Raw genomic sequence first — 57,671 nt, 5'->3', positions numbered from 1 at the left:
TCGCCAGGCTGCAGGGCAAGGTCAGTCTGGACATCTACAAAAGCCCCCAGAACTACATGTTGATCGGTATCTGGATCTGGATGCACCTTTCCCATCTCCTGTCATCCTTCCCGGATGCGGCGGTGTCAGTTTCACCGCGCGTGGTACTCGATACCATGAATTCAATCTTCATCATGTACTTTGTTCTGCTTCCGTTCTTCAGGGCTGAAAAGCCGCTGAAGTATGTCTGCTACGTCTTCGTCCTGGTTGGCCTCTACTACATCTACTGGTCCAACTCCGCCTACTTCACCCAGCAGTGGCACCTGTTCTCCAATAACCGTCTGAACGGCCCAAGGTTGAGCCCCTATGCTGACGGAAATGCCCTGTCTGTTCTGGTGCTGATGACATTGCCTTTCCTGATTCTGATCTTCCCCAGAATCAAAAGCTGGATGATGAAGGCCATTTTTGCCCTGGTGGTGATTTTTGCTTGGCACTCCCTGATCCTGTTCAGTTCCAGAGCGGCACTGCTTGCCTCCGTCGTCATGATTGTGCTGATTTCGTACATCGTGAGGTCCAGGAAGGTCAATCTGGTCCTCGGCATATCCTTTGCGCTGTTCATTTCCTATCAGGGGGCTCTGGTGCTTAACCGGGCAACAGATACGGTTGAGCACGCCAGCATTGAACCGGAACAACCGATTAACCCGCGCATTGTGTCCTGGACCGTGGGTCTGAAACTGATTCCGGAATATCCGGTGTTCGGAGCAGGGGTGCAGAAATTCGAGGCAGCGTCGCAGGCGCACTTTCCGGGGGAAACTCCACACGTTGCCCATAATACGTTTCTGAATTTCTCGGTTAATTCCGGTGTTATCACCGGCGGACTTTTCCTGGCACTGATCTTCACCGTCTTCCGGCGGTTTCGCAGAATGCGAGCCACCGCGTATGAGGCACTGGATTTTTCAAGCTATGTGCTTTTGTCATCCTCGATTTCCGTGCTGACTTTTTTCGTATGCTCGATATTTCTAGACCTCGTCATTTTTGAGCCGTTCTATCTCATGCTGATGATCAATCTCGTGGCTTGGGAGCGATGGGTTGATTCCAAACAGGAGAACTAAAAAGGGCGTTCCTTCTGAGACTGTATAACTCAGGTGCTGTCATTCGATAAAAATATACACAAGAGTGTCGGTCCCGACTGAAAACACAGGCATTACACGAGGCATTGACTATACTTTTTCTGCTATCTGGACATGGGAGAGTCACCATGAAAAAGAGCATCTTTATTGGCCTGCTGCTGGTTTGGGGGGCTCCATTGACCTCGGTTGCTGAGGGGCTTTTTTCGATCAGTGACCTGTCCTACGAGGGCGCGACACGGATTTCTCTGGGAACCTATGGCGACAGTCGCATTGCCTACACGGAGGGCACCTTTACCGTTTCCGAGGCCCGAAATTCGATTTACGTGGTAGGGCATTCGCAGCACCAGGCAATCGCCGAGTTCACTTTGCCGAAGCTGTCGGGTAGCCGTCAGCTTGCGGATCTCCCCATCGCGCAGAATCGGCAGCCTTTTGTGACCTTTCTGGACAGGATGCCCACGGGGAATCCCGATAACATTAATCGTATAACCGGACTTCGGTACAGCGATCAGAAGCTCATTGTTAATGGTATCCAGTATTACGATGGTGAAGGCAATAACACCGACACCACATTTGTTATTGAAGATGCGTCGGCATTGTCGAAAAGCCCTGTAACTGGCTTCCTGAAGCTTGAGGCAAGAGCCCACGCCGCTGGATGGATGACAGACCTGCCGCCAACCTATCGGGACCTGTTTGAAGGCGACATGATTTTTGGGTATGCCAGCAACTACGCCATTAATTCGAGAAGCTCAATGGGCCCCAGCGCCTTCGGTGTCAGCTTGAAGCGGGTTCTGGATAGTCAGCCGGGAGATACGATTCCGGCTTTCCCACTGATTGACTATTCCATTGATAATCCTATTGCTGAGGATCTTTACAATAAATCCGGTCAGAACGATCTCTGGACAGAGGTTTCCGCCGCCTATATCGGGTTTGTTGTCCCTGAAACAGATACGTACGCCGTATTCGGGACCTCCGGAGGCCATAATTCCGGCATCGGCTATAAGATCACCCAGGACAACGGCCACCTCTGTGGTGGCCCTTGTCCGTATGAGGCAGCCGATGTCTATAATTACTACTGGTTCTTTGATATCAACGAGATGGCTGCCGTAGCCCGGGGCGAAAGGCGCCCATACGAGGTCAGACCCTACGAATACGGTGAAATAAAGCTTCCGTTCCAGGAGCAGTCGTCGGTTCCAAAGACTATCGTTGGAGCCAGCTTCAGCTCGGAGTCCAACCGGCTTTACCTGATGCTTAATCGCGCTGATCAGATTCAGAGCCGCTATGAAAGTGCACCCGTTATTCTGGCGTATTCCCTGGGGTTGGGAAGCCGGCCCAAACCTCCGTCTTTAATCCAGACTCAATAAAACAATGGCCTTTGGGTACAGGGGGCTGCCGGCTACAACCGACTTGCCGTGCCTAAGGGACGCAAAGAACAGATGAGTGGACGTTTAACCTCTTTAGATGTTTTGCGCAGCCTGGCCATCATTCTGGTCATGACAGCGCACATCATCCTGGGTTTCGGCGCTCCGGCCTCATTGGCACCACTTCAACTCGGAGGGATCGGTGTCGATTTGTTTTTTGTTTTGTCCGGTTGGTTGCTTGGCGGTCAACTGTTCAGGGAGGTGGCCAATACCAACTCGATTGATATCCGACGGTTCTGGTACCGACGTTGGATCCGAACACTGCCTGCCTACTATGCTGTGCTGGGGTTTGTCAGTTTTCAGCAACTGATAACGAAGGAAAACTGGCATCTGCCGCTTGATTACCTTGTTTTTGTCCAGAACTACAACCAGCCCTTTGAAATCTTCCACGTTAGCTGGTCCCTGGCGGTCGAGGAGCAGTTTTATCTGCTTGTCGCTCCGGTTGTCTTCCTGATCTGGCGTTTCAGACCCTCTGTCAGACTGGCAATTTTGCTGGCATTTCTGGCCACCCCGGGGATTTTTCGTTTATTGGGCTGGTATGACAACGAATACCAGACCCATATTCGTATTGATGGTTGTATCGCAGGAGTACTGCTCGCTTACCTGAAAAATCAGCATGTGGATGTATGGCGGTTTCTCGAAAAACACTCGGCGGCCCTGTTTGGCCTTTCAACCGTTATGTTTGCGCTCTATTTTTTCCAGCGTTATGTCCCGCTGCCGTTGATATCGGATCCCGATATCATTGAGAGGGCGCTGGTGTTCTCGGGTTGGCTCGTGTTTGCCGTCACAACCTCCGGTAAGGCGTACTGGCATATTCCCGGTGCCCACTATATTGCGACAAGATCCTACGCTTTGTACCTGCTGCATCCGGAAGCCATTGCCCTGATTAACCGGCTGGACCTGCCTGTACCGTTTCTTATCTATTATGGCCTGGTTTTCGGACTGTCCCTGATGATCGCTGAGGTGCTCTACCGTACAGTGGAATTGCCCTTCCTCAGCCTCCGCGACAGGATTGTGCCGGCAAAGACGGTCAGGGTCAGCAGTTGACCCCAGACTATTTTCGTAGCAGCGACCGACTGATTTTGCCGAACAGCTTGCGCTCCCGACTGCCGAAAACAAACAGATAGGAACCACCACAAGCCACAATGAGAAAAAGGCCGGCGTACAGGCCATTCAGGATGATGCTTGGAAGGGTGCCGCTGCTGGTGATCAGATGATCGGCCGTCCACCCGGTGATGGTTACACCGAGAACGCACAGACCGGAGAAATACAGGGTATTACCCAGAGGGGTAGCTGCCATGGTCCTGCGGTAGGCATAGACATACAGTGCAATGGATAGAACGATCTCCATCAACACCTTGATGAGAATGAAGTTTTCAATGGAAAGGTCGGCGGCCAGAATCAGGACCAGGCCAATGATTGTGGTGCTGATCAGTTCGTAGATGAAAATATAGTTTGTCCGGTTGGCCACCATCAGTATCCGGAAGGACTGGTTGATAAAAACAAAAGGAATGGTCAGCAGGGCAAAGTAACTGAAGAGTGTGCTGAACGGTGTCCATTGGTCGCCCAGTACAAGCTGGACGATGGGCTCGGCTGTCACATAGAGAAAACCGACCACAGTGGCCGCGAGAATCGCAATCAGGCGGAAGGTGAGATCCGACTGGTAACGGAACTCGCGAACGTCGTCTCCTACCTTGCCCAGTTCCACGTGCAGAGGTTCCATCAATGGCGACAGAAACTGCAACATGGGGATGGAGGCAAAATATTTCATGTTGTTGTATGCGCCCAGTTCGGACTGCCCGTAATGCGCGCTGACCAGCAAGGTGTCCAGATGATTGCGGAAATATCCGAGCATGGACCGGGGGATCAACCACTTTGAAAAATGCCACTGCTCCGGGATTTTCCGGAAACACAGGCTTGGTCGGTAACCGGAAACTCGGTAGGACATGACCGTCAGGAAGAGTTCGGCGAAGACCTGCGCGAGAATGATGCTCCAGTAGCTTTCATAGATGTAGGCGATCGGTATCGAGATGAACAGCGCAGCCACCTTGGCTGCAACAAAGAGTTTGACCACTACTTCGTATCGTTGTCGCCGCTTGAAGATCATGAACACCGGGTTTTTGAGTGCCTCAAGGACAATGGTGCTGCCGGTCACAGCGATGATCAGCGTCAGCTCCGGTTGGTTCTGGAAATTTGCGATCAGAGGGGCTGCCAGACACATGAAGAGAAACGCCCCGGATTTCAGAATCAGGTCCAGCGTCCAGGATGAATTGAGGTCAGCCCGCCTGATTCGTTTCTGCTGGAGAATGTAAGCCTCGGTGCTGGCGTCACAGAGGGTCTGTGCGAACCAGAGCACCAGCATGGCTTTGGCGACGATACCGAAATCCTCGGGGGTGAGAAGGCGTGCCAGAATGATCGTGCTGACAATGCCGATAAGTCGTTGCGCCAGGCGTTGCAATACCAGTAGCGAGGAACTCTTGAGAACACGGATCATAGGCCGCCAAGCCCGGCACCGGAGAACGGCATAGCCATTCCTTCTGGATAATGCATGTCAGGCCTCTCCCCGGTCACGACGATTGATGCTGGTATTGCGCAACAATGCGATATGCATCGCTGTCCGTAATAGTGTCATGGCGCCGCTTTTTCCCATCCTGCCGGTAGGTTCTACCGGCATCTTTCAGTGCCCGGATGACGGCGCCGGTCCAATAAGCTTTCGTCAACAGCAGTTGCCTCCCCGGCAGGCAGTACTTCATTAAGACGTAGAAGTGTCGTGGAAAATGGATCAGTTTCTGCGGATACCGGCGATGCAGCGCCCACAGGATATGGTTGTGGTAAGAGCCGTAGTACCAGTCAATGCCCCTGGCTGCCTGGTTTTCACAACCACCTTCGGCAGGGGCCCGGTGGAAGACCCTTGCGTCTGCGCCAACCGCCAGCCTTCCGAAATGGTCGGAGACATGTTCGGCGATTTCCCAGTCGATCGGGGCAAAGGGTTTGATAAAACTGGATACGCTGCCGGCGTCTAGGAAAACCTGCCGTCGGAAAGAGCAGTTAACGCCGGCCAGAGTAACAGCCCTGCCATTGCGTTCTGACGGGATCCAGGGACGGTTTTCTGAGCCGGCATAGTAGGCGCCGGCAACGCCCACAATGTCGGGCTTTTCTTCATAGTGTTGCCGGTGGATATCAATCAGGTTGTCATGGATATCGATGTCATCATCGAGAAAAAGCACGATCTCCCCGGTGGCGAGTTTTGCCGCTGTATTCCAGGCCAATGGCAGTGATGGGATCCGGCAATGCACGTAACGGGCATTTACTCTACCAAGAATACCGTCAAGCTGTTGCTGGTATTCTTCGGGCGCATAGCTGTTCGACTGGTCGAAGACGATCAGCTCACAGTTTTCGTCCATGATTGCCACCACCTGGGGCAGGGTGAGGAGCAGGTCCTGGAGCCTGTTATAGGTGGGTATAATGATGGTCACGGTGCGCATCTACGGTTCCCTGGTGTTGGTGAGTCCGTGCTTTGCTCAAAAAAAGGTTTGGCGGAGTAGTACTCGGGCTGTTGATACTTTGCCTCGTAGTTCTCGATTCTTAGCGGCCGTTTCAGGAGCCTCTGCAACTGCCTGCGCAACACTGACATTCGCCTGAATGGCGGTGGGCCTGGCCTGTTTCGACTATCTTTGTTCCTGCTATTGAAGGCTACCGTGATGTCCCCGGTGGCTTTTTCGCCGATAACGGTGGCATTGATGCTTCCAACCGAGATCCGGTAATCCGCCTTTTCAACGGGTAACGAGCCTGGTTCCCCGCACCAGAATTCGTGGTCTGGTGGCAGAAGGAATGCCAGAGCCAGGGACCGCAGAGACCAGAACGGACTGGCTCTGCCGCTGTAGTTTTCCAGAAGATCCTCGTCGTCACCATGGTAGCCTTGGCTGATCCCTCCACTGCGCAGGGCGCCGTGCTTTATAAAATACAGCCATGTAGTTTCCAGCGCCCGTCGGGCGATGGAGCTCCAGGACGCAGGTGATCGATGGGCCATGATGATTAACGGGGTGGCCGCTGCCAGGCGATAGCAACAACTCCGCCCAAAGATGGGAATTCCCTCAGTTCCGATAAAGTACTGATAATTTGAGGCAAACTCTGAGAACACGCCATTCAGAAAGTCAGGATCCGTGGATGGGGCGATCCGGTCCAGCCAGAACAGCATGTACTGCATCTGCCAGACATTGTAGTAATCAATGGCGCCACCCATGCCATCGGTAAACCAGCCCTCCCCAACATAGAAGGACTTGAACTCACGGTAGTCATCTGCGATATCGCGCTCCAGACCTTCCCAGCCGAAATCCCGAAGAACAGCGTTAACGATTATCCGGAACAGCAACCAGTTGCCGCCGTAGATCTGTTTTCCGTTGATCTGGCTGATCCATGAAAGAGCCTGATCAAGTTGCCTTCCAGTGAGCTCCGTGTGGAGCTGGTCCTTCAGTAGCCAAAGGACGAGGCCTATATCTGCAGCTTCGACGATCCGCTGGTCCAGGTCTGTGATATCTCCCCAGTATTCCGGGGATTCTGGCTGGGTCCCGGCCTTCAGACCATGCAGCAGATGCTTTTTCAGATTGAACGGGTTTCCGTTGGGCAGGGACACTGTTTCCGGTCGCCCGGACGCCACCCACGTTGCCAGCAATGGGGCCGTCCTGGCGTAGCCCTCCAGGCCTTCGATTACGCTGCCTCTGGAACCGGAGACTCCGGGGTAGATAATGCGGGCATGGTGCGGGCTACGGTAGGCATCTATCCCCATGAGCAGATATTCAAGGATTGCCTGGTAGTCCGATTCCCTCAGGTGTTCTTTTGAGGTGGAGGCCAGCAGTTCTTTGTCGTACTGGCCAAAGGATTCGGGTATCTGGACGTCAAGGGACCATTGATCAACAGGCTTTACCCGCGTTCTGATCAGGTGACGCACCGCTACGATAGCAACCGTACTGGCCGTGAACAGTATCAGCACATGGATCATCGCCCCACCAGATAGAGAGATTGATACTGATCAGCCATCTGACGGGCTGAGAATCTTTGCTGGAAGCGTTTCCAGGCCGATGTCGTCATCTGACGTTTCGCTTCCGGATCATCGAGCAGAGTTTTCACTGCCTTGAGCAACCCGTCCTCGTCCCCGCTGTCGAACAGAAAGCCGGTTTTTTCGTGCTCGACGATTTCCGGCGTTCCGCCAACGCGACTGGCAATAACAGGAACGCCCAGGCTCATCGCTTCCAGTAGCGTCATCGAAGTCCCTTCGGTAAAGGAGGGCAGGAGAAAAACGTCCATCAAGCCCAGATAGTCAGCGGGATTCTCCTGGAAGCCGGTGAATACAACCGACTTCTCCAGGGACAGTTCCCGCGCCTGTGTCTCCAGTTTCTCCCGTTCCGGGCCGTCACCCACAAGGAGCAGGCGGACAGGATAGCCCTCATCCCGAAGTCTTCGTGTGGCTGTAAGCAAGAGGGCCTGGTTTTTTACCGGGTCTAGTCGGGCAACGGTGCCGAGCACGATATCATCCGGAGTAAGCTGCAATTCGGCCCGAATCTGCCTCTCCCTGTCGGGATTCCGTGATGGTGGTTCTATACCGTTGTAGATAACCTGAATTTTCGAGGGTGGCATGTATTCGTACTCAGCAAGAGCCTCTCTGGTGGCTTCCGATATGGCCACCAGGGCATGGCTGCTCCTGGCAATAAACGGATTGATGAAGCGCGCTTTTTTGCGATGGCGGTCAGGGTGAAAACGACCGTGTTCGGTGAACACCATGCGGGTGCCGGTCATCCAGTGTGCCAGCCATGCATAAAGAAACGGCGAATACTGATGGCCGTGAACAACATCAAACTTGCCCTTCCTGATGATTCCGTGGAGCCACCGCACCAGAGCCTTATCAAAACCGGGCTTTCGTTGTTTGGCATGGATTACGATGCCCCTGTCCCGGGCAAGCTGTTGGCCGATTTCACCCGGCCCACCGTCAATACAGGCGATCTCACATTCGAAACAGTCGGGTGCCAGGTTGCCGATGAGCTGGCGGATTACCTGCTCCGTGCCGCCAAATCCCATGTTGAAGGTGACGTGAAGTATCCGGATTCGGCGTTCCATGGTTGATGTGGTTCCTTGTTCCCTGAACAGACTGCATCCCAGAAGTGTAGGCTATGATCCGTTTTCTGCGGCTATCTGACGCTGGATTTTATCGGTGGTGGTGACGAGGGCTTTTTCTGCCTTGTCGCAGTCCAGCCGTTCACAGGGCACCTGGATCGTGACCAGGGCAAACCGTGATTCACGCTTCAGTGCCGCGGGGATTTGCAGAAGCTTTGCTTTGCGATAATCCCAGCTTTGGACGTTTCCGACCTGATACCACTGGGCCAGGGCGACCTGCTCTCTGGAGACAATGTTGCGATAGATAAAATGTCCCGGCTGAATCTCGCGCTCTACGTGCCAGATGGACCGGTCAAACATGGGTGGCAGGTAGGGAACGAGTTTCTCGTCCGGCCGGCTTTTCTGGTGCTGGGCCATAACTACCCAAAGTTCGTCTGACTGCCAGGCCGTCCGTTCCAGGCTGGCGGGAAGGGACATGGGGATTGGCGAAGTGTCAGCGGCGGCGGGCTTAAAATCCGCTAGAGCGAGGGTCCATTTATTGTTATTGGAACTGCCGGTCTGAATCACTGTGAGTGCGAGTGGGCCGATTAACACGGCAATGACGATGGCTGCAATTCCGGAGCGCAGGGGGGAAATGGAAATATGCTCTGATCCCTCTTTAGCGCTCCTTCGGCGTGCCGGAGAGAAATACAGTGCGGGTAACATGAAGGCTGCGAATACCACCCAGCCCATGGTTTCATGGTCGGTCATGATGCCGCTTTGCATGTCCGTCTGGTAGGCAATCACTACCAGTATGGTAATTCGTACCCAGTTGGCAATGAGTCCCAGGGTCGCGGCGATCGCGATCGTGGCAAGCCAGCCTCTCCAACGATAGTCGTTGAGGATGGATATCATCATTCCCAGAAGGATGGAAATCGCAAAATACCGGATACCGGAGCAGCCATCGGCAATCAGCAGGCGGCCATAGGGCAGGGTGATGCTGTTCCCTTCAATCAGTGCCGTCATCCCGAACCAGTGTACCCAGGTGCCCACCACGCTGCTGGCCAGCGACACCAGCAATGGCACCAGGTCGGCCCAGATGGGCAGCGACAATGACAAAAGCAGAACATAAGGGAGAAAAACGAGCGTGCGGGCGAATCCCATTAACGCCCAACTGGTAAACAGAAGGCCGGGAGGAAGCAGAAGGTAGGCCAGTGTGTCGATGCGCACCAGCTCGAGTATAGCCCAGGCCAGTGTTGTCAGAATCAGAAACAGGGCGCCAGCCCATGAAACGAATGAGCGCGGCTGAATGTGATTCGAGGGTGGCTGTGGCGGGTGAATGACCAGCAGGCCCAGGTAGATAATAAAAGTGGCCAGTCCATGGGCCAGCACCTGTTCGAACTGAAGCCATTGAACGGCGAGACGATACCAACCGGGGAAAAACAGTCCGATGGCCACAACTGTAACGACCAGATAGGGCCGGGAAAGCGGGAGTCTGTCCAGTGTTGTCCTTAACATGGTCTCTTGCCGGGCTGCCATTGTGAACCAATAGCATTATTGTTATTAAGGCCCCGAAAACACAAGAAAAAAGCCAGCCGAAGCTGGCTTTTCTGTCGGGGCGGCTGGGAGCTTATGCCCGCTGACGGCGGCGTGCGGCGCCCAGACCAGCCAGACCCAGACCCAGCAGGGCCAGAGTGCCGGGCTCGGGGACCGGAACCACGCTCTCAACCATCACTACGAAGTCGCTGAAATCACCATCGTAGTTCGGGTTGCTGGTTTTCATGTCTTCCCAGGCGAGAATGAACTCGTTTTCGGAGAAGGTGTCGTAGTCATTGCCACCGAAAATATCCATTTCAGTGACGCCGTCGCCCCGATAAGTGACCATCTGGTCGTCGCCACCATTCTTGTCGCGTTCGGAGTAGAGGGTGCCGTCGCCGGAATCCAGATAGTAACCGAAAGTGTCGCTGCTGAAGGTTGCAGATTCGGAGTACCAGATGCCACCGAGATACCATTGTTTGAGAACGCTGAACTCGCCAACAGAGTCATTCTGGAGGAAGCTGAGGTTCATTTTCGGCGAGCAGGTAGTGTCTGCAGTGCCGCAGCTACCACCAACCGTTCCCAACCAGGTGTCCCAGTCTTCGCCGAATATTTCCAGTTTGTTGGAGGCGTTGTTGACGTCGTAGATACCGAAGCTGGCATCACCTTCCCAATCAGCAATCTCAAAAATGAGACGACTGGCTGAGGCTCCAGTAGCGGTAATTTCCCACTTTTCATCCGGTGAGTACTGGCCTGTGTTGACATCATAGAAGCTGCCACCCTGGGTCAGGTCGTCAAGTCCGTCCTGCAGGGATGAGCCACTAACCGTTGTGGCGCCGGCGGACATCGCGAATGTGCCCAGACCCAGCGCTGCAATTGCGTATCTCAGTTTCATGTTGAGATTCTCCTGTTTATAAGGTTTTTCCGCGCAACCAGGCCGTCTCATTTCCGTGAGATCCTTGGCTTTCCGTCCCATCCTCACGAATGGTTTGGCATCAGGACGGGATTGTTCCCATTCCTTACCAATAGTTAAGCGATAACCGTGCCAGTTTTTAAGTTGTTGATTCTTTTGGTTTTAAATAAGGTTGGTGTCTGTCTATGTAAAGAATATCGACAACCGGGAAAGCAGGCGGCCAGAACCCGGGAGTTCTGGCCGTTCATAAATCGGGTGAGTGGGGGAGAGATGTCAGCTTTGTTTACATGGCCCGGCGGGCGGTTTCCAGGTGTCCGAGAATTTCCTGACTTTCCGGTGCCAGGCGGGAGGCATTCTCCAGTACGCTTACCGCTTCGGAGTGCTGGCCAGCCAGATGCAGTATCCAGCCATGGGTATCCAGAACTGCCGGACTGTTGGGGGCGTTCTCCATGGCGCGACGCGACAGGGTGAGAGCCCTGTCAGTGTCAGACTCCCGCAGCAGCCAGGCCAGGTTGTTCAGGGCAGCGGTATTGGCAGGCCTGAATTTCAGTACCGACTCATAATGAACAGCGGCCAGCTCTTCCTGGCCATTCCCCAGGAGCCAGTCGGCACGAGCCATATGGGCGGCCGGGCTATCCGGTTGCCGGTCCAGCCATTCACGTGTGAGGGCTTCCCGTTTCGGATCACTTTGTCCGGATGTCAGTTGCAGTAGCGTGGGGGCCAGGGCTCCGTCGTTTCGCTGTTGCCATTGCCGGGCCAGGTAGTCATAGGCGGCAGTTGCGCCTTCACGACTTTCCAGAATCGAGGCTCTTGCCAGTATCGTCCGGGGTGTCTCACCAAAGGTCTGCTCCACCGCATCGATTTCGGTGAGTGCCTGGTCGTAGTTTTCGCCTGCCTGGGAGATGCCAGCAGGGAGAAGCGCCAGTTGCAGATTGTCGGGGGCGAGGCTGATGGCCTCTGCTGCCTTCGCCCTGGCATCCGGATACCGGTTTTCGGACAAAGCGGCCCGGGTTTCAGTCACCAGCAGCTCCAGGCGGGTTCTACGCACGTCCGGTGCGTCACTGTCTATCCAGGGAGCCAGTTGCTCATGGGCGTCACTGAAATTCCCCAGGCCTACGTGCACCAGAGTACTTAGCAGATCAGCGTTTCTGGCCAACTGGTCGTTATCGCTGGCAATGTCATCGAGCCATTGCAACACTTCCTGCGGAGAATGGTTCTGTGCATAGAGTCGGCCGGCTTCCTGCAGAGGCTGAATGTTGTTGGGAGCCAGCCGCGCCGCTTCCAGCAACTGGTCGATGGCACTGCCTGTATTGCCTGCTTGCGCGTGGAGCCTGGCCAACAGCAGCCGTGGGCGCTGGAAATCCGGTTGCTTTTCGACCAGAGCTTCGAGCCTTTGTCTGGCTGATTCGAGGTTGCCCAGGCGGGCGTCAACCACACTGGCAAGGTAAAGTGCGGTGGGGGCGTCGGCATAACCGTTGATCAGGGCATCACGTGTTTCCGCCGCTTCCTTCTGTTCACCGTGGTCCAGGAGGAGTTCAAGGTAGGCGGCGGTTGTTTCCCAGTCGTCCGGCCGGGAAGCGAATGCGCGTCTGAGCTGTGCCAGCGCCTGTTCCGGCTGGTTCTGGCCAATATAGTGCTGAGCCAGTGCCAGGCGCAGGCGGGTCCGGTCCGGCTGGCGGTCCAGAACTTTGCTCAGGCTGATGATGCCGGCTTCCTGCTGATCCTCAAGGGTAAGTGCCAGCACGCCATGCATGGCGGCAATGTCGTTGTCATTGGGGCGGGCTTCCATGGCCCGCTCAAGGGTCTCGAGCGCCTGTACACGGTCACCGGTGTCGATCTGTGCCATCGCCGCCGCCCGCAGGAAGGGTGTGGGCGTGGTTTCGGGGTCAAGATTCTCGGTAAGCAGGCGGGCGCCTTCCTCGACTTCCCCGGTGTCGGTGGTCAGAGCGCCGAGCATCAGGGCTGCTTCCCGGCTGTCCGGGTTGACCTTGAGCATATCCCTGAGTACTGATTTGGCTTCTTCCACCTTGCCTTCGCGTAAGGCGGCGATGGCTGCTTCGCTCTGTTCGCGGACTTCGGTGTTCTGGTTTTCTGCCAGGATCTTGTTGTAGACCTGAGCGTCGGTCGTTTTTCCCTGCTCCGTCAACACTCGGGATAGCAGTGTCAGAACATCCCGTCTGACTGGCAGGAAGACGTCAGCGGTGGGCAGATTGCTGGCAGCCTCAGTCAGGGTCTGGGCCGACAGCTCGAGTTCATTCTGTCGGTACTGGGCCATGCCTTTCCAGTAACCGACTTCAGGCAGCGGCCGGTTGCGCGCCATCCAGTCATCGGCGACAGCAATAGCTTCTCTTGTGCGGCCAAGGTCTACGTAGGTCTGGACAAGTCCGGCAATGGCGTCCGGGTTGGAGGGATGGCTGTCGACCAGACCGCTGAACAGGGACAGGGCTTCTCCCCGGTTACCTGCAATCCGGGCAGCCTCGGCCCTTATCAGGGATGCCGAGAGCTGGTCGCCGGCGGTCTCCGGTGTGAAGCGATCCAGTGTTTCCCGGGCAGAGAGATGTTTGCGCTGATCAACATAGGCCTGCGCCAGGGGTAGTGCAACGGTTTGGGTATGTTCTTCCAGCCATGGTTCAAGAAGCTCCGAAGCCTGGCGTGGTGTGCCAATGGTCAAATAGAGGTTTGCCAGTTTGACAACATGCTGTGCGTTGCCAGGGTCGGTCTGCAAGGCGTTACGCAGCTCGAGCATGGCAGACCGGTATTGTTTCTGCTCAATGTAGGTGTCAGCACGCGTGATGTGGCTAGCCGCTTCATCGGATGTGTTCTTATCGTTGCTGCAGCCGGTGAGCACGGGTATGGGCAGTAACAGTGTCCCGATTAGCAGTGCGGAGGTGATGAATGGCTTACGGCTGGTGTTTCCGGTTTTCACGTTTTTCGCTCCTTGATCACCCTTCCATCTGACAATGCACCTGAATGCAATGATCAGGTTGCGGGTACGACTGCGGTGGTCTCAATCCGGTATTTGTCCGTCAGGTTGTAGAGGGTCGGCCTGGTTACACCGAGCAGCCGCGATGCCTGTGACATGTTGAACCCGGTGTCATGCAGGGCCTGGGTAATGGCCCTGCGTTCTGCGTTCTCCCGAACCTGACGGAGGTTAAGCTGGGCTTCGATCGCGGCTTCACAGGATTCAAGCTGCAGGTCTTCCGCGGTCACCCGTTTGCCATCCGCCATGATAATCGCGCGTTTGACCTTGTTGATCATTTCCCGGACATTGCCCGGCCAGGGGTGGCCATTGATGGCCTGCACCGCATCTTCCGAAAAGGTGAGGTTGGGTCGGTCCAACTGAGTTCCGAGGGATTTGAGCAATGATCGGGCAATGATCAGCGGATCTCCCTGGCGTTCACGCAAGGGCGGAATGTCCAGCACGATTTCGCTGATGCGGTAATACAGGTCTTCCCGGAAATCACCACGATCAATCAGTTCCTGGACATTGCGGTGAGTTGCGCAGACCACGCGGACATCGACGGGGATCGGGCGTACAGAGCCAACACGGTCAACAACCCGCTCTTGCAGGAAACGGAGAAGCTTGGCCTGAAGGGCCATGGGCATGTCTCCGATTTCATCAAGAAACAGGGTGCCTCCGTTGGCACTTTCAATCTTGCCCTGTTTTGTCTGGGTCGCGCCGGTGAACGAACCTTTCTCAAACCCGAAGAGTTCGCTTTCCAGCAGATTTTCGGGGATAGCTGCACAGTTTATGGCTGCGAAAGGCTTGTCGGAACGCTGGCTGAGATCGTGCAGTGCCCTGGCCAGCAATTCCTTGCCGGTGCCGGTTTCGCCCATGATCAGCGTGGTTACATCGGTTGGCGCCACTTTCTCAACGGTTCGACAGATGGTCAGCATTTCTGGTGAGGCCGCGACGATGCCTTTGACCGAAGTGTCTATCGGATGGGCTGAAAGCTCCCGGTTTTCCCGTTCCAGCTCGGCAAGCCGGAAGGCCCGGTGAACGACGAAGGATAGAATATCGGCATCAAGCGGCTTCTGGTAGAAGTCACAGGCTCCCATCCCGATGGCTTTGACGGCGTTTTCCTTGTCCTCTCGGCCAGTCACGACAATGACTTTTGTTGTCGGCGCCAGGCGCAGAATGTCATCAAGAAGGGCAAAACCTTCACTGGCCCCACCCGGATCCGGCGGAAGCCCGAGATCCAGAGTGACCACTTCGGGCTCAAAACGGCGGATGGCAGCAAGGGCCGAGTTGCGGTCGGTGGCTAGCGAGACGTCGATATCCTCGGTGAAGCACCATCGCATCTGGCTTTGCAGGCCGGGGTCATCCTCAACGATAAGCAGCTGCTTCACAGTAACAGTCAGTCCTTTGGTCCATGTAATGATAGGTCGCCCAAAGCAGTTGTACCTCATCGGAAACTCGGTGAGGGCACCTTTCCTGACTTGATTTTTAGCTGATTATTGACGTTTTGCAACGTTGTGTTTCTGGTTAATTGGAGTTCGACGGATAATTGACGCCTTCCGCCGGTATGTCTGCGTCAAAAACAGATTCTGGAAGGGTGGCGTTGGCATGTTTCCGGGCCAGGGGAATCTGGACGGAAAAGCAGGTGCCAAGGTCGGGGGTGCTGGACACGTCGATATCTCCCCCCAATTCGCGAATATATTCCCGGGCCTGATAGGCTCCTATGCCCATCCCGGTCAGTCCCTTGGTGCTCTCAAAAGGCTTGAACAGCCGGTTGCGCAGGAACTCTTCTGTCATCCCGGCTCCGGTGTCCTGAATGAAGAGGACCACGTTGTCGCTGGCGGACTTGAGGTTGAGCGTGATTTCACCATCGGGGGGTGTTGCGTCCTGGGCATTCTGGATCAGGTGTCCGAGTATACTGGCCAGTTGCTCGGTATCGGCCTGAACAAAGACGGGGCCTGGATCTCCCTCCACAACGGGAATGGGCTGGCGCTTGCTCCAGGTTTCCAGTTGACGTTTGATCAGGTCGGTCATATCCACGCAGGTTTCGGACCGGCCCTGCCCATCTGCAGGTTTTCGAATATGTTCGACGAGGTTGGTCATTTTACGGACGGCGTGGTCCGTAGTGCTGATCATGTCGTCGAAGAAGGCCGGATTGTTCCTGTGTTTCGGGGCATTTCTGACCATTAGCGAAAGCTGGGCGATCAGGGTCTTCAGGTCATGAGCCATGAATGCCGAGGCTTTGCTTACCGCCTCGAACTGCATGGCACGTGACAGTCTTTGCTGGGCGTCAGCCTGGGCGAGAAGGTTACAGGCCTGCCTTGCCACTACCTTGATCAGGTCAAAGTTCTCCCAGTTCAGTTCCACTTTGGCGTAGGGTTCGCCGATCACGGCGATACCGTAAAGGTCATTGCCCTGATACAGGGGGATTATGAGCCAGGCCCCCTGCGTGCTGGTGATGGCGTCAGGCAGGCACTGAAGGTTGTAGCAGTCGGGATCGGAGCGGTATTCGCGGAGGCTTATAACCCATTCCTGGTCCTGAAAATACCGGGGTAGGGCAGAATCCTGATCGATAATCGTGTACTTCGGCGTGGCAAGGCCCAGGCTTGCTTTTAGCATATAGTTGCCCTGCTCATTCCTGAGCCAGATAGCCCCGGTATTGCTCTCGACCAGGCCTGCGAGGATCCTGATGACGCGCTCTGCCAGCGGCGGCTCGTTGCTCAGGTCGGCAAGCTCCCGGGTCATCCTGAGCCATTCTTCCCGGTAATCGTATTTGTAGTCGAAAAAATTCTGGCCAATAAATACCATCAGCCTGGCTCGGATTCGGCGCGACATGAGCAGGGTAATGAGAAAGGCGATTGATACGGCAACCAGCACAATCTGCAGTACCTCGCCCCAGGCGCCGCCCATTGCCTTGACATAGTAGCCACCGGCGGCAAGAAACAGCAGGTAGCCGCCTGCAAACAGCAGTGTCCCGGCATGGAAGACTGCCGAGCGTGAAAGCTGGAAGTCCACCGGCTGCTTGCGGGTGTTCATGGCATTAATGGCGAACATGGGCACCAGGGCGGCATTGACGAACCCCCGGGCATCCCAGAACGAACCATCAATCTTGGAAAGCAGCAAAGCGTCCGCGTACATCACAAAGTCGTAGCCGAAAACGATGGCAACACCGATACACAGATATTTGAGGCTGGAGCGTCCGAATGCAGGCGCGTTACGCCATATCTGCTCGACCAGGGACAGACCCAGCAGTGACAGGGCGAGCTGTCCGATCAGGCGGGTCTTGCCGTCCACCAGATCGATTTCCAGGGCATACTCGATCGTTCCCAGGGCCAGTAGTGCCATCACCAGTATAATGGCGGCAATGCCCAGCATTTTCTTCAGTTGGCCGCCCAGCTTGCCCTGTTTAAAGGTGGTTCGAAGAATGGCAAACAGCAGGAGTATCCAGGCGGTATCCCTGAGCAGTTCCAGCAGGTAGCGGACCAGAAAGCCTGGTTCCCTGAACAGACCCTGGGCAACAATGGCGGCGGACCAGAGTGCTGTGATGAAAGAGGCAAGAACCAGCGCCCTGTCGATGTCCCGACGGAAGTAGCGGCTTGCGATCAGTATCGCCAGGATGGTGTACAGCGCTGCAGATACGCCATAGCTGATCAGGGCTGGGTCCTTGAGCATCCGGTCTTTCCTTAAGTGTATCTGCGTACCCGGAGGGTGAATAAAAAACGCCCAGCGGACGTGTTTGATCTTACAATAGCGCAAAATTCGGGAGGCTGAACAATGCAGAAGAAAAATGCCCCATCGGTCGTGGTTCCGCTGCCAGAACCCAGGCTGGAGCATGCCTCCGGTCAATTGGGCCGGGTGGCAGGTGATGACACCGTTCAGGTCGGCGACGACCGCCCTCTGGCGTCTCAGGTTGACGAGTGCTGGCTCGACTCTCTGGCTGATGGTCTGGCCCGTGATTCCTGGCTTGAGCTGGATCTGGCCCGGCATCTGCCGGAAGGTCTGGTCGGTGCCTTGGCCAATGAAGCTGATATTCTCAACAAGGGCGAGGCCATGGCCCACGCCGGTATTGGCCGTGGAAGGGAGCAAACCAATGACCGAAGCGTCCGGCGGGATCGTATTGCCTGGCTGGAAGGTGTCACTGAGCCCCAGGCACTGCTGTTCCGGTTTCTCGACCAGTTGCGCGAAGGGCTGAACCGGCGACTGTTTCTGAACCTGAAGCGCTATGAAAGTCACTATGCCACCTACCGTCCGGGGGACTTTTATAAGTGCCATCTGGACAGCTTTCGTGGCCGAGCTTCCCGGGTGGTGAGTCTGGTGCTATACCTCAATGATGACTGGCATATGGCGGATGGTGGGCAACTCCGGGTTTTTCATCCGGGAAATGAGTCAGAGGTCGCCGCTGAGGTATTGCCTCAAGCCGGGCGGGCGGTACTTTTCATGAGCGAGGAAGTGCCTCATGAGGTGTTACCTGCCAACCGGACCCGCTTCAGCATTGCCTGCTGGTTCCGGCAGGATGAAGTACCATTGCCATTGTAGTCCCCCAGGCCTTCTGATACTATGCGCGCCGCTTTCGGGGAAAAGCCCCGGACGCGTTGTTATGGTGGCCCCATTGGTGCCTCCGCAACATGAAACCGTGAACCCGGTCAGGCCCGGAAGGGAGCAGCCGCAGCGGTGGAATTGTGTGCCGGAGGATCGCTGATGGGGTCACCCCCAGATTTCCTTCCCCGAATCCCGTTTCTCCGGTTTTTCCACTTGTCCGCCTGAATGAATAGCCGCGTCCCGGCTTTGCTTCTTATCAACCCCGGTCCATGCTAGAGTTAGGCGCATTTCAAGGCAGTTGAAAGAACATGAGCTATCAGGTTTTAGCCCGAAAATGGCGTCCGCGTACCTTCGAGGATATGGTTGGCCAGGAGCATGTGCTCCAGGCCCTTGTGCACGCCCTTGAACATCAGCGATTGCACCATGCCTACCTGTTCACCGGCACCCGCGGTGTGGGTAAGACTACGATTGGTCGTCTGCTGGCGCGCTGCCTGAACTGCGAAACCGGGATCACCGCCCACCCCTGTGGCGAGTGCGACAGTTGCCGTGAGATTGTTGAAGGCCGGTTTGTTGACCTGATCGAGATTGACGCAGCCTCCCGCACCGGTGTAGATGACATGCGTGAGCTGACGGATAACGTTCAGTACGCGCCCACCCGCGGTCGTTACAAGGTGTACCTGATTGACGAGGTACACATGCTCACCAATCAGTCCTTCAACGCCTTTCTCAAGACTCTGGAAGAGCCGCCCGACCATGTGAAGTTCCTGCTGGCGACGACGGATCCCCAGAAGCTGCCGGTGACCGTTCTCTCCCGGTGCCTTCAGTTCAATCTCAAGCGAATGACCCCGGAGCACATCGTAGGTCATTTGCGGCACGTGCTGACCGAAGAGCAGGTGCCCTTTGAGGATCCCGCGCTTTGGCTGCTGGCCCGTGCCGCCGATGGCAGTATGCGGGACGCCCTGAGTCTGACTGACCAGGCCATCGCCTTTGGGGATGAGAATCTGTCGGCCAGTGATGTCAGCAATATGCTCGGGACCATCGACCAGCGGGATATCCAGCGCCTGGTGAATTCTCTGGTTGAAAGAAACGGTCCGGGCCTGCTGTCCGAGGTGAATCGCATCTCCGATTTTGCACCTGATTACGGTGTCATTCTGGCCGACATGCTGTCCCTGTTTCATCGGGTCACCATGGAACAGGTGGTGCCGGGCAGTGCGGATAATGCGCTCGGGGATGCTGCTCAGGTACAGGAGCTGGCGCGGCGCCTGAGTGCCGAGGACGCCCAGTTGTTCTACCAGACAGCGCTGATGGGCCGCAAAGACCTGGCGGTGACGCCGGATGCCCGCATGGGTTTTGAGATGACGCTGCTGCGCATGCTTGCGTTCCGCCCGGGCACAGATCGCCGGGAACCTCCGGCCATCAGCGATGGCTCTGGCCACGCTGCGACAGATCCCGAACCTGACCCTGGCCCACCGCCGACACCTGAACCGGTTTCAGAACCGGCAGAGCCACCACTGCCTGAGCCACAGCCTGTTCCCGATACCCAACCGCCAACGGACGAAGAACCTCCAGCCGTGGATTACGAGTCGTCGGTGTCTGCGGGCGCGGGACCGGACTTGCCGGAACCACCCCCCTGGGATCCCGATGAGCCGGCGCCCGAGCCTCCGGAGGTGCAGACCCGTGGTGTGTCATCATCCTTGCCAGAGCCAGAGCCAGAGCCAGAGCCAGAGCCAGAGCCAGAGCCAGAGCCAGAGCCAGAGCCAGAGCCAGAGCCAGAGCCAGAGCCAGAGCCAGAGCCGAAACCGCAGGTCCCGGCGGAGGATGCTGGGGTAGAAGACAGCGGCGAATTCAACTGGGAGCGGGATTTTCGTCAGCTTGGCATCAATGGTATGTCCGGCAATCTGGCCAGCAACAGTGCGATGGCCTGGAACGGCGATACCGTTGTGCTGACCCTGCCGGACGGTCATGCGCGACTGCTTACTGCCCGCCACGAAGAGAAAATCCTGGCTGCCTTGAGATCCCGGTTCGGCGACACCACACAATTGCAGATAGAGTCCGGCGATCCGGGGGAACATACCCCGGCGGCCTATGAGGAGCGCCAGCGTGAAGCCCGGCAGCAGGCAGCGGAAGCTGCTATCCGCCAGGATCCGGTGGTCCAGAGGATTGTTGAACGCTTTGAGGGGCGGGTGGTCGAAGAGAGTATCCGTCCCCTGAAAACAGGCAGGAGTTAACTGAATGATGAATGATATGGGCGACCTGATGAAAAAGGCCCAGCAGATGCAGGAGCAGATGCAGAAGGCCCAGGAAGAAATCGCCAAAGCCGAGGTGACCGGCGAAGCCGGCGCCGGACTGGTGAAGGTAACCATGAATGGCCGTCATGATGTCCGGAAGGTGGATATCGATCCCTCGCTGATGACCGAAGAGAAAGAGGTTCTGGAGGATCTTCTGGCGGCAGCGGTGAACGACGCGGTGCGCCGGGTTGAGGCCAACCAGAAAGACAAGATGTCGGGAATGATGTCTGGCATGGGCATGCCTCCCGGCTTCAAGATGCCATTCTGACGAAGCCACGGTTGAGGAGTAGTCATGGCATTCAGCCCTCTGGTTGATGAGTTGGTGGAGTCGCTACGGTGCCTTCCCGGTGTTGGGCAGAAAACGGCCCAGAGGATGGCCTTTCACCTTCTTGAGCGCGCCCGTTCCGGGGGCACCCGCCTGGCGGATGCGCTGAATCAGGCGATGGACGGCGTCCGGCGTTGCGACAGCTGTCAGAATTTTGCAGATACCGAACTGTGTCCGATCTGCGAAACCCCGGAGCGGAAAAACGGAACGCTCTGTGTGGTTGAAAGCCCCTCCGATCTGCTGGCCATCGAACAGGCCGGGGATTATCGGGGTGGTTACTTTGTGCTGATGGGGCATCTTTCTCCGATTGACGGCGTCGGCCCCGAAGAGATCGGCATTGAACGCCTGCTCGGCCGTATCCGGGAGGAAGGCGTCAGCGAGCTGATCCTGGCGACCAATCCGACCGTAGAAGGTGAGGCGACAGCCCATTACATCGCTGATCGGCTCGATGGCCAGAACGTACTGATTACCCGGCTGGCCCATGGTATTCCGGTGGGCGGTGAGTTGGGCTATGTCGATGGCTTCACCCTGACCCACGCATTCAGAGGGCGAAAGCCCCTTTCTGACTAACAACCGGATGATCTATGACCCATTCTGAACCGGCTGTCCGGATTCCTCCCGCCCCGGAAGGTGTCTACTGGTTGCATACGCCGGAGCAGCTTGACCAGTGGCTGGAACAGTTGCCGGACTCAGTGCCTCTGGCACTGGACACGGAATTCGAGCGCGTATCGACCTTCTATCCGATTCCGGGTCTTGTCCAACTGGGGGGAGATGGTGAGTTCTGGCTGGTTGATCCCGGAGTGGCGGAACAATCGGCTCGTTTTCGCGCAGTGCTTGCCGACCCGGCCCGTCCAAAACTGCTGTACGCCATGAGTGAAGACCTGGAGCTGTTCCGGCACTGGCTGGGTGTTGATCCCGCCGGGCTGCTGGATCTGCAGATCGGGGCTGCACTGGCAGGCGCCGGTTTCTCTGTGGGCTATGCGCGACTGGTTGAAACCCTGTTCGGGGAAACTCTCGACAAATCCGCAACCCGTTCGGACTGGCTGGCGCGCCCGCTGACGCCGGAGCAGGAGCGATACGCACTGGATGATATACGGTTTCTGTTGCCGCTGTATCAGTGGGTTCTCGCCAGGCTCAGGGACCGGGACCTGGAGCAGGCCATGGCCGACGAATCCCAACGTTTTGCCGAGGAAGCCGGCCGCCACGATGACCCGGAGGAACACTACCTGAAGCTTCGGGGTGGCTGGACGCTGTCCCGAAAGCAGCAGTCTGTCCTAAAGGCGCTGGTGGCCTGGCGGGAAAGGGAATGCCGCCGCCTGGACAGGCCCAGAGGGCGCGTTCTTAATGATGGGTTGCTGATTGCCGTGGCCGAGCGCCTGCCTTCGACCACGGCTGTTCTGAAAGATGTCCAGGGGGTGCCCGGCGGCTTCGTCAAGCGCTACGGCAAGGACCTGGTCGCGCTTGTCCAGCAGGCGGCCGAAGCAGACGACCCGCAACTGGAGTTGATTCCGGGGCCATTGTCCCGTGAGCAGCAGACGACCTGCAAGAAAGTGAAAAAGCACTTCAGGAAAGTCGCTGAAGATAATGATATTCCAATAGAATTAATTGCCCCAAGAAAGCGGGTTGAGCGACTGGTCAAAGACGGAACCTTTGCTGGAAATGATTTTTTCACCGGGTGGCGACAACGCCTCATCGCTCCGGTGGTCTCCGATATTGAGGAACTTCTTACACCATGATCAACGACCGTGAATTTGTGTCGGTATTCCGGAGCAGCAAGAAAGGGGATACTTACATCTATGTCCGGAGAAGCCAGGACTGGAACGAGTTGCCCGAGGCACTGCGGTCCATCTTTGGCACGCCTGTTCATGCCATGGATCTTCTGCTGGACCGGAACAAGGTGCTGGCCAGAACCTCTGGCGCTGAGGTTCTGGATGCGCTCGCGGAGAAAGACTTCTACCTGCAATTGCCCGAAGAGCAGGACACCTATATTGTGGACTTCAAGCGGAAAATCGAGCAGCACGGCCAATGACCGCCTGGATTCCCTTCTGGCAGCGTAAACGACTGCATGAGATGTCCCAGGCCGAGTGGGAATCCCTGTGTGATGGCTGTGGTCAGTGCTGCCTGCAGAAGCTTGAAGACGAAGAAACCGGAGAGGTATACCACACAGAGCTGAGCTGCTCGTACATGGATACCGATAACTGCCGGTGCACGGTTTATTCTGAGCGACTGGAGAAAGTCCCCGGCTGCACGGTGATTACACCGGAGACCGTCGCGGACTATCACTGGTTACCGCAAACCTGTGCCTACCGGACTCTGGCCGAAGGGAGGCCGCTTCCGGCCTGGCACCCGCTGATAAGCGGGGATCCGGAAACTGTTCACCGGGCGGGTGTATCTGTCCGGGGGCGGGTTCTGTCTGAGGATCGGGTGCCGGAAGAGGACTGGGAGGAACACATTATTCACTGGGTTCTGTCATGATCAACGCTGATGCTTCACTGGCCTATGCCATTTTCTGGGTCGCCTACGCGGTTGCTTTTGTCATTTTCTTCTACATGATGAAGGCGCTGTTCCGTTACCTGCCACTCTATGGACTGCGTACGCTTCTTCTCTCCGCACTGGTGGTCGCGCTGCTGACCCCCGTTGAGTCGCTGGATGTGGCGGGCTGGTGGATGCCGGCCTGGCTGTTTTCCGGTTACGAGCTGGTTCTGGGTGATGCCAATGACGCGGCCCGTGGGTTGTTCAATTTTGGTATTGCCGCCCTGGTGATGGTGCTGGTCTGGATTCTTGATCTTGTGAGATACCGGCTGGTCCGGAAATAACGATAACACCCGACATAATACGGTGAGCGACGAAGGATGAAAGGAATTCACGGACTCTTGTTGACGATGGCTGCGATCGCACTTCTGGCCTGGCGGCCGGCGCTCGCTCAGGATCCTTCACTGACCCTGCCTGAAGAGGCGGATGTCCGGGTGGTGGTGGATATTTCCGGTTCAATGAAGGACACCGATCCGGATAATCTGCGCCGGCCGGCAGTACGACTGATCGCACGCATGCTGCCTGAAGGCGCGTCAGCGGGACTTTGGACGTTTGGGCAGTACGTCAACATGCTGGTGCCCCATGACACGGTCAGCCAGCAATGGCGTGACACCATGGTGTCGAAATCCGACCAGATCAATTCAGTGGCGCTCTACACCAATCTCGGGCTGGCCATTGAAAAAGCCAGCGACGACTGGCTCTCAGACGGAACCCTGGAAAACACCCATCTGATCCTGCTTAGTGACGGCAAAGTGGATATTCCCGACAGTGACGAAGACAGTCGGGCTGAAGAACAGCGGATCCTGAACGAGTTGGTTCCGGCTCTGGCTGACCAGGGGCTCACCATCCATACCGTTGGTCTGTCAGAACAGGCCGACATTGAGTTCCTGCGTGAACTGGCCCGGCAGACGGGGGGCAGCTTCCGCCTTGCCCAGTCAGCCGAAGCTTTGAACCTGGCCTTTGCCAATGCCCTGAACACTGCCGTGCCCCAGGAACAGGTGCCGATTGAAGGCAATGCTTTTACCGTCGATGAAGGCGTCAGTGAATTCACGGCGCTGATCTTTTCCGGAAAAGAGGCGGATCAGGCAACCGCGCTGGAACTTGCCGTGCCGGACGGCGAGCTGTTCGCGGCGGAAGGAGCACCGGAGAATGTTCGCTGGGCCAGCGAGCCGGGCTATGACCTGATCACCGTAACCGATCCCGAAGCCGGTGAATGGCGGCTTATCGGTGAACTGGGACAGGGCAGCCGCGTCACTGTGGTCAGCGACCTGCGCATGGCGGTCAAGGATATCCCTTCCGAGTTTTCCGAAGACAATCCCTTTGCCGTGGAAGTCGCGTTCTATGAGGATTCCGAGAAACTGGTGAACCCGGATTTCCTGGGCGTGATGGATGTGAGATTGTCGATCACCGCTGCCGATGGTCGGCGGGGGGCCAAGGAACTGGCGCCGGACGCTCCGCCGGAAGACGGCGTGTACCGGGATACGGTCAGCCGTTTGCCCCAGCCTGGCCGATATGACATTGAGATCGTGGCCGATGGCGCAACCTTTTCCCGGAAATTCAGCGCGGTGACCAGTTTTGTTGTGCCAGGCGAAGAAGCGCCGGTACCGATGGTGTCAGAGCCCCTGGTGCCCGATTTGAGCCAGCAGGTAGAGGACCCCGGACTGGTCGGTGAGCCGCCTGCAGAGGAATCCGCCCAGCCGGAGCCGGAGCCCGCTGTGACTGAAGAGGCGGAGCCGGAAGTGAACGAGCCAGCCCCCGCTGAACCTGAGCCCATCGTTACCGAACAGCCGGCCGAGCCGGTGACTCCGGAGGAAGAATCGACGCTGCCCCTATGGATGCTGGCAGCTGGCGGTGGCGCTGTGGTGGTGTTGCTGGCAGGAGGGCTGTTTGCCTGGCGCCGGAAGAAGAAGCGAGAGGCACAGGCCGAGGCTGAAGCTGCTGACCGTGAGACGGTTGATGACCTGCCGGATGACGAGGTGCCGGTGGTTGAGCCGGAGGCCGTGGAGGAGGAGACTCCTGAAGAGCCAGAGCCAGAGCCAGAGCCAGAGCCAGAGCCAGAACCAGAGCCAGAAGAGGATCCGGTGGAGGAGCTTCTGGCCCAGGAAATGGAAGCGGATCAGGACGAGGCCATTCCGGAAGTTAACGAGGAAGTGCCCGGGGAGGCAGGGGATGTTGATGCCGACCCGGAGATTCCCACGGCGGACGACGCTGTAACGGAGCCCGAAACCGAAATCGAAGATGCCGAAGAAGGTGGTAACGAAGAGGCCTCGGAGGACGTTCCGGAAGCCGAACCGGAACCCGCTGAGGGGGAAGAGGACGATGAGGACGAATTCGGTCTCGAGGACTTTGACCTGTCAGAATTCGACGATCTTCCGGACTACGAAAGCGAATTCGATGAGTCGGATGACGACAAATCCGATCAATCCGACACCGACGACGATAAAGCCGATAAGAAACCGTAACCAACAGGAAACAGACCATGAAGTTCACCGGTACTGACAGTTATGTGGCAACAGACGATCTGCAGATGGCCGTGAATGCCGCCATCTCGTTGCAGCGGCCACTGCTGATCAAAGGCGAGCCCGGTACGGGAAAAACCCTGTTGGCCGAGGAAATGGCCTCGGCACTGGGCCTCAAGCTGATTCCGTGGCACATCAAGTCCACGACCAAGGCCCAACAGGGGTTGTATGAATACGACGCCGTTTCCAGACTGCGTGATTCCCAGTTGGGGGATGAGAAGGTCAATGACATCCGCAACTACATTGTCAAAGGCAAGCTCTGGGAGGCTTTTGAGGCTGATGAGCAGGTGGTGTTGCTGATTGACGAGATCGACAAGGCAGACATCGAGTTTCCAAACGACCTGCTTCTGGAGCTCGATCGCATGGAGTTCTTCGTCTATGAAACCCAGCAGTTTGTCAGGGCCAAACAGCGACCGATTGTGGTGATTACCAGCAACAACGAAAAAGAGCTGCCAGACGCCTTCCTGCGCCGCTGCTTTTTCCACTACATCAGCTTCCCGGACCATGACACCATGAAGAACATCGTGGATGTCCATTTCCCGGGTATCCAGCAGCAGGTGGTGAGAGATGCTCTGGAGGTTTTCTTCGATGTCCGCAAGGTGCCGGGCCTCAAGAAAAAGCCGTCCACCTCGGAGTTGATTGACTGGCTGAAACTGCTGATGGCCGATGATCTGTCCGCCGAAGCGCTTCAGCAGAAAGACAGCAGTTCCGCATTGCCGCCGCTCTACGGCGCCCTGGTGAAGAACGAGCAGGATGTGCATCTGTTGCAGCGGCTGGCGTTCATGGCGCGCCGTCGAAACTGATCTTCGGGCCGAGCCTGTCTTATGCTGATTGACTTTTTTCTTGAAGTACGCCGGGCCAGAGTGCCCGCCAGTCTCAGGGAATTTCTGGATCTCCTGGAGGCGGTTCAGAACCGCCTGGCGTTCGCGGATGTGGAGGAATTTTACTATCTGGCGAGGGTTTGCCTGGTCAAGGATGAGCGCCATTTCGACAAATTTGACCGTGCCTTCAAGGCGTATTTCGAAGGCATAGAAAACCTCGATGAGCTGCTCGAAGCGCTGATTCCCGATGAATGGCTCAGGAAGGAATTCGAGAAGCACCTGAGCGACGAGGAAAAGGCGCAGATTGAATCGCTCGGTGGCCTGGAAGAGCTGATCGAGACCTTCAAAAAGCGGATGGAAGAGCAGAAGGAGCGCCATGCCGGTGGCAATAAATGGATCGGCACGGGCGGCACCTCTCCCTTTGGTGCTTACGGTTATAACCCCGAGGGCGTCCGTATGGGGCAGGACAAAGGCCGTCATGGTCGCGCGGTGAAAGTCTGGGACAAGCGCGAGTTCAAGGATCTGGACGACAGCGTGACCCTGGGCATCCGTAACATCAAGGTTGCCCTGCGCCGGTTGCGTAAATTCGCCCGTGAGGGCGCTGCAGACCAACTGGATATGGATGACACCATCCGATCAACCGCCCGCAACGCCGGCTATCTGGATCTGAAAATGGTGCCGGAGAAGCATAATGCGGTGAAGGTGTTGCTGTTTTTTGATGTCGGCGGCTCCATGGACCCTCATATCCGGGTCTGCGAGGAGCTGTTCTCCGCGGCGAGGCTTGAGTTCAAGCACATGGAGTATTTCTACTTCCACAATTTCGTCTATGAGAGCGTCTGGCAGAACAACATTCGCCGGATGAACGATACCACCAGCACCTGGGACATCCTCCGTACCTATTCCCCGGACTACAAGGTTATTTTCGTGGGTGACGCCACCATGGCGCCCTATGAAATCACCCATCCGGGGGGCTCGATTGAGCACTGGAATGAGGAGGCTGGCGCCACCTGGTTCCAGCGGATTACCGAGCATTTCGACAAGGTGGTCTGGCTGAATCCGTTACCTGAGGACTACTGGGGCACCGCCGGATCGCTGCAGATCACCCGTCAACTGGTGAACGACCATATGTATCCGCTCACCATTGAAGGTATGGAAGCGGCCATGAGGGAACTGAGCCGATAAAAAAAGCCGATGCGGTTGAGGGCATCGGCAAAGCTCGGCGTTTTGGCGGACAGGCCATGACCGATCCGCCGCGTTCCAGGCAGCAACTTCGGGGCCATTGCTCAATACCCACTGTCGGATCAGTGAGATACCGGATAATGGCCCGGGCATCGCCTGCCGGCTTTGTTAATTAAGTCGACACCATAGGCTGAGTGGTGATCCCAGCGCCATTACCCGTTATCGATGGTGATTTTCGGCAGGCTCGGTTTCTGCAGGGAAATCTTCTCGGTGGGAGCGATCACGGTCGCTTCGCCGCTGACCACCTGACTGCCGCTCTGGTTGCGAACATCGCATTTCATGACCACGCGGTTCTTGGGCAACTTGCTGGCCACGGTGAGGGTGACCGTCAGAGTGTCGTCCAGCTTGACCGGCCGTTTGAAGGCAAGGCTCTGTTCAAGATAGATGGTGCCCGGCCCCGGCATCACCGTGGCCAGTGCGGCAGAGATCAGCGAACCGCTCCACATGCCGTGAGCAATCCGTTCCTTGAACATGGACTCGGCGGCGAACTCGGAATCCAGGTGTACGGGGTTTACATCACCGGAAACGGCGGCGAACAGGACCAGTTCGTCTTCGGTCAGGGTGCGTGTGAAGGTTGCCGTATCACCTTCGTTCAGCTCGTCGTAGGTGATGTTTTCCAGGGTGTCGAGAGTGTCGCTCATGGCCGCTCCGTGTGTGATGTTTCTCGCTTGGTTTGATTCCAGTTGCGTCGAAAGCTACCTCATCGGTAACAAAACTGCTATTCTCTCTCCACTTTTTTGAGGCTGATACTTTGGTCGGGTTGATTTTTTGATCAATTCGACCTTCGAACAATAAGAGAACGAGGGAGTATCCGCGCCCGTCCGGTAGCTCCCCAAGCGCCAACCAGACAGGAGATGGTGATGGATTTTGAGCAGTTCTATCAAGATAAGTACCCCGCCGGCATTCCCCGTGATGTGGACCTGAACAAGTACAGGCACATGGTGGATGTCTTCGAGCAGGCGGTGGCCCGGTATGGGGATCGGCCGGCTTTCTCCGCGGTTGGCGTCACCCTGACTTACCGGGATCTTGATGCTCAGAGTCGCAATTTTGCCGCCTGGCTGCAGAACAAAACCGATCTGAAACCGGGTGATCGCATCGCGGTCCAGATGCCCAACGTGACCCAGTACCCCGTGGTTGTCTACGGTGCCATGCGGGCGGGTCTGATTGTGGTCAACACCAATCCGCTATACACCACCCGCGAGATGGAGCACCAGTTCAATGATTCCGGTGCCCGTGCCCTGGTGGTTCTGGCCAACATGGCCGATAACGCAGAGAAGGTGCTGCCGCATACCGGTGTCGAGCATGTCATCGTTACTGAAGTGGCGGACATGCATTCGCCCGTCAAGCGTACGCTGATGAATGCGGTCGTCCGTCACGTCAAGAAGATGGTGCCCTCGTTCAACATTCCCGGTGCCCATCGTCTCCCGGCCGTGCTCAGCGCCGGTGCCCGGGAAAACTTTGAGCCAGTTGAGCTCAAACCGGATGATCTGGCCGTACTTCAGTACACCGGTGGCACAACGGGTGTGGCCAAAGGCGCCATGCTCACGCACGCCAATCTGGTTGCCAATGTGCTGCAGATTCGCCCGATGATGGAAAATCAGGTGAAAGAAGGGCAGGAGGTCGTTGTCGCCCCGCTGCCGCTCTATCACATCTACTCGTTCACCCTGAACTGCGGCATCATGGTCGAGGCTGGCGCCCACAACGTGCTGATTCCTAACCCGCGCGACATTCCGGGCTTTGTCAAAGAGCTGCAGAAGCACAAGTTCACCGCATTCCTGGGGCTCAATACCCTGTTTGTGGCCCTTTGCAACAACGAGGATTTCCAGGAACTGGACTTCTCCGCCCTGAAGCTCACGGCCTCCGGCGGCATGGCTCTGACCACCGATACAGCCAAGATGTGGGAACGGGTGACCGGCTGCGAAATCACCGAGGGTTATGGTATGACCGAAACCTCCCCGGTGGTGACCTTCAATCCTCACAGTGCAATCCAGATTGGTACTATCGGCCTTCCGATTCCGGCGACCCGCGTCAAGACCATTGATGAAGAAGGCCAGGAAACGCCGATTGGCGAGCCCGGTGAGCTTTGCGTGCAGGGCCCGCAGGTCATGCGCGGCTACTGGCAGCGCCCGGAAGACACCCGCCAGTCCTTCACCGAGGATGGCTACCTGAAAACCGGTGATGTGGCGGTGATTCAGGAAGATGGCTACATCCGTATTGTTGACCGCAAGAAGGACATGATCATTGTGTCCGGCTTCAACGTCTTCCCGAACGAGGTCGAAGACGTGGTTTCCAGCCATCCGAAGGTTGTCGAATGCGCCGCTGTCGGTGTGCCCGATGCCAAGAGTGGCGAGGCAGTCAAGGTCTACGTCGTGGCTGGCAAGGAAGGGGTGACTGGCAACGAGATCAAGGAATTCTGTCGTGAGCGGCTGACAGCTTACAAAGTGCCACGGCATTTCGAATTCCGGGATGAGCTGCCCAAGAGTAACGTGGGCAAGATCCTGCGCCGGGAACTTCGGGACGAAGCGAACGAAGACTGACGTTACGACTGTAACCGCTATTCCCCTGCAAGACCCCGCCTGTGCGGGGTCTTCGTGTTTCTAACGCCGGTCTTTCCCGCTAGACTGTGGCGTCCTGAAGACATCACGAGCATAAGTGAGTTAGCCGTTCCTCCATGACTGACCCGACATCCAGCCAATCCCCGGAAACAGACGTGGCCGATCCCCGGGCTCAGGTCCGAGCCATCATGGATCAGCTCGATCACTGCAATCAGCAGGAGGCCGCCCGCATTATTCGCACGGCCGCCCGCAACAAAGGCAAGCCCGGCCAGAAGGACATCGAGCGTATGTCGCGCTGGCTGGAGCGTGGGCAGGAGCGGGTGCGGCAGCGCCAGGCACTGGCCGGCCCTGTCAGTTTCCCCGAAGAGTTGCCGGTCAGTGACCGTGTGCAGGACATCGCCGATGCCATCGCCAGTCACCAGGTGGTGATCATCGCCGGGGAAACCGGTTCCGGCAAAACCACCCAGATTCCCAAGATCTGTCTGAATCAGGGCCGGGGCCTGCAGGGTATGATTGGTCATACCCAGCCCAGACGAATCGCGGCCCGGAGCGTTTCCGGCCGGATTGCCGAAGAACTCGGCGAGCCCGTTGGGCAGCAGGTGGGCTACCAGGTCCGCTTCACCGACAATACCTCCGAGGCCTCCCGGGTCAAGGTGATGACCGATGGCATCCTGCTGGCCGAGATACAGAACGACCGTTTTCTGGATCGCTACGACACGCTGATTATTGATGAGGCGCACGAGCGCAGTCTCAATATCGACTTTCTTCTGGGCTACCTGAAGCAACTGTTGCCCAAGCGGCCGGACCTGAAGGTCATTATCACTTCGGCGACCATCGAGGTGGAGCGGTTCAGCGAGTTCTTCAACGAAGCGCCGGTGATTGAAGTCAGTGGCCGGACATACCCGGTGGACATCCGGTACCGGCCGCTGGCCGGGGATGAGGATGATCGCGACCAGAGCTGGACAGACGGTGTTCTCAGCGCCATGGAGGAAATCGAGCAGCACGAACGCCGCGAAAAGAAGCCACCCGGGGACGTGCTGGTGTTTCTGCCGGGTGAGCGGGAGATCCGCTCCCTGAGCAAGGTGCTGCGCCATGCCGATCTACGCCACACCGAGGTGCTGCCGCTGTATTCCCGGCTGAGTAACCAGGAGCAGAACCGGGTGTTCCAGTCTCACCGGGGGCGGCGGATCGTGCTGTCGACCAACGTGGCGGAAACCTCGCTGACGGTGCCAGGCATTCGCTATGTCATTGATACCGGCGTTGCCCGTATCAGCCGCTACAGCGTGCGCTCCAAGATTCAGCGCCTGCCCATTGAACCTGTTTCCCAGGCCAGCGCCAACCAGCGGGCCGGGCGCTGTGGCCGTGTAGCACCGGGTATCTGTTTCCGTCTTTACGACGAGACGGATTTTCTGAACCGGCCGGAATACACCGATCCGGAAATCCTTCGGACCAATCTGGCGTCTGTGATTCTGCAGATGGCCACATCCGGCCTGGGCGAAATCCGCAATTTCCCGTTCCTGGAGGCGCCGGACCGCAAACAGGTCAATGATGGCTACAAACTGCTTGAGGAGCTGGGGGCCGTCGATGCCCGGCGCAAGGTCACCCGGCTCGGGCGTACCATGGCCCGTTTGCCACTGGACCCTCGTCTGGCGCGGATGCTGGTAACGGCAGCAGAGCAGGGCAGTCTTGCGGAACTGCTGGTGGTGATTGCCGGCCTGAGTATCCAGGATCCCCGGGAGAGGCCTCAGGAGAAACAGCAGGCTGCCGATCAGGCCCATGCGCCGTTCAACGACAAGGAATCGGACTTTGTCACGCTGCTCAATATCTGGAACTGGTTTGAGGAACAGCGCCAGGAGATTTCCCAGAACCAGCTGAAAAAACTCTGCCAGAAAAACTTCCTCAGTTGGATGCGGATGCGCGAATGGCGGGACATCCATCGTCAACTGACGCTCATCTGTCGTGACCAGAAACTGTCGATCAACACCCAGGCTGCGGATTACGAGCGGATTCACAAGGCGGTTCTGGCTGGCCTGCTGGGCCAGGTGGCGGTCAAGGTGGAAAAGCGTGAGTACCTGGCCACGCGCAACCGCAAAGTGTTCATTTTCCCCGGCTCCAAAGTCGCGAAAGCCTCTCCCAAGTGGATCGTCGCCGCGGAAATCGTCGAAACCAGTAAAGTGTTCGCCCGCATGGTGGCGTCAATCCAGCCCGAGTGGGTGGAGCCGCTGGCATCGCACGTGGTCAAACATCATTACTTTGAGCCTCACTGGGAACGCAAGCGCGCTCAGGTGATGGGCTATGAAAAGGTTACCCTGTACGGACTGGATGTGGTGGCCCGGCGACGTATTCCCTACGCCAAGGTGGACCCGGAGGAGTGTCGCAACCTGTTCATACGTCGGGCCCTGGTTGAGGGGGACTTTGAGTCAAAAGCGCCGTTTATTGCCCGCAACCGGGACATGCTGGAGACGGTTGAAAACCTCGAAAAGAAAACCCGACGCCGGGACCTGCTGGTGGATGATGAAGTGCTGGTGGCCTTCTACGACCAGCGGCTGCCGGAAGATATCGTCAGTGGCCGGCATTTTGAAAGCTGGTGGAAGAGCCTATCGGCCGAGCAATTGCGCAAGCTGGAGCTGACCGAGTCCGACATCCTCCAGCGGCCGGTGGATGAATCCTCGGCCAGCCAGTATCCGGATTATCTCGAGTGGCAGGGTGTCAAATACCCTCTGAGCTACGAATTCGAGCCCACCAGTGAGCGTGACGGCGTTACGCTCAATGTGCCGTTGATGGCACTAAAACAGATCCCGGGAAGGCGTCTGGAGTGGCTGGTGCCGGGGTTGCTGCGGGAAAAATGCATTGCTCTGGTCAAGGGGTTGCCCAAATCCCTCCGGCGCAATTTTGTGCCGGTGCCGGATTTTGTCGATGCTGCATTGGCCAATATGCAGCCCGACAACGAGCCGCTGGCCCACAAACTGGGCGAACAGTTGCGGCGGATGACGGGCGTCAGCATTGACCCGGAGGCCTGGCCGGAAGACGAGTTGCCCCGCCATCTGCGCATGAATCTGAGAGTCACCGGTGATAAAGGCAAGGTGCTGGCAGAAGGCCGTGACACCGGGCAGGTGCAGGCCAAACTCGAGGGAAGGGCGGAAGAAGCCCTGGCATCAGCTGCCAAAACTGAAGAATCTCCCCGGGCCCGGCAGGACTATGCCAGCTGGCAGTTTGGTGAGCTGCCGGCACAGGAGTTGACCGAGAAGGGCGGCATGGAGATTACCGTCTATCCCGCGCTGGAGGACCTTGGCGGTAAGGTCCGCGTGATTCGGTGTCTGGACCCGCTGACGGCAGAGGAAACCAGTCGGCGCGGGATTGCCCGGCTGATGATCAACCAGTTCGGCAATACCCTGACGGATCTGGAGCGTAAGCTGCCCAGGTTCAAGCAGTCGGCATTGATGTTTGCTCCGGTTGGCCAGGCCCGGGGGCTGATGGATGATCTGTTGCTTTCTACGGTAATCCAGCACTTTCTGGCCGAAGAGTTGCCTCGGGACGAGTCGTCCTTCAACCGGCTGTTTGACCGCCATCGAGGTGATTTTATTCCGGCCCTGGAAGCGGCAGACGAGCGCCTCCATCAGGCCATGACCGGTTACCAGAAAATCGCAAAACAGTTGAAAGGCAAAATCAGCCTTGCGCTGGCCAACAGCATGGCGGACCTGAAGTTCCAGCTCGAAAACCTGGTGTATCCCGGGTTCCTGGTGGCGACGCCGCCGGAGTGGCTTGCCCGCTTTGGTGTCTATTTTGAGGCCGCCAACATCCGTCTGGACAAGATGCCCCGGGAAATGGGCCGGGAGCGTGAGTTCCTTCACACCATTGAGCCGCTCTGGGAACGTTACGCCACCAGGCGGGACCAGCAAAAACGCCAGGGCGTGCGGGACCCGGAACTGGAGCTCTATCGCTGGATGCTCGAAGAATTCCGGGTGTCCTTCTTTGCACAACAGTTGGGCACAGCCATGACGGTATCGGTCAAACGACTGGATCGCCAGTGGCAGAACACACGGTTATAGTGCAGGTTGGTAAAAGCCGAAAGGGCAATTCCTTCCGACTGTGTTAGTATTTTTAAAAATAATCTGTCACATACCGTTTTTGTAAACATGACGTGGGGTTACCGTGATCAAAGCCGTCATCAGCGGAACCGGCCTGTATACGCCGCCCGCCTATATTGATAATCACGAACTGGTTGAGGCCTTTAACCAGTATGTGGAGCAGTTCAACAGCGAGCATGCTGATGAGATCGCCCGTGGAGAGTTGGCCGCGCTGCAGCCGTCCGCGTCCGAATTCATCGAGAAAGCCTCGGGTATCAAGCGGCGCCATGTCATTGATCGCGAAGGTATTCTGGACCCCGCCCGAATGAAGCCCTACATCCCGGAACGGAGCAACGATGAGCCGTCGGTGCAATGTGAGATGGCCGTCTCCGCAAGCCGTGAGGCCCTGGAACAGGCCGGTCGGCAGGCTTCAGATGTGGATGCCGTGATTGTGGCCTGCTCCAATATGCAGCGCGCCTATCCGGCGATCGCCATTGAGGTGCAGGAAGCCCTGGGGATTGAGGGCTTTGCCTACGACATGAACGTGGCCTGCAGTTCCGCCACGTTTGGCCTCCAGGCGGCCGTCAACTCGGTGGAGAATGGTACGGCCCGCGCGGTGCTGGTGGTCAGCCCGGAAATCTGTTCCGGCCACCTGAACTTCTGTGACCGGGATAGCCACTTCATTTTTGGTGACGCCTGTACCGCCATACTGGTGGAAAGAGAGCAGGATGCCGCCCCGGGGCAGGGCTTCGAAATCCTGGGTACCCGCCTGAAGACGAAGTTCTCCAGCAATATCCGCAACAACTTCGGTTTTCTGAACCGGGCGGACGATGCCGGCGTTGGCAAAACCGACAAGCTGTTTATCCAGCAGGGCCGGAAAGTCTTCAAGGAAGTCTCACCCATGGTGGCTGATACCATTCTCAACCACCTGAAGTCGCTGGAACTGGCACCGTCAGACCTGCGCCGGATGTGGCTGCACCAGGCCAACCTGAATATGAATCAGCTGATTGCCAGGAAAGTTCTGGGCCGGGATGCCTCTGCCGATGAGGCCCCGGTGATTCTGGATGAGTACGCCAATACCAGCTCGGCGGGCTCCATTATCGCGTTCCACAAACATCGGGCAGACATGGCGTCCGGAGACCTGGGAGTCATCTGCTCCTTCGGTGCCGGTTACTCCATTGGCTCAGTGGTGGTCCGTCACCGCTGAGGCCCGGATCACTGGGCTGCCAGCGACCGGAGGGTGTCTGGCAGCGCAGTGGAGCGCCGGGTGTTGCGATCCATCCAGACAATTTTGGCGTAACCTTCCGCGTAGATCTCTCCGTTATCCGCGTCTTTGACCAGATGGTAGGTGTCCAGGCTGCTGTTGCCGGCTTTGTCGGCATAGGTTTCAATCAGCACGCTGGCCGGGTGGGTGAGCTCTTTCAGAAATGTGGCGCTGGTCTTTATAATGACCGGGCCGCTGTCTGCCATGGCATCGCCGAGCTCCAGCGATGATAGCCAGTCGATACGCGCTTCTTCGAAAAAACGGAAATAGACAGTGTTGTTGGCGTGGCCAAACGCGTCCATGTCGCCCCAGCGCAGGGCCATGGTCAGTTTTCTGACCAGATTTCCCGGTACTGACATCTGATTTCCTCCGGAAACGAAATACGGGATGGATGAAGCGACGTATTGTCTGCCAACAGAAACAGAAGAAACAACCCGAGAGGGAAAAATGACCGGATTAACCCGACCGTGCCGCAGTTTTTTTGGGGTCAGCCTGCTGATTCTCGCCCTGTTCCATGCAGCAGGTGCTGCTGCCCAGAATGTTCAACAGCCGGCGCCGGGAAGCGCGGGCAGGATCAGCGCCGAAGACCCGTATGAAGGCTGGAACCGCAAGGTCTTTGCCTTCAATGATGGTGTTGATCGCTGGGCTTTGCGTCCCGCCGCCAAAGCCTACCGGACAGTGACCCCGGATCTGGTGGACCGGGGGGTGACCAACTTCTTCAGCAACCTTGGTGAAGTGAGCAATTTTGCCAACAGCCTGCTGCAGGGCAAAGGCGAGTCCGCTGTCGTTGCCTTTGGCCGCTTCACCTATAATACCGTGTTCGGGCTGGGCGGCCTGTTTGATGTGGCAACAGCCTTCGACCTGCCCGAGCGTCCCGAGGATTTTGGCCAGACGCTGGCGGTCTGGGGCCTGGATTCGGGGCCATACCTGGTCCTGCCACTGCTGGGGCCATCGACGCCGCGTCATACCACGGGCCTTGTCACCGACGGCTTCGTGCTGCCCTCTGGGTGGGAGGCCGTTGACGAGCCTGAAACCTATTACCTTCGGGTGCTGCAGATTGTGGACACGCGGGCCGATCTGATCCCGGCGGAAAACCTGGCGTCCGGCGACCGCTACATTTTCATGCGCAACGCTTTTCTCCAGCGCCGGGAGTTCCTGGTCAATGATGGCAAGGTTACGGAAGATCCCTTTGCCGATGGTAACGACGAAGATCTGATGCTCGAGGATTTCTGACTTCCGGCCCGTCCCATAACGCTTCTGGCCTTCTACAGCGACTGGATGCATAAACGCGGTGATGTGTCACAATTCCGCTATAGTTGTGGAGAGTTGAGGATCAGGCGGCCGTAGTGGAATCCCTGCCGGTTATTCCTGATCCCGACAGGGCGTGAGGGAACATGTATAACGATTTTTTCGGGTTTCGGGAGCCTCCTTTCTCGATTGCGCCGGACCCACGGTATCTCTATCTGAGTGACCGCCACCGCGAGGCGCTGGCTCACATGATGTACGGTGTGCAGGGGCAGGGCGGTTTCATTGTTATCACCGGCGAGGTCGGTACCGGCAAGACCACGGTTTGCCGGTGCTTTATCGACAATGTCCCGGATCATGTCGACATCGCCCTGATTCTTAACCCTCGCCTGTCCTCGCGGGAGTTGCTTTCGGCCATCTGCGACGAGCTCGGCATTGACCATGCGGCCGATGCCACCATCAAATCGATGGTCGATGCCATTAACCGGGATCTGCTGGATGCCCACGCCCGTGGTCGCCATAAACTACTGATTATCGATGAAGCGCAGAACCTGGCACCGGGGGTGCTGGAACAGCTGCGTCTGCTGACCAACCTGGAAACCTCCGAGAAAAAGCTGTTGCAGATTGTGCTGGTTGGTCAGCCGGAGCTCAGGTCGATACTGGCCCTTCCGCAACTGCGCCAGCTCAACCAGCGGGTGACCGCACGCTACCATCTGGACGCCATTGACCGGGCTGAATTGCCGGCCTATCTGCAACACCGGCTGGGTGTGGCGGGCAGGCACCAGCAGATTTTCACCCGTCCGGCGATCGCCCGTATTTACAGGTTCAGCGGTGGTATCCCCCGGCTGATCAACCTTGTCAGTGACCGGGCGCTGCTCGGAGCCTATGCCGGTGACGAGCTCGGTGTCAGGGCGAAACACGTGCGACAGGCTATCCGGGAAATCCGGGGTGATGGCAAGGAAGGGGCCGGCAGTCGGCCGGCCTCAGCCAGCCGGTTTCGCGGGACGGGCCTGGTCCTGGCTTCGGTGCTGTTGGCGGTCATCGCGACCCTGTGGTGGTTTGATCGATATCCAGACTGGTCGATACGGGCGGATACCTCTGGCGTGACCCGGCAGGGAGCGATTGAGCGTTCTGCTCCGGAGTCGGAACCGAAAACCGCTTCCTCCTTAACTTCGGCACGCCCGCCTCTGAATATTGGTGCCGAGGGTCTGGAGCTGGGGGCTGCCTTTGTGTCCCTGTTCGGGCTCTGGGATGAAAGCTACAACCCGGTGACAGCACCGGTCGCCTGTGATCACGCCGCCGCGCTGGGCCTTGCCTGTCTGGAGCAGAGAGGTAGCCGGGGCACGCTGGAGCAGATAAACCGGCCAGCCATACTGACCCTGCGGGATACCCGCGGCGCGACCCGTTACCTGGTCCTCACTGCACTGACTGGGGACCGGGCCAGGATCGTGACCTCTGACGGGCCGAAGGTTGTCTCCTTTGAGGATCTGCAGTCGCGTTGGTTTGGCCATTTCTACGTGATCTGGCGTACGCCGGAATCTCTGGCTGCCGATGGTGGCGCGGGCGAGCCGCCGGCCGAAGCGGTCTGGCTGGGCGCGCGCATGATGGCGCTGGCCGACCGCCTTGCAGGTTCGGACGCTGAAAACGACCGGATCAAACGCATGGATCTTGAGCAGCAGGTCCGCTGGTACCAGAAACAGCGGGGCCTGACGGTGGACGGAATACCGGGGGTTATGACTCTGATCCACATGAATTCCGACCTTGGGATTCCCGGCCCGCGGTTGGTGGCCGCGGCCGGAGAGGCGCGCTGAGATGTCATATATTCTTGATGCACTCCGCAAGTCCGAGGCCGAGCGTCACAGGGGCCAGGCGCCCACGCTGGCAGGGCAATGGCAGCCGGTGGGTGGTGCCCGCCGGCCCGTGCGTCCCATTGGTCTCTGGGTAACGGTGGCTCTGCTTATTAATGCGGCGATTGTGGCGTATGTGTTCTGGCCAGCCCCGGAAAACGTACAGATCGCACCCGCCACGGCCACCGAGGCCCCCGTTCAGTCAGAACAGGAACCGGAACCGGCGGTATCCAGACCTGGTGTACCGGAATCGCAGCAGGCCACCGTGGAGCCGGAGTCCGGCGGGCCGGTGCAGCCACCGGCGTCGGGTGCCTCGAGCAGTGCCGAGGTCGGGTTCAGCGAGCCGGTGATCATCACCCCCGGCCGCAGTCGTTCATCGGCACAGTTGACACCACCGCCACCTGAGGGCAGGGTACCGCATCTGGTGGAACTGCCCCTTTCGTTTCAGAAGAGTGTCCCGGATTTGACCTTCAGCAGCCATATCTTTTCCTCAAACCCGTCCGCAAGCCGGGTTATCGTGAATCATCAGCCCCTTCAGACCGGCGACCGTCTGGGCAACCTGCGGCTGGAGCAAATCACCGAAGAAGGTGTGGTCTTCAGTCGTGAAGGTCAGGCCTTCCGTCTGGGCGTTGCCCGTCAATGGGTGAGCCCACGCTGATGGCACTGACCGAAGAAACCAAGCAGGAAATCCAGCAGGCCTATCGTGACGTTCTCGCGGGCAAGGATATCCGGGCCCGTTATGGCCAGCGCCTGATGATTGCGGAAATCGCCCGTTATATGGGGGACATCACCGAGGACGATGGCAAGCGCACGTCTGCACCGGCGACCTGCGTGGTGGAAGCCGGCACCGGTACCGGCAAGACGCTGGCCTACCTGATCGCTGCGATTCCTGTGGCCCGGGCGCTCGGCAAGACCCTGGTGATTTCCACGGCAACGGTCGCCCTGCAGGACCAGATCGTGCTCAAGGATTTGCCCGACCTCAAGAAACACAGCCGTCTCAACTTCAACTGGACGCTGGCCAAAGGGCGTGGACGGTATCTGTGCGTATCCCGTCTGGAAGCAAGACTCCACGATGAAGGGCACGGTGACAGCGATACCATGCCGCTGTTTCTTCTGGACAAGCCGATGGACGATGAGGCGGCCAGCCAAGCCATCTTTGAGCGAATGCTGTCCAGTTACGGTTCACGGGAATGGGACGGTGACCGGGACCACTGGCCGGAGCAGATCCCGGATGATATCTGGCGTCAGGTCACCACCGACCATCGCCAGTGCACCAACCGGCATTGTGCCTATTTTGATAGCTGCGCGTTTTTCGATGCCCGCAAGGACCTGGACGAAGCCGATGTTGTGGTCGCCAACCACGACCTGGTACTGGCGGATCTGGCGCTGGGAGGTGGTGCCATCCTGCCGGAGCCGGAAAATGCCCTGTATATCTTTGATGAAGCCCACCATCTTCCGGACAAGGCGCTGAACCATTTCGCCGCCTCGGTGCCGATCAATGCCACCCGACAATGGCTCAAACAGTTGGCCCAGGCGCTGACCAAGATCCAGCCCTGGCTGCCGGCCGGTTCCCAGCCTGCCCGGACCGTGGAAAAAATCAGTACTGCCGGCCGGGATCTGGATCTGGCCCTGGGGCGGGTCTACGAAGACGTTGAGCAGAACACGGACTGGGACTTCAACGAAGAACGGCGCAGCGCCCAGTGGCGTTATCCGGAGGGTGAGCTGCCCGAGGCGCTGGCGGAACTGGCCGGTGATACCCGGGTGATGACCGCCGGACTGGTTCGCCAACTGGGGGCACTGGTGGATGATCTTCAGACGGCCTTTGATGAGCGCAAGGAATCCGATCTGGACCGTGAAACCGCGGAATCCTGGTATCCGGTGATCGGTGCTTTCCACAGCCGGGCGGAAGAGCAGCTTCGGCTGTGGACTGCCTGGTGTGAAGGGGTGAATGAGCCGGAAAAGACGGCCGATGACGCTCCGGCCAAGCCGACCCGAAAGGGGCCCGCACCGGCCCGTTGGGCGGTGCGCCAGCGCTGGGAGCACAGCGAGGACATCACGCTCTACAGTTCTCCCGTGCTCGCGGATAACCTGCTGTACGCCCGGCTCTGGTCGCGGGCCCACGGGGCCGTTCTGACCAGTGCCACACTCACGGCCCTGGGGCGGTTCGACCGCCTGAAATCCAGGGCGGGACTGCCTGAGGCGAGTCGTTACATGGTGGTGCCGAGTTCTTTCCGGTACGGCGACATGGCCACCGTCGAAGTACCCAATATGCCGGTCATGCCTACCGACGACGGCTTTGGTGATGCACTGATCCAGCGTCTGCCGGACCTCTGGGCCGAGGGCAAGGCCACGCTGGTGCTGTTCACGTCCCGTCGGCAGATGCAGCAGGTTCGGGATGCCCTGTCACCGAAATACCCGGAACTCATCCGGACCCAGGATGACATGGCCAAGAACGAAGTGCTGCGCCAGCACTGCGATCGCATAGACCAGGGCAAGCCCAGTGTTCTTTTCGGTGTCGCCAGTTTTGCTGAAGGCATCGATCTTCCCGGCAAATACCTGCACCACGTCATCATCACCCGGCTGCCGTTTTCGGTACCGGACGATCCCATTGAGGCCAGCCTGGCGGAGTGGGTGACCCAGCGGGGCGGCAACCCGTTCATGGAGATCACCGTGCCGGACGCCTCGGTGAAGCTGGTACAGGCAGTGGGCCGACTGTTGCGTACGGAACAGGATACCGGCCGGGTCACCATTCTGGATCGTCGCATCATTACCCGTCGCTACGGCCAACTGTTGCTGGACGCGCTGCCACCGTTCCGCCGGCTTATTGAACCCTGACCGTGCCGGGTGCGTAGTCAGTGAATGGTCTACACTGATTACAGCAGATTACCGTATGTCAAAAAAGAATGAAAAACTGCGTTCTTATGCGTATTATTGGGCAGTAGACTGATCCAGGGAGCGACGAATTCCATGAAACTACAACAACTTCGATACATCTGGGAAGTTGCCCACCACGATCTGAATGTTTCCGCCACGGCTCAGAGCCTGTTCACTTCCCAGCCCGGCATCTCCAAGCAGATTCGCCTGCTGGAGGACGAGCTGGGTCTGGAAGTGTTTGCCCGCAGCGGCAAGCACCTGACCCGGATTACGCCCGGTGGGGAAATCATCATCCGTGAGGCCGGAGAAATCCTGCGCCGGGTGGAGGGCATCAAAAAAATCGCCCAGGAGTTCAGCAACCAGCGCAAGGGTGACCTGAGCATTGCCACCACTCATACCCAGGCCCGCTACGCATTGCCGCCGATCATCGGGGGCTTTATCGAGGCCTATCCGGACGTGTCGCTGCACATGCATCAGGGCACGCCTATGCAGATTTCCGAAATGGCCGCCAACGGTGCCGTGGACTTCGCCATTGCCACCGAAGGCATGGACCTGTTCAACGACCTGATCATGATGCCCTGTTACAAGTGGAATCGCTGCGTGATTGTTCCCCGGGACCATCCACTGGCCCAGGGCCAGGAACTGACTCTGGAAGAGCTGGCCGAGCATTCGCTGGTGACTTACGTGTTCGGCTTTACCGGCCGGTCGAAACTCGATGAGGCCTTCCAGTCCAAAGGACTGACTCCGAAAGTCGTGTTCACCGCCGCCGACGCAGACGTCATCAAGACGTACGTCCGCCTGGGACTGGGGGTCGGCATCATCGCCAGCATGGCCTACGACCCGAAAGTGGACACCGATCTGGTGGCACTGGATGCCAGCAAGCTGTTCCGGCCCTCGGTTACCCGCATCGGTTTCCGTAAAGGCACCTTCCTGCGGGGCTACATGTACGACTTCATGCTGCGGTTCGCGCCACACCTCACCCGTGAACGGGTGGATCAGGCGGTCGCCCATCAGGGCAGTCGAACCGAGATCCAGGAGTTATTCAAGGATATTGACCTGCCCACTTACTAATTGTGAGGCATAAAAAAAGCCCGCCCGGAGTCGCCTCTCGGCGGGCTTTTTTTGGCGGGTGTCCGGTTTAGCCGGAACGCCCGATCAGGTTGCCGGCGTGCAGGCCGCATTCCTTGTGGGTGGCTTCTTCCCACCACCAGCGGCCTTCGCGCTCATGCTGTCCCGGCAGTACCGGACGGGTGCAGGGCTGGCAGCCAATGCTGATGTAGCCCTGTTCGTGGAGCGGGTTGTAGGGCGCCTCCGCCATGCGGATGTAATCCCAGACTTCCTTGGAAGACCAGTTCGCCAGCGGATTGAATTTGATGAGCGTGCGTTCGGCCGAGGAAAACGTGCCGTCTTCCTGTACTACCGGCACCTCGTTGCGGGTTCCCGGGCTCTGGTCTTTACGCTGGCCCGTGATCCAGGCATCCACCGTGGCCAGCTTCCGGCGCAGGGGATTCACTTTACGGATGCCGCAACATTCGGTGTGGCCATCCTCATAAAAACTGAACAGGCCTTTGCGGTTCACCAGATCCTGCACCTCTTGGGCATCCGGGAACAGGAATTCGATATTGATGCCGTAGTGTTTCCGAACGGTTTCCATGAACGCATAGGTTTCCGGATGCAGCCGACCCGTATCAAGACTGAAGACCTGCAGGTTATCCGTCAGTTTGTGCGCCATCTCGATCAGTATCACGTCTTCAGCGCCACTGAAGGAAATGGCGATATTGTCGTAACGGGCGAACGCTTCCTTCAGGATGGCTCGCGGGCTCTGGTCCTGGAGTTGTTCGTTCAGGGATTCGGTATCGGTCATGGGTATTCCGTTGTCGATGGCTATTCATGGTCAAGGCTAACACCAAAGCATTCATAGCCTGAAGGAATGAGGATCTATATCTTTATGCCCGAGCAGCCTTCAAAAGCGGGCGTCAACGATGCATTCCGCACCGGATTTTCATATCATACGCTTCACGGGTGACCCACGCGCCACCCGGCATTATTCAATCTGTTATCAGGAGAGTGTTGTGGAACTTGCATGTCTTGACCTTGAGGGAGTGCTGATCCCGGAAATCTGGATCGCCTTTGCCGAAAAAACCGGGATTGAGGAGCTCAAGGCCACCACCCGTGACATTCCTGATTACGATGTACTGATGACCCAGCGCCTGCGGCTTCTGGACCAGCATGGCTACGGCCTGAACGAAATCCAGGAAGTGATCGGAACCCTGGACCCTCTGCCAGGCGCCGCCGAGTTTCTGGACTGGCTGCGTGAGCGCTTCCAGGTCGTGATCCTGTCAGACACCTTCTATGAATTCGCCATGCCGCTGATGAAGAAGCTCGGCTTCCCCACGCTGCTGTGCCATAAGCTCGAGGTCGCCGAGAATGGCCAGATCACCCATTACCTGCTGCGCCAGCGTGATCCCAAGCGCCAGTCCGTGCGGGCGTTCCAGTTGCTGAATTACCGGGTTATCGCTGCCGGCGACTCCTACAACGACACCACCATGCTGGGCCAGGCGGAAGCAGGTATTCTCTTCCACGCGCCGCAGAACGTCATCGACGAATTCCCGCAGTTCCCGGCCGTTCACAACTTTGAGGATCTGAAGCAGGAATTCCTCAAGGCCAGCGTGGTACACCAGGCCTGAGCGTTCAGATGACCAGGGTTTCCAGGAAGCGCATCAGCGGCTGAACTTTGGCCAGCGTTTCCTGGTACTCGGCTTCGGGGTCTGAATCGGCCACGATGCCGCCTCCGCCCCAGCAGCGGATGCTGCCGTCCTTACCACAGAGCAGCGTCCTGATGGCGATGCTGCTGTCCAGACGCCCGTCCACTCCATAATAAAAGACCGAGCCGCAGTAGGGCCCACGCCAGTGGGGTTCCAGTTCGCGGATGATCTCCATGGCGCGAATCTTGGGTGCGCCGGTGATGGAACCGCCGGGGAAGGCATCAAACAGGGCCTTGAGCGGGCTGACTCCGGCCTTCAGCCTGGCTCTGATGTGACTGACCAGATGATGGACGTTCCGGTAGGACTCCAGAGCGAAGAGCTGGTCCACCGTTACGGAGCCGGTCTGCGCGTTCAGGCTCAGGTCGTTGCGCAGCAGGTCGACGATCATCAGGTTCTCAGCCCGGTCTTTCTGGGCGTTTTCCAGCTCCATTGCCAGAGCCCGGTCCTGTTCCGGAGTGTCGCCCCGGGGACGGGTACCCTTGATCGGGCTGGTGAACAGTTCGCCGTTGCGTATCTCCAGGAATCGCTCCGGCGATACGCTGATTATCTCCTGATCGCCGATTCTCAAAAACGCGCTGTAGGGTGTGGGGTTGGCCTCGGAGAGGGCCTGGAATGCCCGCCAGGGTGACCCCTGGAAATGGCCTTGGAATTCCTGTGACAGATTCGCCTGATAACAGTCGCCAGCCTGAATATAATCCCGCACAGCCTGAACGCTGGCTTTGAAGGCATCGGGTTGCTGGCGTGGATGGAAAACCTCCGGCATCCGCCATTGCCGTATGGCGACCGGTGCGGGGCAGCGGCGCCAGTCAGCAAGCGTCGGTGTCTGGGATGCCGGTGCATGGGGGTGTTGCCAGAGCCAGTAACGGTCTGACTGGCGGTCGTGGCTGGCTGTCCAGGTATAAAAGCCGGCACTGAGCAGGGGAAACCCGGTCTTTGGGCACTGGCTGGCCAGGCGCTTTTCCCGGACATAACCCAGTTCATAGCCGAGGATGCCAATCCACCCTCCGGGCAGGTGGCCGTCATCGCTGGATAAGGGAATGGCGTAGGTCTGTCGGAGAGCTTCCATTTTCTCGGATACGTGCCCGGTATCGATTGCGGCCCGGCCGTTGCCGGAGTCACGGTCAATCCGGTAATGCTCCACTGCCATGGCCGAGAATCCGGTCAGAGCGCCCCGGTTGCCGTCCGGGCCGGCACTCCCCAGAAACACGAAATCGGGGGCCTGGGCGGCATGGTCAAGCAGTCTCAGATACTCTGTTTGGCTCAGTTCAGTCAGGCAGGAATGCACGTGGCGGCCTATGTCTCGATGCGAAAGATTGTGGCGCGCCATTATAACGAATACCGTGGTGAACTTTTCAGGAATTCACAGGCCTCATGGGCATGACTCGAAAATTGTTCGGTTCCCGGATCAATCGCTGGATCAACCGGCGGATTCCCCGCTCTGACAGCCAGACGCTGACCCAGAAAAACCTGTTCATACTGCCAACGGGCGCGGGCATGGTGTTCGGGATACTTCTCGTGGTCATGCTCCTGACCGGAATCAACTACCAGAACAGCCTGATCTATCTGCTGGTTTTCATGCTGGGGGCGCTTTTTGTTGGCGCCATGCACCAGACCCACCGGAACCTGTCCGGACTTGAGCTTTCATTGCTCGACGCCGGGGAAGGGGAAGCCGGTTCCGAGATCCCGTTCCGTTTCCGGCTGACCCGTGCCGGCAATGACAGCCTGGCGGTGTCCCTGTCGGCGGGATCGGCCGTCATTTCCGGTATTCATGTGCCGGCCGGTGAGAGTAGGGACATTCACCTGCCTGTTCCCAGTTCAAAGCGGGGTTACGTACGCCCGGACCGGGTGCGCATTGAAACCCGGTTCCCGTTCGGGTTACTGAAAGCCTGGTCCTGGCTGCGACCGGCCAGCGCAGGGATTGCGTTGCCCCGGCCCCTCCCGGCACCAGACGTACCCGGCGGTGGCGAAGGCGCCCGGGAGGACAGTAACGCTCGTCCTATCGTCGGCCAGGACCAGGCAGACCTCCGACCATGGCGTGAAGGGGATCTGACCACGCGGGTGATGTGGAAACGTTTTGCCCGCTCCGGACAGATGGTGGTGGCCGACTGGGAAAGCCTTCAGAGCAGTCCGGACTGGCTGGATTTCGAGGCGTTTCCCGGCGTAGACGTGGAGCTTCGCCTGAGCTACCTGGCCTGGCAGGTCCGGGAGCGCCTGGCCCGGGGCGAACGGTTTGGTCTGAATCTGCCGGGGGAAACCATTGAGCCGGATGCCGGCGATCTTCACGCCCAGCGATGCCTGCGCGCGCTCGCTGTCTGGGGACTGGAAAAACCGAGGGATACCGGAGCCATGCGTTATGGAACCCGCTCGGGAGTGGATGCGGCTCCAGGGGTGGGGGCGGTTTGATGCGGGCAGCCAGGTCCGGAAACCGGGCACAGACCGACCGGCCCCCCGAGGTGCTGCCGATGCGCGCACTGGTATGGCTGTTGGCCGGGTTTGCGCTCTTGCTGATCCCTCAGTGGGATCGCCTTCCTCCCTGGCTGCTGGCCGCCTGCGGCGTGCTGGCCGGATGGCGGTGGCTGGCCCGCACCGGGCGGGTAAGGCTGCCCGGGCGGTGGCTGCGTATGGCGATCATGCTGGTGTTGATGGCGGTCTACATTGCCACGGTCCAGGGGCATTTTTCGGTGGATACCGCCGCTTCGTTTTTCGTTCTGGCGGTCGGGTTGAAGTGGCTGGAAACCCGCAGTGCCCGGGATTTCTATGTGGTTTTCTTTATCCTTACCTATCTCGCGGCGGTCAATTTCCTGTTTCGGCAGGGCATCCTCTGGGCATTCATCAACTTCGCGGCTCTGGCGCTTCTGCTGGTGGGGTTACAGACCCTGAATGCACCGGATCTACCCGCCGGTGCCCGGCGTGGCTGGAAACGCCTGGGTGGGATGATGCTCAAGACGCTGCCGGTGGTGGTCCTGCTGTTTGTGTTTTTCCCCCGTATGGCGCCGCTCTGGAGCGTGCCGATGGTGTCCGGCCAGGCACGGACGGGCCTGTCAGACACCATGCGGCCAGGGGATATTTCCAGTCTGGCCCAGAACAGTGAGCGGGCGTTTCGGGTCAGCTTTGGCGGTGATATGCCGCCTTACCCGGCCCGGTACTGGCGCGGCCTGGTACTGGACTATCTCGATGGCGAGACCTGGCGCCAGTTTGAGGAAAGCGCCATTGAACCGCCGTCGCGGGTTGCCCGGGATGGCGGCGTGGGAGAGCTCGAGCCCGGCCAGTATGACGTGCTGCTGGAGCCCACCGACCGCCAGTGGGCGTTTGCTCTGGATGGTTCCGTGGCAGTTTCGGATAACGTAATCCCGGCCGGACAGAATCTGTTCCGGTTCCGTCGTCCGGCCGATACGTCGGTGCGTTACCGAATGGCACTTGGGAATTCGGAAGGGCAGCCCTCTCTGGGTACGGGGGAGCGGAGGCGGTATCTGCAACTGCCCCGTGACGGCAATCCCCGGGCAAGAGCGCTGGCTCGGGAACTTGTGCGCAGAGGTTCCCCTGAACAGGTGGTTTCCGGCTTTATCGAGCGTTTACGCCAGCAGCCCTATTTTTATACCTTGCGACCGCCCTCGATGCCGGACGATGGCATTGATGCCCTGCTGTTTGATGAAATGCGCGGGTTCTGCGCCCATTATGCGGGTGCAGCGACGTTTGTATTCCGCGCGGCTGGTATACCGGCACGGGTTGTTCTGGGCTATCAGGGCGGAGAGCCGGGAGCCGGTGGCGATTATCTGATCGTAAGGCAGTATGACGCTCATGCCTGGGTGGAGGTCTGGCTGACCGGCCGGGGCTGGGTGCAGGTGGATCCGACCGCGGCCATTGCCCCCAGCCGTGTTGAGTCCGGTCTGCGGGATGCGGTGGCGGACGAAGGCTCGTTTCTGGAAGACGAGATGATCTCCCCCCAGCGTTATAATGACTTGCCCCTGGTTCAGTGGGCCTCGTTGCAGCTCGACCGTATCAATTACAACTGGCAGCGCTGGGTGGTCGGTTACCAGGGCCAGAGCCAGATGGACCTGATGTCGCGGCTTCCCGGCGGTCTGGGGCTCAAGGAGCTCGGTTACCTGTCGGCGGGGATCGTGGGTGCCGCGCTGCTGCTGGCAGGGCTGGTCTCCGGATTGCGCCTGCGAGTCCGCCATCGCGGGGACCGGTTCGGTAGGCTGGTTCTGTCCTGGCACAGATTCTGTGAACAGTGCGGGGTACCGGTACGTACCGGTGAAACACCCGGACAGTTGGCGCAGCGGCTCGCGCAGTCGGCGCCGGGGCTGGAGAAACCGGCGTACCGTTTTGCCCGGGTGGTCAACAGACATTACTATAGCCCGCCGACAGCTGCGAAACCGGAACAGGAAATCCGGCAACTGAAACAGCTACTCAAAGCCATGAAACGCCAGGGCCGCCGCAGACCTCCGGCCCCCTCAGTGGATGGAAACCAATGACAGACATCGCCCGGGATATGCCCTGGTTGCACAAAGCCTGGTCTACGGTACAGCACCAGCTGGCTTCTGATCGCCTGCCTCATGCCCTGCTGGTCACCGGCGAGTGTGGTGTCGGCAAACGTCTCTGGGCCGAGGCCGTCGCCGGACTGCTGCTCTGTGAAAAGCCGGTCAATCGGGACCAGGGGGCTCCGGTCGCCTGTGGCGCCTGCAAGCAGTGCAGTCTGATTGAAGCCGGCAGTCATCCGGACCTGCGCATCTATGCGCCGGAAAAGTCCAGGATGGTCCGTATCGATCAGATCCGGGCGCTGTCGACATTTGCTGTAGCCTCACCCCAGGTCGCCCATCACAAGGTGGCCATCGTGGATCGGGCGGACCAGCTTAATATCAATGCCGCCAATGCGTTGCTCAAGACGCTGGAAGAGCCTCTGGCTGACGTGACGCTTCTGTTGCTGCAGGAGAGTGGCCGTCCGGTGCTGCCCACCATCCGTTCCCGCTGCCAGATACTGAATATCCCTGTGCCCGGTGAAGAGCCGGCGCATCAGTGGTTGGCAAACCAGGTGGCGAAGATGGAGGAGGGCAAGCAGCCTGCTGCCGACATCCTCGCCAAGAGCCTGATGCTGGCGGGCAATGCGCCAAGGCTGGCACTGGAATACGCCACCGGTGAGTTCCCGGGCTTGCGGGATGACGCCTTTGAGGCGTTCCGGCAGTTCATGAAAGGCCGGGCGACCGTGGGGGAGGCGGCCAGGGCATTCAAGGCCCTGGGGCTGGATGATACCCTCTGGCTGTTTGAATGCTGGGCGGCGGATCTTGCGCGATGCAGCGCCGGTGGCCAGCCGGCCGATCCGGAAGCCGCTGACATGCTTGGCTTTCTGGCTCAGAAAAATCCACCCTGGCGGATCCATCAGCTTTTGGATATGGTGCGTGAGGCGCGAGAGGCATCGGTATATAACGCCAGTGTCGAACTGGAAGCCTCCCGGCTTCTGATGGCGTGGCGTGATCTGATGCCCCGCCGTGATGCCCGGGGCCGGGCGGGCGTTGGTCAGTAGCACCTGCTATCATTCTGTAATGTCGATAAATCAAGGGGTTTGATATGGGGCCCGGATTCGGAGCACGCAGCGGTATACTTACGCTGACCATCAAGGACAAGGCGGTGCTTTATGCGGCCTATATGCCGTTCATCCGCCAGGGCGGTTTGTTTATTCCGACCCAGAAGCAATATCAGATTGGCGACGAAGTCTTCCTGTTGCTGAATCTCATGGATGAGCCGGAAAAAATCCCCGTTGCTGGCAAAGTGATCTGGATCACCCCCAAGGGTGCCCAGGGCAACCGGGCGGCGGGAATCGGCGTCCAGTTCAATGGCGACGATGAAACCGCCCGGACTAAAATTGAATCCTACCTTGCAGGCTCCCTGAACTCTGATCGCCCCACCCACACGATGTAGGACGACCATGCATGACTGATGCGACGCTGGCGGCCGGGCAGGCCGATACCCTGGCGGGCGGTCGCGATGCCGTCTGGCCGTTGGCGGTAGCCTCTCTGGCCGGGATTCACTGGCCCTCCCGCGATGGTGCGAAAAGTGACACGCCTCTCCTTATGCTCCATGGCTGGCTGGACAATGCCATGAGCTTTGCCCGGCTGGGGCCTGAGCTCTCGGCCCACCGGGATGTCCACGCAATTGACATGGCCGGCCATGGCTTTTCCGGGCATCGGCCGCCGGGCTATGGTTACTGGCTGACTGATTATGTGGCGGACCTGGCCGAACTGGTTGACCGGCATTTTCACGCCGGGCCGGTGGATCTGGTCGGCCATTCGCTGGGCGGGATCGTCAGCGCCCTGTTTGCCGCTGCCTTTCCGGATCGGGTGAGGAAACTGGTCATGATTGACAGCCTTGGCGCGTTGAGCCGTCCCGCCAGCGAGACGGTACCGCAACTGCGCAAGTCCATCCGCAAACGACTGGCGGGCTCCGGTGCGGCCGTTGAATACCCGGACCTGGCGACCGCCGCGCGTTTAAGGGAACGGGGTTTCAGTCCGCTGAGCCCCGAGGCGGCGATGATTCTGGTGCCGAGGAATATGCGCAAACAGGGCGATGGCCTGGCCTGGCGGACCGACCCCAGACTGCGCCACCCGTCGGCCCTGATGATGACCGAAGAACAGGTTCAGGCATCCCTGTCATCCATCTCTGTGCCAACTCTGTTCGTAAAGGGAAAGGATGGGCTGTTATCCACCCGTGATGATCTGGCGCAGCGTGAACATCTGATTCCCGGCCTGCAGACGGTGGAGGTGCCCGGGGGGCATCACTGCCACCTGGATGGGGATGTCCGGCCTATACTGACTGCTGTAGAGAGGTTCCTGCTTGATGACTGAACGCAGAGTGATGCCGACGCTGACGTTTCTGCTTTTGGCTCTGACCACCGTCCAGCCAGCAATGGCCGCGCCCCTTGAGGAACCCCCGGAGCCTTTTGCGCAATCAACGCTGCAATCCACCAAGCGCATCGAGTCCAGTGGGCATCTGGTGCTGTTCAGTCCCATCCGTGAAATTCGTGATGAAATCCGGTCTGATGTCATGGCTCGTCTTCCTGTGCAGGGTGTGGGCCAGCTGTATGAACTCAACCGTGACGCGACCCGTGCCCAGGCCCGGGATCATTACCGGCAGTCTCTGCAGGGGAGAGAAGCCAGGATTCTCTTCGAATGCGTCGGTATTGATTGCGGGCGCAGTAACGTCTGGGCCAACCAGGTATTCGAGCAGTCCCGCCTGCTGGGCCGTGACCGGGAGCAGGATTACCTGGTGGCCGCCACCATGGACAGCGCCGGCCAGCGTTGGCTGACCCTGGTCTACACAGTGACCCGCGGTAATCTCCGTGAGTATGTCTGGGTTGAACACCTGCAGGTGGAGCCCGGTGCGCCGATTCCCGGTTTCGCGGCAACGCCGGAACGGGTGCGTGGGCCGATTGTGGTTCCCTGGCAGGGTGGCGTAACCTATCGGTTCGAGTTTTCCGCGGCGGACCGGCGGCAGGTCACGGACTGGGCCAGTGGTGAAGGTTCGGTGGTGGTCCTGGCCGGGTTCAGTGAACTGCGGGACAATGAAACGTTCGACGAAGGGCTCGTACGGGCTGGTGAGGCGGTGGATTCACTGGCGGACCTCCTGGCCAAGGTGGGCGTTGGGCGGGACCAGATCCGAAAATTGCCCGTGGGTTCCGGTGTCGCTGTTCCCGGGCCAAACCGGCAGGGCAACCGGGTCGAAGTGCTGGTAATCGAAGAGTAGGGGAAGATGTCCAGGGATCAGCAAAAGGGTGACGAAAAACAGCCGCCGAAGTCCGGAGGGCCGGACTCCGCCATTAAATCTGTGGTGGAGGGCGCGGGGATTTCGCCAGCAGAGGCGCCGGCCAGCGCTGGTAAGCGTATGCGGGAAACCGGCCAGGGCAAGACCGTTGCGCTGACACTGGGTAGTGGCGGTGCCAGAGGCTATGCCCACATTGGCGCCATCGAGGTGCTGGTTGAACGTGGCTATACCATCAAGGCGATTTCCGGGTGCTCCATGGGTGCCCTGATTGGTGGCATGTATGGCGCCGGCAAGCTGAAGGATTACAAGGACTGGGTCACCGGCCTGGGGCAATTCGATGTCCTGAAACTGCTTGATGTCACGTTCACCTCTGTTGGCGCCATTCGCGGTGAAAAGGTGTTCTCGGTGGTGCGTGAAATCCTGGGCGACACCCTGATCGAGGATCTGCCAATTGCCTACACGGCGGTGGCCACCGACCTGCTTGGCCACAAGGAAATCTGGTTCCAGGAGGGGCGTCTGGATCAGGCGATCCGGGCATCCGTGGCCATCCCGAGTGTGGTGACGCCCCTGGTGCTTAATGGTCGCGTACTGGTCGATGGTGCACTGCTTAACCCCCTGCCTATTATTCCTACCATCTCCTCCCATGCGGACATGATTGTCGCCGTTAACCTCAGTGGCGAGGACGATCAGTGTGATCGTATCCCTGATGCTGCATTCGAGGAGGAAGAACTGAGTGGCGAAATGGAGGAGTGGCTCGATACCGTCCGCGAGAAGGCATCGCGCTGGTTTGACTGGGATGCGCTCAAGGCCTTTGCCGCACGTAAGGCCGGGCCCGAAACCGATGACTCACCGGAGGAGAAAATCAGCCGGGAGATCGAGCGCAAATCGAAAAATCCCAAACTCTTCGCTGGCAAGAAAGATCTGGCGAACGCGCCCACCACCCGCGAAGAGGATAACGAGGTTATCGACTGGGACAAGCTGGGTATTGGCAAGTTTGATGTCATGAACCTGACCATCGAGACCATGCAGAGCGCGCTGGTGCAGTACAAGATTGCCGGTTATCCACCGGATCTTCTGGTCAATGTGCCCAAGAATGCCTGCCGAAGCTATGACTATCACAAGGCGCCGGAACTGATTCAGCTTGGCCGCGAGCGCATGGCCGCGGCGCTGGACCGGTATGAGTCCCGTCGCTGCAGCTCCGGGCCGCTGGCGCTTTAATCAATGGCTGCAGGTGAGCGGGGAAACAGCGTATAATCCGCCGCTACATTCACATCCTCAGGAACCATTGTTTTGACCAGCCCCGCCGATGATCTGCACAGCATCCGTGATCTCATCCGTTACGCGTGCTCCCGGTTTGCCAGTTCCGACCTCTACTACGGCCATGGCACCGACAATGTCTGGGATGAGGCGGTACAATTGGTTTTGCGCAGCGTCCACCTGCCACAGGAAAACAACAATGTCTTCCTGGATGCCCGGCTGACCCGTGAGGAGAGAACCCTGATCCTGGATCGGGTTGAGCGTCGTATCGCTGAGCGGATTCCGGTGGCCTACCTGCTTGGCGAAGCCTGGTTCATGGGCATGCCGTTCCAGGTGGACGAGCGGGTGCTGATCCCCCGCTCGCCGATTGGCGAACTGCTCGAAAACGGTCTGCAACCCTGGCTCGGGGAGGTTGATGTCGAGCGCGTGCTGGATCTGTGTACGGGCAGCGGCTGCATTGGTATTGGCGCCGCGATGGTTTTCGAGGACGCCGAGGTTGTGCTCTCGGATGTATCGGCAGAGGCCCTGTCGGTGGCTGACGCAAACATACGTCTGCACGGGCTTGAGAACCGGGTACAGACCGTGAGATCCGATGTGTTTGACCAGGTGACCGGTCGGTTCGATGTGATTGTCAGCAACCCGCCCTATGTCGATGCGCAGGATCTGGCGGGCATGCCCAGCGAGTATCATCACGAGCCCGAGCTGGGCCTGGCCGCCGGTGACGATGGGCTGGACATCGCCCACCGCATCATCGCGAAGGCCTCCGAGCACCTGACCGAAGACGGGCTGCTGATTGTCGAAGTGGGTAATTCCTGGCTGGCCATGGATGAAGCCTATCCGGATCTGCCGTTGACCTGGCTGGAGTTCGAAAACGGGGGCGACGGTGTATTCCTGTTGTTCGCCCGGGACCTGCGTGAATGGCAGGAGCGCCGAGGCGGCTGAACAGTCCATCCTGGGGAAGCACTTTTAATTACACTGATAAGATATTGAATTATGTCGGGAAATACATTCGGTAAACTGTTTACGGTCACGACCTTTGGCGAGAGTCACGGCGCTGCCCTGGGGTGCATCATTGATGGTTGCCCGCCGGGGCTGGAACTGTCGGAAGCGGATATGCAGCGGGACCTGGATCGCCGAAAGCCCGGCACCTCGCGCCATACCACGCAGCGCCGGGAAGCCGATGAGGTCCGTATCCTTTCCGGTGTCTTTGAAGGCCGCACCACAGGGACGCCCATTGGATTGCTGATTGAAAACACCGATCAACGTTCCAAGGATTACTCCAAGATTGCCCAGCAGTTCCGCCCGGCACATGCGGACTACACCTACACCCACAAGTATGGCATCCGGGATTATCGCGGTGGCGGCCGTTCCTCGGCTCGCGAGACCGCCATGCGCGTGGCAGCCGGTGCGGTGGCCCGCAAATTCCTTGAGCAGCGTCTGGGAATCCGTATCCGTGGTTATCTGTCCCAGTTGGGACCGATCAGCATAGAGAAACTGGACTGGGATCAGGTACACCAGAACCCGTTCTTCTGCCCGGATGCCGACAAGGTGCCGGAAATGGAAGCCTACATGGATGCGCTGCGCAAGGAGGGGGATTCCATTGGTGCCCGGATCAATGTGGTCGCCGATGGCGTGCCGCCGGGCCTTGGTGAGCCCATATTCGACCGCCTGGACGCAGATCTGGCCCACGCGCTGATGAGCATCAACGCCGTGAAGGGCGTGGAAATCGGTGCCGGTTTTGAATCCGTTACCCAGAAGGGCACTGAACACCGGGATGAGATGACCCCGGACGGTTTTCTGTCCAATAACGCGGGCGGTGTGCTCGGCGGGATTTCCTCTGGCCAGCCGATTGTCGCCAGCATGGCACTTAAGCCCACGTCCAGCCTCCGTCTGCCGGGGCAGGGCATTGATGTCGATGGTAACCCCGTAGAGGTGGTGACCACCGGGCGCCACGATCCCTGTGTCGGCATCCGTGCCACACCGATTGCCGAGGCCATGATGGCCATCGTGCTGATGGATCATTATCTGCGTCATCGCGGCCAGAATGGCGATGTCAGTGTAGACACGCCCGTTCTCAAACAACTCTGATCGAGAGGAGGCGCTACCATCTACTGGCGGCTGTCGAATCTCTACTTCTGGTTTTTCGCCCTCCTCGGGGGGCTGTTGCCCTACTGGTCCCTCTATCTGGAGGGGCAGGGCTTTTCCTACCTCCAGATCGCCACCCTGATGGCGACGATCCAGTTGACCAAAGTTGTGGCCCCCAATGTGTGGGGCTGGCTCGGTGACCGGAGCGGTCAGCGGGTAAGGCTGGTGCGCTTCGGGGCTCTGTCCGGATCACTGTTTTTCGCCGGGGTCTTCCTGGAACCGGGGTTTTACGGGCTTCTGCTGGTCATGCTGGTTTTTACCTTCTTCTGGAATGCGGTCCTGCCCCTCTATGAAGTGATTACCCTCCGGGAGCTGGGGGCCCAGAGGGATCGTTATGGTCGCGTCCGACTGTGGGGGTCGGTCGGTTTTATCGGCTCAGTGGCGATGATCGGCGGGCTGCTCGAGATCATCGAGATCAGTCAGTTACCGTGGCTGCTGTTGCCGGTGTTTGCCGGTATTGCCGTCTCCACCTTTCTGGTGCCCTCGGAGCGGGGTGAGAGAAAACCTCCGGCGCCCAAAGGCAGCCTCAAGGCCATTGTCACCCACCCGGCGGTGATTGCCTTCTTTGCGATGAACTTTCTGCTTCAGGTTTCCCACGGGGCTTACTACACCTTCTTCAGCATACATCTTGAGCAGAATGGCTATGGCAAGCTGGCGATCGGGCTGCTCTGGTCGCTGGGGGTGTTGGCCGAGATTGGTCTGTTCCTGGTGATGCACCGGTTATCCCGGCGCTTTACGGTCCGCCAGATTGTCCTGGGGGCGCTGGCCCTGACCATGCTGCGCTGGTCACTGATCGCCGAGCTGACCTGGCTGCTGCCGGTTCTGATCTTCGCCCAGCTGTTACACGCGGCGTCTTATGGGGCGCTGCACGCGGTTTCAGTGCAGTACATCCAGGGCTTTTTCGGCCACCACCATCATGGTCAGGGCCAGGCCCTATATAGCGGCCTGACGTTCGGTGCAGGTGGCGCCGTGGGGGCCTGGATGTCGGGGTTCCTTGTCGACGGGGTGAGTACGTCGGCAGCTTTCTGGGGCGGGGCGGCGGCCATGGCGATTGCCCTGGTTATCTGCTGGAAAGCCCTGGAACCACCGCCGGCGCCGGATACTCAGGCCTGATCCCGCCCCCTGTTGATACCTTCCTGCTGTTCGACAATGTCGAGCAGCGCCTGTGCCGCCTTGCCGAGCTCTCGCCCGGACAGGGCGATCGCGCCAAGAACCCGGCTTACCCGGTGCGGGACCGGGACAACCCGCAGGCTGTCATCAAGCATGCTTACCGGCAGCACGCTCCATCCCAGACCGACGCTGGTCATCATTTTGATGGTTTCCAGGTAGTTGGTGGGCATCAGCGGCTTGAGCGTCAGGTTCTCTTCCAGAAACAGGCGGCTGACCACGCGATAGGTGGCTGAGCTTGTATCCGGCACGAGGGCGGGGTGTGGAACCAGATCCCTGAGTGTGGGGCTTGGGACGTCCGCCAGTGGATGGTCTGCGCCCACCACGAAGGCCATCGGGTCGGGCCACTGGGCCAGAATGCTGAATTCCGGGTTCATGCTGTCACTGAGGGTGACGAAGGCCAGCTCGGCGTTGCGCTTGTCCATCTGGGTATAGGCAGCGTCGG

Annotated in this window: 47 protein-coding genes, 1 other RNA gene and 1 riboswitch (2 of these 49 cut by a window edge); of the genes, 34 read left to right on the top strand and 14 right to left on the bottom strand. The window is 58.5% G+C overall.

The annotated features are described in order from the left end of the window. The 3 genes from HNR38_RS05860 to HNR38_RS05850 form a co-directional block, all read left to right on the top strand. A protein-coding gene (locus HNR38_RS05860) for an O-antigen ligase family protein (RefSeq protein WP_183700707.1) crosses the window boundary here: on the top strand, positions 1-1,091 show its 3' portion. Its footprint begins 187 nt before the window's first position; 1,091 of the gene's 1,278 nt are visible here — the last part of the coding sequence; its start codon lies beyond the left edge, outside the window; it ends in the stop codon at positions 1,089-1,091. 146 nt (positions 1,092-1,237) lie between these two features. Continuing rightward, the gene (locus HNR38_RS05855) at positions 1,238-2,470 is read left to right on the top strand and encodes a hypothetical protein (protein WP_183700705.1); all 1,233 of its coding nucleotides are present in this window, start codon (positions 1,238-1,240) and stop codon (positions 2,468-2,470) included. 72 nt (positions 2,471-2,542) lie between these two features. Continuing rightward, complete coding sequence (locus HNR38_RS05850; protein ID WP_183700703.1) at positions 2,543-3,574, top strand: acyltransferase family protein; 1,032 nt, start codon at positions 2,543-2,545, stop codon at positions 3,572-3,574. A gap of 7 nt (positions 3,575-3,581) precedes the next feature. Here the strand turns inward: HNR38_RS05850 and HNR38_RS05845 are convergent, their stop codons facing one another. From HNR38_RS05845 to prsK, 9 genes are all read right to left on the bottom strand, one after another. Then, positions 3,582-5,021, bottom strand: coding sequence for an oligosaccharide flippase family protein (locus HNR38_RS05845; protein WP_183700701.1), 1,440 nt, complete (start codon positions 5,019-5,021; stop codon positions 3,582-3,584). Positions 5,022-5,094: 73 nt separating this feature from the next. Next, positions 5,095-6,012, bottom strand: a complete 918-nt coding sequence (locus HNR38_RS05840; RefSeq protein ID WP_183700699.1) for a glycosyltransferase family 2 protein — start codon at positions 6,010-6,012, stop codon at positions 5,095-5,097. Next, the gene (locus HNR38_RS05835; RefSeq protein WP_183700697.1) at positions 6,000-7,526 is read right to left on the bottom strand and encodes a DUF2264 domain-containing protein; all 1,527 of its coding nucleotides are present in this window, start codon (positions 7,524-7,526) and stop codon (positions 6,000-6,002) included. The genes HNR38_RS05840 and HNR38_RS05835 overlap by 13 nt, the downstream gene beginning before the upstream one ends. Beyond that, positions 7,523-8,599, bottom strand: coding sequence for a glycosyltransferase (locus HNR38_RS05830; protein WP_246362493.1), 1,077 nt, complete (start codon positions 8,597-8,599; stop codon positions 7,523-7,525). The genes HNR38_RS05835 and HNR38_RS05830 overlap by 4 nt, the downstream gene beginning before the upstream one ends. Before the next feature lie 90 nt (positions 8,600-8,689). Further along, on the bottom strand, positions 8,690-10,132 hold the full coding sequence (locus HNR38_RS05825; protein ID WP_183700693.1) for an exosortase/archaeosortase family protein: 1,443 nt from the start codon (positions 10,130-10,132) through the stop codon (positions 8,690-8,692). A gap of 112 nt (positions 10,133-10,244) precedes the next feature. Continuing rightward, positions 10,245-11,045 (bottom strand): PEP-CTERM sorting domain-containing protein, encoded by an 801-nt coding sequence (locus HNR38_RS05820; protein WP_183700692.1) that lies wholly within the window; start codon positions 11,043-11,045, stop codon positions 10,245-10,247. Between the two features lie 29 nt (positions 11,046-11,074). Beyond that, a riboswitch (cyclic di-GMP riboswitch) is annotated at positions 11,075-11,154 on the bottom strand. A gap of 192 nt (positions 11,155-11,346) precedes the next feature. Next, positions 11,347-13,989 (bottom strand): tetratricopeptide repeat protein, encoded by a 2,643-nt coding sequence (locus HNR38_RS05815; RefSeq protein ID WP_183700690.1) that lies wholly within the window; start codon positions 13,987-13,989, stop codon positions 11,347-11,349. A gap of 53 nt (positions 13,990-14,042) precedes the next feature. Further along, the gene (gene prsR, locus HNR38_RS05810) at positions 14,043-15,413 is read right to left on the bottom strand and encodes a PEP-CTERM-box response regulator transcription factor (RefSeq protein ID WP_343068244.1); all 1,371 of its coding nucleotides are present in this window, start codon (positions 15,411-15,413) and stop codon (positions 14,043-14,045) included. A 136-nt stretch (positions 15,414-15,549) separates the two neighbouring features. Continuing rightward, a complete protein-coding gene (prsK, locus tag HNR38_RS05805) occupies positions 15,550-17,694 on the bottom strand; it encodes an XrtA/PEP-CTERM system histidine kinase PrsK (RefSeq protein ID WP_183700686.1) in 2,145 nt (714 codons plus the stop codon). 102 nt (positions 17,695-17,796) lie between these two features. On the opposite strand from prsK, the gene HNR38_RS05800 reads away from it, so the two are divergent. From HNR38_RS05800 to HNR38_RS05745, 12 genes are all read left to right on the top strand, one after another. After that, positions 17,797-18,558 carry a 2OG-Fe(II) oxygenase gene (locus HNR38_RS05800; protein WP_183700684.1) on the top strand — a complete coding sequence of 254 codons (762 nt, stop codon included), beginning with the start codon at positions 17,797-17,799 and terminating at the stop codon, positions 18,556-18,558. 71 nt (positions 18,559-18,629) lie between these two features. Next, an RNA gene (gene ffs, locus HNR38_RS05795) (signal recognition particle sRNA small type) lies at positions 18,630-18,726 on the top strand. 143 nt (positions 18,727-18,869) lie between these two features. Beyond that, on the top strand, positions 18,870-20,789 hold the full coding sequence (gene dnaX / locus HNR38_RS05790; protein ID WP_183700682.1) for a DNA polymerase III subunit gamma/tau: 1,920 nt from the start codon (positions 18,870-18,872) through the stop codon (positions 20,787-20,789). Between the two features lie 4 nt (positions 20,790-20,793). After that, complete coding sequence (locus tag HNR38_RS05785) at positions 20,794-21,117, top strand: YbaB/EbfC family nucleoid-associated protein (RefSeq protein WP_183700680.1); 324 nt, start codon at positions 20,794-20,796, stop codon at positions 21,115-21,117. A gap of 24 nt (positions 21,118-21,141) precedes the next feature. Next, positions 21,142-21,744: a recombination mediator RecR gene (gene recR / locus HNR38_RS05780; protein WP_183700678.1), complete on the top strand. Its 603-nt coding sequence runs from the start codon at positions 21,142-21,144 to the stop codon at positions 21,742-21,744. Between the two features lie 14 nt (positions 21,745-21,758). Then, positions 21,759-22,910, top strand: coding sequence for a ribonuclease D (locus HNR38_RS05775; protein WP_183700676.1), 1,152 nt, complete (start codon positions 21,759-21,761; stop codon positions 22,908-22,910). After that, on the top strand, positions 22,910-23,203 hold the full coding sequence (locus HNR38_RS05770; RefSeq protein ID WP_183700910.1) for a YcgL domain-containing protein: 294 nt from the start codon (positions 22,910-22,912) through the stop codon (positions 23,201-23,203). The genes HNR38_RS05775 and HNR38_RS05770 overlap by 1 nt, the downstream gene beginning before the upstream one ends. Further along, a complete protein-coding gene (locus tag HNR38_RS05765) occupies positions 23,200-23,649 on the top strand; it encodes a YcgN family cysteine cluster protein (protein ID WP_183700674.1) in 450 nt (149 codons plus the stop codon). The genes HNR38_RS05770 and HNR38_RS05765 overlap by 4 nt, the downstream gene beginning before the upstream one ends. After that, the gene (locus tag HNR38_RS05760; protein WP_183700672.1) at positions 23,646-23,990 is read left to right on the top strand and encodes a hypothetical protein; all 345 of its coding nucleotides are present in this window, start codon (positions 23,646-23,648) and stop codon (positions 23,988-23,990) included. Before HNR38_RS05765 ends, HNR38_RS05760 begins: the two co-directional genes overlap by 4 nt. 66 nt (positions 23,991-24,056) lie before the next feature. Then, positions 24,057-26,168, top strand: coding sequence for a VWA domain-containing protein (locus HNR38_RS05755; protein WP_183700670.1), 2,112 nt, complete (start codon positions 24,057-24,059; stop codon positions 26,166-26,168). Positions 26,169-26,185: 17 nt separating this feature from the next. Then, positions 26,186-27,028 carry an AAA family ATPase gene (locus HNR38_RS05750; RefSeq protein WP_183700668.1) on the top strand — a complete coding sequence of 281 codons (843 nt, stop codon included), beginning with the start codon at positions 26,186-26,188 and terminating at the stop codon, positions 27,026-27,028. A 21-nt stretch (positions 27,029-27,049) separates the two neighbouring features. After that, positions 27,050-28,228: a vWA domain-containing protein gene (locus HNR38_RS05745; RefSeq protein ID WP_183700666.1), complete on the top strand. Its 1,179-nt coding sequence runs from the start codon at positions 27,050-27,052 to the stop codon at positions 28,226-28,228. A 209-nt stretch (positions 28,229-28,437) separates the two neighbouring features. Here HNR38_RS05745 and HNR38_RS05740 read toward each other — a convergent pair whose 3' ends face one another. After that, a complete protein-coding gene (locus HNR38_RS05740) occupies positions 28,438-28,926 on the bottom strand; it encodes a MaoC/PaaZ C-terminal domain-containing protein (protein ID WP_183700664.1) in 489 nt (162 codons plus the stop codon). Positions 28,927-29,145: 219 nt separating this feature from the next. Here HNR38_RS05740 and HNR38_RS05735 point away from each other — a divergent pair, with 219 nt between their 5' ends. The 3 genes from HNR38_RS05735 to HNR38_RS05725 all read left to right on the top strand — a co-directional run bounded on the left by HNR38_RS05735 (position 29,146) and on the right by HNR38_RS05725 (position 36,114). Then, positions 29,146-30,822 carry an AMP-binding protein gene (locus HNR38_RS05735; protein ID WP_183700662.1) on the top strand — a complete coding sequence of 559 codons (1,677 nt, stop codon included), beginning with the start codon at positions 29,146-29,148 and terminating at the stop codon, positions 30,820-30,822. Positions 30,823-30,956: 134 nt separating this feature from the next. Continuing rightward, a complete protein-coding gene (gene hrpA, locus HNR38_RS05730) occupies positions 30,957-34,889 on the top strand; it encodes an ATP-dependent RNA helicase HrpA (RefSeq protein ID WP_183700661.1) in 3,933 nt (1,310 codons plus the stop codon). Positions 34,890-34,992: 103 nt separating this feature from the next. Then, positions 34,993-36,114 carry a beta-ketoacyl-ACP synthase III gene (locus HNR38_RS05725; protein ID WP_183700659.1) on the top strand — a complete coding sequence of 374 codons (1,122 nt, stop codon included), beginning with the start codon at positions 34,993-34,995 and terminating at the stop codon, positions 36,112-36,114. A gap of 8 nt (positions 36,115-36,122) precedes the next feature. On the opposite strand, the gene HNR38_RS05720 is transcribed toward HNR38_RS05725, so the two are convergent. Beyond that, a complete protein-coding gene (locus tag HNR38_RS05720; RefSeq protein ID WP_183700657.1) occupies positions 36,123-36,530 on the bottom strand; it encodes an acyl-CoA thioesterase in 408 nt (135 codons plus the stop codon). Between the two features lie 88 nt (positions 36,531-36,618). On the opposite strand from HNR38_RS05720, the gene HNR38_RS05715 reads away from it, so the two are divergent. From HNR38_RS05715 to cysB, 5 genes are all read left to right on the top strand, one after another. Further along, on the top strand, positions 36,619-37,404 hold the full coding sequence (locus tag HNR38_RS05715; RefSeq protein ID WP_183700655.1) for an MlaA family lipoprotein: 786 nt from the start codon (positions 36,619-36,621) through the stop codon (positions 37,402-37,404). Positions 37,405-37,565: 161 nt separating this feature from the next. Beyond that, entirely contained in the window at positions 37,566-39,227 is a 1,662-nt protein-coding gene (locus HNR38_RS05710; RefSeq protein ID WP_183700654.1) for an ExeA family protein, read from the top strand. Position 39,228: 1 nt separating this feature from the next. Next, positions 39,229-39,921 (top strand): general secretion pathway protein GspB, encoded by a 693-nt coding sequence (locus HNR38_RS05705; protein ID WP_183700652.1) that lies wholly within the window; start codon positions 39,229-39,231, stop codon positions 39,919-39,921. After that, positions 39,921-42,098, top strand: coding sequence for an ATP-dependent DNA helicase DinG (gene dinG, locus HNR38_RS05700; protein WP_183700908.1), 2,178 nt, complete (start codon positions 39,921-39,923; stop codon positions 42,096-42,098). The genes HNR38_RS05705 and dinG overlap by 1 nt, the downstream gene beginning before the upstream one ends. Before the next feature lie 132 nt (positions 42,099-42,230). Then, positions 42,231-43,208, top strand: a complete 978-nt coding sequence (gene cysB / locus HNR38_RS05695; RefSeq protein ID WP_183700650.1) for an HTH-type transcriptional regulator CysB — start codon at positions 42,231-42,233, stop codon at positions 43,206-43,208. Between the two features lie 67 nt (positions 43,209-43,275). On the opposite strand, the gene HNR38_RS05690 is transcribed toward cysB, so the two are convergent. Then, positions 43,276-44,001: a phosphoadenylyl-sulfate reductase gene (locus HNR38_RS05690; RefSeq protein WP_183700648.1), complete on the bottom strand. Its 726-nt coding sequence runs from the start codon at positions 43,999-44,001 to the stop codon at positions 43,276-43,278. Between the two features lie 208 nt (positions 44,002-44,209). On the opposite strand from HNR38_RS05690, the gene thrH reads away from it, so the two are divergent. Then, positions 44,210-44,824, top strand: a complete 615-nt coding sequence (gene thrH, locus HNR38_RS05685; RefSeq protein WP_183700646.1) for a bifunctional phosphoserine phosphatase/homoserine phosphotransferase ThrH — start codon at positions 44,210-44,212, stop codon at positions 44,822-44,824. A gap of 4 nt (positions 44,825-44,828) precedes the next feature. On the opposite strand, the gene pabB is transcribed toward thrH, so the two are convergent. Then, positions 44,829-46,187, bottom strand: a complete 1,359-nt coding sequence (gene pabB, locus HNR38_RS05680; protein WP_343068243.1) for an aminodeoxychorismate synthase component I — start codon at positions 46,185-46,187, stop codon at positions 44,829-44,831. A 92-nt stretch (positions 46,188-46,279) separates the two neighbouring features. On the opposite strand from pabB, the gene HNR38_RS05675 reads away from it, so the two are divergent. The 10 genes from HNR38_RS05675 (at position 46,280) to HNR38_RS05630 (ending at position 57,172) form a co-directional block, all read left to right on the top strand. After that, complete coding sequence (locus tag HNR38_RS05675) at positions 46,280-47,305, top strand: DUF58 domain-containing protein (RefSeq protein ID WP_183700641.1); 1,026 nt, start codon at positions 46,280-46,282, stop codon at positions 47,303-47,305. A gap of 59 nt (positions 47,306-47,364) precedes the next feature. Next, the gene (locus HNR38_RS05670; protein WP_343068242.1) at positions 47,365-49,377 is read left to right on the top strand and encodes a transglutaminase TgpA family protein; all 2,013 of its coding nucleotides are present in this window, start codon (positions 47,365-47,367) and stop codon (positions 49,375-49,377) included. Beyond that, positions 49,374-50,423, top strand: coding sequence for a DNA polymerase III subunit delta' (holB, locus tag HNR38_RS05665; protein WP_183700637.1), 1,050 nt, complete (start codon positions 49,374-49,376; stop codon positions 50,421-50,423). Before HNR38_RS05670 ends, holB begins: the two co-directional genes overlap by 4 nt. A 44-nt stretch (positions 50,424-50,467) precedes the next feature. Continuing rightward, positions 50,468-50,818, top strand: coding sequence for a PilZ domain-containing protein (locus tag HNR38_RS05660; RefSeq protein ID WP_183700635.1), 351 nt, complete (start codon positions 50,468-50,470; stop codon positions 50,816-50,818). Positions 50,819-50,829: 11 nt separating this feature from the next. Continuing rightward, on the top strand, positions 50,830-51,741 hold the full coding sequence (locus HNR38_RS05655; protein ID WP_183700633.1) for an alpha/beta fold hydrolase: 912 nt from the start codon (positions 50,830-50,832) through the stop codon (positions 51,739-51,741). Further along, entirely contained in the window at positions 51,734-52,639 is a 906-nt protein-coding gene (locus tag HNR38_RS05650) for a DUF4892 domain-containing protein (RefSeq protein WP_246362396.1), read from the top strand. The genes HNR38_RS05655 and HNR38_RS05650 overlap by 8 nt, the downstream gene beginning before the upstream one ends. Positions 52,640-52,777: 138 nt before the next feature. Continuing rightward, entirely contained in the window at positions 52,778-53,875 is a 1,098-nt protein-coding gene (locus HNR38_RS05645) for a patatin-like phospholipase family protein (RefSeq protein WP_246362484.1), read from the top strand. Between the two features lie 72 nt (positions 53,876-53,947). After that, positions 53,948-54,856 (top strand): 50S ribosomal protein L3 N(5)-glutamine methyltransferase, encoded by a 909-nt coding sequence (prmB, locus tag HNR38_RS05640; RefSeq protein ID WP_183700629.1) that lies wholly within the window; start codon positions 53,948-53,950, stop codon positions 54,854-54,856. A gap of 51 nt (positions 54,857-54,907) precedes the next feature. Then, positions 54,908-56,002: a chorismate synthase gene (gene aroC / locus HNR38_RS05635; RefSeq protein ID WP_183700627.1), complete on the top strand. Its 1,095-nt coding sequence runs from the start codon at positions 54,908-54,910 to the stop codon at positions 56,000-56,002. Positions 56,003-56,020: 18 nt separating this feature from the next. After that, the gene (locus tag HNR38_RS05630; protein ID WP_183700904.1) at positions 56,021-57,172 is read left to right on the top strand and encodes an MFS transporter; all 1,152 of its coding nucleotides are present in this window, start codon (positions 56,021-56,023) and stop codon (positions 57,170-57,172) included. On the opposite strand, the gene HNR38_RS05625 is transcribed toward HNR38_RS05630, so the two are convergent. Next, positions 57,163-57,671, bottom strand: the 3' portion of a protein-coding gene (locus HNR38_RS05625; protein WP_183700625.1) for a LysR family transcriptional regulator. Its footprint extends 385 nt past the window's final position; 509 of the gene's 894 nt are visible here — the last part of the coding sequence; its start codon lies beyond the right edge, outside the window; the stop codon is at positions 57,163-57,165. The two genes, HNR38_RS05630 and HNR38_RS05625, sit on opposite strands and share 10 nt — an antisense overlap.

It is taken from the genome of Marinobacter oulmenensis (genome assembly GCF_014201735.1).
Classification (GTDB): domain Bacteria; phylum Pseudomonadota; class Gammaproteobacteria; order Pseudomonadales; family Oleiphilaceae; genus Marinobacter; species Marinobacter oulmenensis.
Note: the sequence above shows the minus strand (reverse complement) of the source record. Positions and strands in the feature narration are given on the sequence as shown.

What these genes read in the sequence shown, in the direction of transcription:
- HNR38_RS05855 (WP_183700705.1), top strand. Translation starts at nt 1,238, where the DNA reads ATGAAAAAGAGCATCTTTATTGGCCTGCTGCTGGTTTGGGGGGCTCCA.
- HNR38_RS05850 (WP_183700703.1), top strand. Translation starts at nt 2,543, where the DNA reads ATGAGTGGACGTTTAACCTCTTTAGATGTTTTGCGCAGCCTGGCCATC.
- HNR38_RS05845 (WP_183700701.1), bottom strand. Translation starts at nt 5,021, where the DNA reads ATGATCCGTGTTCTCAAGAGTTCCTCGCTACTGGTATTGCAACGCCTG.
- HNR38_RS05840 (WP_183700699.1), bottom strand. Translation starts at nt 6,012, where the DNA reads ATGCGCACCGTGACCATCATTATACCCACCTATAACAGGCTCCAGGAC.
- HNR38_RS05835 (WP_183700697.1), bottom strand. Translation starts at nt 7,526, where the DNA reads ATGATCCATGTGCTGATACTGTTCACGGCCAGTACGGTTGCTATCGTA.
- HNR38_RS05830 (WP_246362493.1), bottom strand. Translation starts at nt 8,599, where the DNA reads ATGGGATTTGGCGGCACGGAGCAGGTAATCCGCCAGCTCATCGGCAAC.
- HNR38_RS05825 (WP_183700693.1), bottom strand. Translation starts at nt 10,132, where the DNA reads ATGTTAAGGACAACACTGGACAGACTCCCGCTTTCCCGGCCCTATCTG.
- HNR38_RS05820 (WP_183700692.1), bottom strand. Translation starts at nt 11,045, where the DNA reads ATGAAACTGAGATACGCAATTGCAGCGCTGGGTCTGGGCACATTCGCG.
- prsK (WP_183700686.1), bottom strand. Translation starts at nt 17,694, where the DNA reads ATGCTCAAGGACCCAGCCCTGATCAGCTATGGCGTATCTGCAGCGCTG.
- HNR38_RS05800 (WP_183700684.1), top strand. Translation starts at nt 17,797, where the DNA reads ATGCAGAAGAAAAATGCCCCATCGGTCGTGGTTCCGCTGCCAGAACCC.
- dnaX (WP_183700682.1), top strand. Translation starts at nt 18,870, where the DNA reads ATGAGCTATCAGGTTTTAGCCCGAAAATGGCGTCCGCGTACCTTCGAG.
- HNR38_RS05785 (WP_183700680.1), top strand. Translation starts at nt 20,794, where the DNA reads ATGATGAATGATATGGGCGACCTGATGAAAAAGGCCCAGCAGATGCAG.
- recR (WP_183700678.1), top strand. Translation starts at nt 21,142, where the DNA reads ATGGCATTCAGCCCTCTGGTTGATGAGTTGGTGGAGTCGCTACGGTGC.
- HNR38_RS05775 (WP_183700676.1), top strand. Translation starts at nt 21,759, where the DNA reads ATGACCCATTCTGAACCGGCTGTCCGGATTCCTCCCGCCCCGGAAGGT.
- HNR38_RS05765 (WP_183700674.1), top strand. Translation starts at nt 23,200, where the DNA reads ATGACCGCCTGGATTCCCTTCTGGCAGCGTAAACGACTGCATGAGATG.
- HNR38_RS05760 (WP_183700672.1), top strand. Translation starts at nt 23,646, where the DNA reads ATGATCAACGCTGATGCTTCACTGGCCTATGCCATTTTCTGGGTCGCC.
- HNR38_RS05755 (WP_183700670.1), top strand. Translation starts at nt 24,057, where the DNA reads ATGGCTGCGATCGCACTTCTGGCCTGGCGGCCGGCGCTCGCTCAGGAT.
- HNR38_RS05750 (WP_183700668.1), top strand. Translation starts at nt 26,186, where the DNA reads ATGAAGTTCACCGGTACTGACAGTTATGTGGCAACAGACGATCTGCAG.
- HNR38_RS05745 (WP_183700666.1), top strand. Translation starts at nt 27,050, where the DNA reads ATGCTGATTGACTTTTTTCTTGAAGTACGCCGGGCCAGAGTGCCCGCC.
- HNR38_RS05740 (WP_183700664.1), bottom strand. Translation starts at nt 28,926, where the DNA reads ATGAGCGACACTCTCGACACCCTGGAAAACATCACCTACGACGAGCTG.
- HNR38_RS05735 (WP_183700662.1), top strand. Translation starts at nt 29,146, where the DNA reads ATGGATTTTGAGCAGTTCTATCAAGATAAGTACCCCGCCGGCATTCCC.
- hrpA (WP_183700661.1), top strand. Translation starts at nt 30,957, where the DNA reads ATGACTGACCCGACATCCAGCCAATCCCCGGAAACAGACGTGGCCGAT.
- HNR38_RS05720 (WP_183700657.1), bottom strand. Translation starts at nt 36,530, where the DNA reads ATGTCAGTACCGGGAAATCTGGTCAGAAAACTGACCATGGCCCTGCGC.
- HNR38_RS05715 (WP_183700655.1), top strand. Translation starts at nt 36,619, where the DNA reads ATGACCGGATTAACCCGACCGTGCCGCAGTTTTTTTGGGGTCAGCCTG.
- HNR38_RS05710 (WP_183700654.1), top strand. Translation starts at nt 37,566, where the DNA reads ATGTATAACGATTTTTTCGGGTTTCGGGAGCCTCCTTTCTCGATTGCG.
- HNR38_RS05705 (WP_183700652.1), top strand. Translation starts at nt 39,229, where the DNA reads ATGTCATATATTCTTGATGCACTCCGCAAGTCCGAGGCCGAGCGTCAC.
- dinG (WP_183700908.1), top strand. Translation starts at nt 39,921, where the DNA reads ATGGCACTGACCGAAGAAACCAAGCAGGAAATCCAGCAGGCCTATCGT.
- cysB (WP_183700650.1), top strand. Translation starts at nt 42,231, where the DNA reads ATGAAACTACAACAACTTCGATACATCTGGGAAGTTGCCCACCACGAT.
- HNR38_RS05690 (WP_183700648.1), bottom strand. Translation starts at nt 44,001, where the DNA reads ATGACCGATACCGAATCCCTGAACGAACAACTCCAGGACCAGAGCCCG.
- HNR38_RS05675 (WP_183700641.1), top strand. Translation starts at nt 46,280, where the DNA reads ATGACTCGAAAATTGTTCGGTTCCCGGATCAATCGCTGGATCAACCGG.
- HNR38_RS05670 (WP_343068242.1), top strand. Translation starts at nt 47,365, where the DNA reads ATGCGCGCACTGGTATGGCTGTTGGCCGGGTTTGCGCTCTTGCTGATC.
- holB (WP_183700637.1), top strand. Translation starts at nt 49,374, where the DNA reads ATGACAGACATCGCCCGGGATATGCCCTGGTTGCACAAAGCCTGGTCT.
- HNR38_RS05660 (WP_183700635.1), top strand. Translation starts at nt 50,468, where the DNA reads ATGGGGCCCGGATTCGGAGCACGCAGCGGTATACTTACGCTGACCATC.
- HNR38_RS05655 (WP_183700633.1), top strand. Translation starts at nt 50,830, where the DNA reads ATGACTGATGCGACGCTGGCGGCCGGGCAGGCCGATACCCTGGCGGGC.
- HNR38_RS05650 (WP_246362396.1), top strand. Translation starts at nt 51,734, where the DNA reads ATGACTGAACGCAGAGTGATGCCGACGCTGACGTTTCTGCTTTTGGCT.
- HNR38_RS05645 (WP_246362484.1), top strand. Translation starts at nt 52,778, where the DNA reads ATGCGGGAAACCGGCCAGGGCAAGACCGTTGCGCTGACACTGGGTAGT.
- aroC (WP_183700627.1), top strand. Translation starts at nt 54,908, where the DNA reads ATGTCGGGAAATACATTCGGTAAACTGTTTACGGTCACGACCTTTGGC.